The sequence below is a fragment of the Paenibacillus sp. PvR133 genome (genome assembly GCF_017833155.1).
GTDB classification, from domain to species: domain Bacteria; phylum Bacillota; class Bacilli; order Paenibacillales; family Paenibacillaceae; genus Paenibacillus; species Paenibacillus polymyxa_B.
On record NZ_JAFIBS010000001.1, the window covers coordinates 1,066,372 to 1,124,042 of the forward strand.

The following is a 57,671-nucleotide window of genomic DNA, read 5'->3' on the forward strand; positions in this document are numbered from 1 at the left end:
AACCCCTTTAGGGCTCATTAGCATCAATTGGTCCCCTTTGCCCAGTGGGATGTTCTGCATGATTTCATCCACGGCGCTCGTATTGTAATAAAAGGACAGCACCGCCTGCGGGTGACGGGATGCAATCGACCTCAGCACTCGATGGTATGCCATAAAGCTGGCCTTTGGCGCCACATAGCCCATATCAGAGCGGGACCCCACAAAGGATTGAAATGATTCGTTCGTGGTACTAGCCATCGTCTCTTTATACCAAGGAAGCTTGGGAATATCCGTGTTTATTCCTTTGCGCACCGTAATGTTGTACGTCTCCCTGGTAACCACATAGTATTGATGTCGGTCCGCCACGTACAGATAGATCGCTTCCAGATCATTACGCGAATAAAACATGCTGCGCAAGTAATTTTCAATGACCATTCTCGAAGCATAGTCCCGATTCTCATTGGCAATCGCGTTCATGATATCGTTATAACGAAGCTGCGGAAGAGCCAACTGCTGCATTCCCTCCAAGTAATCCTCCAAATTCTGATTGACCAGCAACAGATTATTGGTCGTGCTGGCAATGCTATGGTTAACCGACTCCTTTTCAATCATCTGATAGGAAATAATTGTGAGTGAGCCCACCACCAGAATAATCACCGAGGTAAAAAGAAGAATGAGCTTGTTCACTAATTTTTGCGTGATCCTCCTCCACATGGAGCGAAGAATCGTTCCTACGCGCTCTGACATCATGATAACCGCCCCTTTTGAAAGCGTACACATTTTTACCCTCAACTGTTTTCTTAAATCCATTGGTCCGGCCCTAGGGGCTATCCTATACTTTCATTATATCTTAAACAGCTTGGAGCGAAAGAGCGGAAAATGTTGAGAAAAAGAGGTGCGTTATGCTGAAAAAAAGGGGAACCTGGGGCGACAAGGGTAGTAAACTGGAATTCGGTTTATTCACACTGCCCGTAATCTTGTGCATTACGATTGCATTTTATATTCCATTTTTGATGACGATACGCTATTCCCTGACCAAGTGGAACGGCATATCCAAACATCCGAAATTTGTAGGTTTGGATAACTTCAAGCAAATCCTGCTTGGGGACGCCAATTTTGCACATGCAGCCTGGTTTACCGTCAAGTATGCCATCCTGTACATTGTATTGGTGAATGTGCTGGCCATTTTGCTGGCGCTCGTTCTCGATATGAAGCTGAAAAGCTCGGCTTGGCTGCGGGCGGCCTTCTTTATCCCGTATATCCTCAGTCTCGTGATTGTCGGCTTTATATGGAAATTCATCTTCATGCAAGGCTTTGAGTCACTGGGACACAGTACAGGCTGGGGCATCTTCCAGCTAAGCTGGCTGGGTGAGGAAGGGCTCGCGTTTGTTTCCATTTTGGCGGTATCAATCTGGCAATCCATTGGCTTTTACATGGTCATTTATATTGCAGGCTTACAATCTGTGCCAGAGGATCTAAAAGAAGCTGCCATTGTTGATGGCGCGGGGCCGATTCGGAGATTTTTCAGTATTATTCTACCGATGCTTGCACCTTCCATTACGATCTCAGTCTTCATGGCACTGACCAACTCGATCAAAGTGTTTGACGTCATTTTATCTCTGACCGGCGGTGGACCGGGAGGTACGACATACAGCATTGCGTATGATATTTACCGGGACACATTCCAGAACAATCTGTATGGCTACGGAACAGCCAAAGCATTGATTTTATTCGTTGCAGTCCTGATCATTACGATTATTCAATTGTCTATTTTCAAACGCAGGGAGGTTGAAGCCTGATGCAACGCAGCCGTACGGGACGTATTTTGCTAGAAGCGGGCATGATTGTATTATCACTGTTATTTTTGTACCCGCTGTTTCTCGCCATTAACAATTCGTTCAAAAGCTTCGCTGAGGTCATGACCGACGTCATTGCGCTGCCCAAGCAGCTTTCGCTGGATAATTACGTATATGTATGGAAATTCATCGACTATCCACGCCTATTTCTCAATAACACCATTATTACCGTCGTCGGCCTGGCAGGTATCGTGCTGATATCTTCCATCGCGGCCTACAAGCTGGCAAGAACCAAAAGCAAATGGAGCTCCGTGATTTACATGCTGTGCATTATGCCGATGCTGATCCCGTTTCAGTCCATCATGCTCACTGTCTTGCGACTGGCGAAAGACTTAAATCTGGCAGACAGCACTTGGGGACTTGGCTTGCTGTATTGGGGCTTCGGCGCACCGCTGGCAGTGTTTATCTATCACGGCTTCGTGAAAGGTATTCCGGCTGAGATTGACGAAAGCGCCAAAATCGATGGAGCCTCGGGCTTCCGGCTTTTCTTTTCCGTGATTTTCCCCTTGCTGAAATCAGTCACCGCCACCATTGTCATTATCGACGTGATGTGGATTTGGAACGATTTTCTGCTTCCGTTACTCATGGTCAATGGCTCACCCAGCACCAAAACGCTGACGCTGGCCGCCTACACCTTTGTCGGACAGTATACGTCAGACTGGCAATACGCCATGACCGCAATGGTAATGGCTGTTCTGCCTTCGATCATCGTATTTATTTTTCTGCAAAAATACATTGTCAAAGGCGTCGTCGCTGGAGCCGTCAAAGGCTGAGTCAAGGATGCGAAGCCAGATGCAAAAAAAAGAGGACTTGCGTGTTGTTCGCGCAAGTCCTCTTGGTTTCAACCTGTTCAGGCCTAAACAGGCTTGTCCATGGTACACATGCTAAGCCTTAAATTGGCCTAGCGCCTTTAGCATTTCGTCCATAGCAAGCTTCCTGACCCGTTTACGAAAAAAATATAATGAGATTATAAAGTAAAAAGCGCCTTAAGTGAGGAATCCCCCCCTCTTAGGCGCTCTTATATTATTTATGCTTAACCCATTGCGCGCTATCCACCGGCCAAAAAATCACATCCGCACGGCCAACGATATCTTTAATAGAAACAAAGCCAATAGCACGACTATCCCTACTATTATTGCGGTGGTCGCCCATCACAAAAATATAACCCTCAGGTACCTTGGAATCGGTTATGGTTCCATTTGGAAAATCAACATTGTTATATAGTTCTCCCTTGGCGTGCGCATTCTGAATAGCTCCCTGAATGTATGGCTCCTCTACTTTCTTACCGTTCACATAAAGATGATCGCCTTGATACTGAATCGTATCCCCAGCCACTCCGATAACACGCTTAATAAAGTCTTTTTGTTCCTTTTTCACATGGAATACAACAACCTCACTCGGCTTGGGATCACGAAAATCATAAATCATCTTGTTCACGACCACTCGTTCATCTGTCTTGAAATTCGGTTCCATGGACGCTCCCTCAACAATAAATGGCGCAAATAATAGCCAACGTATAATGAACACGAGCACAATGGCTACAATAATGGCCTTAAGCCAATCGATCATCTCATTTTTCACTCGTGGCTGCTTTTCCTGCAATTGTTCGACAGTTGAATCCGTCAAATGATTTCCACTCTCCATGCACTAAACCCACCCTTTCTCACAGTTTTCATTCCTATTATATGTATAATGTTTAAGTATAATCAAATTTTCCCAGTCTGGCAAAATTGCATTTTTAGTTGAAACAAAAGTGTGAACTTTTTTTCACAATATCAAAAAAACAGTAAAAAACTGTTGATGCAAACGTTAACATATATTACACTGTGCATATACTTCTTAGAGCGTTTTGGACTAATGGTAGATCAATCTGTCCCCCCAGGAGGTGTCCTGTTTTTAGTGGAAAGACAGCATGAGTCACTTTTATAGATGCTATCTTCTTTTAAAATATGAGCTCAAATAAGGAGGAAATTACATGTTTAAACGAAATGATCGTCCAAAAAACGGATTTAACGCTCTAAGGCTCGGTGTTTCTTTTGTTTTCGCTTCTTCTTGTCTTATTGGAACCGCTTACGCAGATACGTCATCCAACGACATCCCTTCTTCTGCACTCACAGAAGAGGCAGTTAGTACAACCGACGCAACAGCTGTCTCCACAACGTTAGCGGCAGGAGATTTGTATGTGTCGCCAAATGGTAACGTGTCCAATCCGGGTACAATATCCAGTCCTACCACGCTCGAAGCAGCACTTACACAAATTGCTCCTGGTAAAACTATTTATCTGCGCGGTGGTAACTACACTTACTCCTCAACGATTACAATTCAGCGTGAAAACAGCGGCAATAACGGCTCACTCAAAGGGTTGGTCGCTTACGGTAGTGAAAAGCCGGTACTTGATTTCTCTGCTCAAGCCTTTGGTTCAGCCAATCGTGGACTTCAGCTTAACGGAGACTTTTGGCTAGTAAAGGGCCTTGAAGTAAAGGGTGCCGGAGATAATGGTATCTATATCGGCGGCAGCAATAACCGAATCGAAAACGTGGAAACCCACCACAACCGGGATACTGGACTCCAGCTTGGACGTTACTCGCCTAACGCTTCCACTAGTGAGTGGCCTTCGAACAATTTGATTTTGAATTCTTACTCTCACGATAACGCTGATCCCGATAATGGTGAGGATGCCGATGGCTTCGCGGCTAAATTAACTGTAGGATCAGGCAATGTGTTTGATAACTGCTTGGCTGCGTACAACGTAGACGATGGCTGGGATTTGTATAGCAAAACCGAAACGGGTCCCATCGGCGAAGTAACCATTTTGAACAGTGTGGCCCACCACAACGGGCAGACCTCAGATGGAACGTCTACCGCGAACAGCGACGGCAACGGATTTAAGCTGGGTGGAGACAAAATCAAAGTCAACCATATTGTGAAAAACAGCATTGCTTTCCAGAACAAAAAACACGGCTTCACCTACAATAGCAACCCCGGCAGCATTACGTTGACCAATAATACTTCGTGGGACAATGGACAAAGTAATTTTGCTTTTGACAAGGGTGATCACGTGTTCATAAACAATCTTTCCTTTGAGGGAAGCGCTAGTGACAAAACAAGCGGTACAGATCAGGACAACTCTAGCGTTTGGTGGAAAAACAAAAAATCGACAAATGCCAAAGGTCTGGTAGTCAGTGCAGACGACTTTGTTAGTCTCACGCCTTCTATCACTCGAAGTGCAGACGGTTCCATCCAGCTAGGTGATTTCCTTAAGCTGGCCAAAGGAAGCGATCTGATCGGCTCGGGAACACCGAGCGGCACTAATATAGGGGCACGCTAAACGCCCCTTCCAACTCAGGACGCCCTGGCCCATCTACCAACTTAGACAATTCTGCATAATATAGCGACCGGTGATTGTCCTCATAACCAGACAAAATATGAGGTGAACAGATCATGGAACGAAGAATCACACTGAAACATACACTCGCCTATGGAAGCGGTAACATGCTGGGAAGTGGCGCACTTGCTATTAGCGGTGCGTGGTTAATGTACTTTTATACAACCTTTTGCGGACTGTCTCCCGTTCAGGCCGCGGCCATTTTCTCTGTTGCCAGCATCATAGATGCGGTCAGCAATCCGGTCATGGGCTTTATCAGCGATAACTTTCACCGGACCCGCTTGGGCCGTAAATTCGGCAGACGTCGCTTTTTCATCATGATGGGTATCCCGCTGATGCTCGTGTATCCGATGCTTTGGGTAGATGGGTTGGGCTTCTGGTATTACCTGAGTACGTATGTGCTGTTTGAACTGGTGTATACCTCTGTCATGGTGCCGTATGAAGCACTAGCGTCGGAGATGACCCGGGACTTCGGCGCACGCTCCAGATTGACTGGATGGAAGGCCATGTTTGGCAAAATTGCCAATTTCGCTGCCGCTTTTATCCCTGGTCGCTTTATTGCCGAGTATGGCAAAGACTCTCCATTGCCTTTCTTTTATACCGGTCTCGTTTTTGCAGCTATTCTGCTGATTGCGATGGCATTCTTATACAAAAACTCCTGGGAACGTCCAAGTGAGGAACTGCAAAAGGAACTGGAAGGTGAAGCTCCGCTTTCCTTTATAGATTCGATGAAAAAGTTGTTTGTCGACATTTCCTCTACCTTCCGAGTCAAGACGTTCCGTCATCATCTCGGGATGTACCTGGGCGGCTTTTCAGCTGAGTGGCTGTTTACTTCTGCTTTTACGTACTTTATTGTCTTCTCCTTGTTCCAAAGCTCGGAGATGGTATCCAATTTGAACAGCTTTAACTCTGTCATTCAATTGATTTCTACCTATTTCTTCATCCAATTCTGCGTGCGTAAAGGGTTCCGTATGCCTTTCATCGCCGCACTCGTTGTCGTTTGCTTTAGCGTAGCTGGTTATGGCCTGCTCTATATAACGGGAGCCTCGAATACGATGGTATGGCTATATGTCATCACCCTGTTCATGGGGCTTGGTACTGGGGGCGTCTACTACATCCCTTGGAATCAATACACGTTCCTTGCCGATGTGGATGAAGCGTTGACCGGCCGTCGCCGGGAAGGTATTTATGCAGGTATGATGACTTTTGCCGGAAAAATGGTGCGGGCCGTTGTCGTCTTCATTCTTGGCTGGGTATTACAGCATTTTGGCTTTGTATCCGGGGCTGATAGTCAGCCAGTCGCTGCTCAGCACGCCATCTTTTATGTACTCGTGGTCGGTACCATCGTTCTCGCGATCATCGGTATGATTGCGTCTGTCGTGATGAAGCTGGATATTGACAGCCACAAGAAGCTAATCGCCGAAATTGACCGCCTCAAAAACGGTGGCTCCATGAAATCAGCCAAACCGGAAGCACGAAAGGTATTCGAGGAACTGACAGGTTTCCATTACGATCGGTGCTGGGGCAACAATAACGTGGGCTTCAAGAACAAACCTGTTGACCCTAAAACACACACTCCGTCTATGTAATAACAATAACAAATACAGATTAAACATTTACTAAAGAGGTGACTGTATCATGGCAAATCCAACATCACAACCAACCACCAGTCCTACAAAAACAGATTCTTGGGCAGTACGTATGAGCGATTCCGTTCTACAACGAAGTCCGGAATTTTATGAAAAATGGGAATATGACCACGGCGTCATTTACAGAGGTCTGGAATGGGTTGGCGAACTGACAGGCGATCCCAAGTATATGGAATATATAAAGAAACATATGGATCATTTTGTTGACGAAAATGGCGTTATTCAGCGCTATAAAGTAGATGAGTACAATATTGACCATGTGAATAACGGCAAGCTGCTCTTCTCTCTGTATCGTGCTACAGGAGATGAACGATATAAAAAGGCAGCCTACCAATTACGCAGTCAGCTGGAAAAACACCCGCGCACAAGCGAAGGCGCATTCTGGCATAAGCAAATTTATCCGTATCAAATTTGGCTCGACGGCTTGTACATGGGTGCCCCGTTCTACGCTGAATTTATCCGTGAATTCGGAGATCCGTCAGAGTTTGACGATGTGACCCTGCAATTCAAGCTCTGCTATGAACATACACGTGATCCTAAAACAGGCCTGCTCTACCATGCCTGGGATGAGAAAGGTGAGCAGCATTGGTGCAACCCGGAAACAGGCTGCTCCAAAAATTTCTGGGGACGCTCGATGGGTTGGTTCGTTATGGCACTCGTTGACGTGCTGGACTATATTCCAGAGGATCATGCAGACCGTCCCGTCCTGATTGATATGCTGACGGAAACACTGGAAGCCCTGCTGAAAGTGCGTGATAAAGAAAGTGGAGTCTTTTATCAAGTGCTCAACCTGGGCCATGTGAAAGGCAACTATCTGGAAGCCTCTGCTTCCTGCATGATTCTCTATGCTATTGCCAAGGGCGTTCGCAAAGGCTATCTGCCAGAGCAATATCGTCAAGAGGCAGAAATTATCCGTAAGGGAATTATCGATGAATTTATCACGATTACTGAAGAAGGACTCGTGAATCTGAACAAAACGGTGCAAGTAAGCGGTTTGGGTGGTAAAGATCGTCGGGATGGCACCTTCGCTTACTATATCAGCGAGCCGATTATAACCAACGATCCCAAAGGTATCGGGGCTTTCATTCAGGCGATGGGTGAAGCAGAACGCATCTAAACACGCGAAGTATAAACCTTAATTGCAAAAAGGACGGTGGCCATCAGCCCCGTCCTTTTCTTACATATAAACATATCCTACTTCATAACCTTAAACTCATATCCCTGTTTCTTTAGGAATTCTATAATTTGCGGCAACGCTTTTGCGGTTTCTTCTTTACCATAGGTGTCATGCATGAGTATGATGGCTTTTTCACGACCTTTGACTGACCTTATAAACTGGTTGATTAGTGCCGGTGCCTTCTTGGATTTCCCCTCTGCATCCTTCGTTAATACATTCCAATCTACCTGATGATAGTCCTTTTGATGTAAAACTTTATCCAAAGCAGCCATCCCCTGTGGATCTCTGCTATTCCATGTCATGTGGCCCCCCGGAAACCGGATCATTCTTGTGGTGAACTCTGGCCCCAGAATACTTTTTAACACCTTATTGTTCCTCTCAATATCCTGCATAACATGGTCCGTGCTTACCCTCTTGTTAGGATATAAATACTTATAATTATGAGAGTACGTGTGGTTTCCTATCGCATGACCTTCTTTAACAATTCTTTTGATAATGTTCCTGGTATGTTCATTTTCATCGGCTTCTTTTCCTACGATAAAAAAGGTTGCCTTGACCTTCTGTTTTTTCAGAATGTCTAATATTTTAGGTGTTACCGTCACGGATGGACCATCATCAAAGGATAAGTAGGCCACTTTTTTACCATCGGCTCCATCGGGCATCTGCCCTAGCATTTGCTGTTTTAAATATTTTTCGACAAAGGCACCATCTTCTACTTCGGGGTCGCTTTTTGGAGAGACCGCTTTACCTTTTGCCCCCGCATTTACTTTACCTTTTGATGAGTCCTTGGATACGGAATCTGTTTTTTTAGCAAGCTCCTGTGTTGGCGCATGCGTTTTGTTATCTGAGACCTTTATCGCAATGAAAGTAATACAGCCTGCCACAAATAATATAATAGCAAGTAAAATTAGTCTTTTTCTGTTCCTCTTCAAGCGGTGTTCTCTTGTCCTACTATGTGAATAGCCCTTTTCCATTAGCTTATGTACCTCCCACTAAAATAAGAAAAACCACCGGATCAGGGTTGATGTACACGCCTTAGAATGGCCATGGGAAAAACCCTTAGGTTTAGCCGATGAAAATTTAGGGATGCACTTCAACCAGAGGACAACCTACTCCCGGTGGCTTTCTTGTCTTGCATTTGCATAATTTATGAGTATCATTGCAGTTTATTACGATTGCTTCGTTAAGGCCTGAGCCAACAAGGACGCATAAGCTTTAGCACCACTAGGTTTTAAATGTACTCCGTCATGCTCGAAATATGAATTTTTACCAGAGCTAGCTGCATACCAGTCAATCATTGTAATTCGCGGGTCCTGGGACGCTGCTTCGGCAAGATGCTTGTTCACAATACTCTCCCACGGCCGAGGCACACGGGTATTCACGAGTATAATATGCTTCGTATCCTTCAGACTGGCCAGCAAATTCGCTAACTGATCCTTGGTGAAAGCGCCGTTCGTGCCCAGCTCAATAATAACTGTCTTACCCAGCTGTCCGTTCTGTCTTAGCTGCTCCAGTACGGCAGGCGCCTCCGCCATCTGACGGCCGATCCGTCCATCTACAACAGCTCCCGGGAAGGAATCCTGAATGTACGACTGTACATCCAACATGACAGAGTCTCCAATGGCGGTCACACTCGACCCATCACCTGTAATAGGCGTAGCTTGTTTGGGTTTGTCCGAAGGTTCCGACGGTTTCGTAACATCGTCCGTAGTACCAGCCTGGACCGCCGTGTTTTTAGGCGTCTGGCCTTGAGACGGGACTGGGATCTGCACCTTGCTGCCCTCGGACCCTTGCAGCTTGATGGCTTTGGGCTCCTTGGAAGCCACGGATACCGCTCCGTGAAGCGGCGGCATCGCTTTTGCCTTTGCGACTGGCTTCTCATCACTTGATGCCGCCTGAATCGTTGCATCAGGAGACGCCACGTACAGGTGGACGGTACCCACGAGAATACCTGCAAAAAGCACAGCCGCTGTAGTTGTAGGCATCCATCTCCACCGCGCCTGTCTACGAACCGCTGAACGGATTTCTGTGATCCAGTGGCGGAATCCTCCATGGCGAATCGGCTCCTCGATATATTTAAATGAGAGAGACGCCAGCAATACGGTAGCTAGCAATTGTAAAATGATACGCATCACATGCACGCCATCGGTATCTACTTGAGGCGTCGTTAGCGTAATAACCGGAACATGCCACAGATACAGTCCATAGGAACGGGCTCCAATCCAGCGTAGCGGCTTGATTCCAAGGAGACGACCAAGGTGGCTTACCGGATGTGCCAACGCTGCGACCACAATAGCAGTGACCAAAGCTATGCCCAGCAGGCCGCCCCGGTACAGAGATGGGTCGTATTCATTCGAGGCCCACGCCCAGTGACAAAGCAGCAGCAAGCTTATTGCACCGATGCTATCCAAAAGCATACGCGCCTTAGGAGAAGCTTGCTCTTTCAGTTTGCCGCTTGGCCATACCAAGGCCAGCGCCGCACCGATCAGCAGAGCAAATCCGCGCGTATCCGTGCCATAATACACCCGGCTCGGGTCGCTTCCTGGTACGTAAATCACGGCCATCAGGAGTGCAGATATTAACGCCAGACAAGTCACCCAGCCTGCGAGCACAATACGCTTGGGCATGAATTTTAGCCCAAGCGCCAGCAGTAAAGGCCATAAGATATAAAACTGCTCCTCCACCGCCAGCGACCACAGATGCCCGAGCGGAGAAGGTGGGCCGAAACTTTCAAAATACGAAACCTGATGGAAGATAAACCACCAATTGCTCATATACACCAATGCGGCAGGTACATCTCCGCGCAAGGCCGTTAGCCGTGACGGATCGAAAAGCAACGAGCACAGGACAATGACAGCCACAACCGTCAACATGGCAGGCAGCAACCTTCTGGCACGACGCAACCAGAAATCTTTCATTTTAAAACTATGATATGTATCCCACTGACTCACCAAAATATCTGTAATCAGATACCCCGACAAAGTAAAAAACACGCCTACACCCAACAAACCACCCGGCAACCAATCCGGATTCAGATGATACACAATGACTGCGATGACCGCCAGCGCTCTTAATCCATCCAAACCTGGCATATAACGACGTTGTGACGGCAATTGTTTAGACTTCATTTCAGCCGCCGTCCTTCTTGCAAATTCAAGCTCCCTGTCTGTTTCAATGCTCTTCTGCCCTTTCCCTCTCCTGCACATCGTCTGTGCGATGCCCTGTAGCCTTTTCATTCATTATATAAAACTTCATAATCGTAATGATTTCAATGAAGTTAAAATTAATGACAATGTTTTTATTATATCATTCCTTTCCACAGTTAGGTAACCACTGATAGATATACAAAAAAAGGCATCTCTTCCCTTAGGAAGAAAATGCCTTTTTATTAGTATTCTATGCTCTTAAAATTTGATGATACCTGAGGTATGAAGGAAGACCAACAACATCAGGATCGGTGCAACATACCGGAGACCGAATAACCACACGTTGAACCAGAAGGGTTTGATGTTCGCATGCTCAGCCGCAGTCTTCCAGTAATAACCTGTGAATATAACAATCAACAAACCGCCTAACGGTAAGAAGATGTTGGAAGCGGTGAAGTCTACGAAATCAAAGAATGATTTATCCCCCACTTTTAATTCCGGCACCAGGCCCATGGACAATGCAGAAGGGACGCCCAGCATCAAGCACAGGACCGATACGACGATAACAGAGCGAACCCGGCTCCAACGCATACGCTCCATGACATAGGCTACTGGAACTTCCAGCAAGGATACCATAGAACCTAATGCAGCAACCGCCAGCAGTACAAAGAACAAACCGCCGAAGAATGCACCAAAAGGCATTGCCGAGAAAGCAGCCGGTAAAGCAATGAAAACCAGCGATGGTCCTTGAGCTGGGTTAATTCCGAAGGAGAAGGTTGTAGGGAAAATAATCATACCTGCGATAAACGCATAGATTAAATCTCCGCCACCAACTGCCAGCATGGCTCCACCCAGCGATTGACGGCGATCCACGTACGCACCGTACGTGATCATAATTCCCATCCCCAGTGAGAGTGAGAAGAAGGCATGTCCCAAAGCAACCAATGCAGACTCTATACTTAGCTTAGAGAAGTCGGGATTCAGAAAGAAGGATACGCCCGCACCAGAGCCTGGCAGCATAAGAGCGTTAATCATCAACACGAGCAACAGGATGACCTTGGCAGGAATCAAAATTTTATTGAACTTTTCAATCCCGTTTGATACCCCAAGAGTAACCACGACTGCTGTAAATGCAAAAACAACTAACAGCCAAACCAACGGCGCATACCCGGAGGAAAAAGAAGCGAACTGTCCAGCAAAATCATTATTTGAAAACAGATTTCCGCTAAATGCCTCTACGGCATAATGCAGTGTCCAGCCTCCTACAATGGCATAGAACGATAAGATAACAAAAGGCACGATAACAAACATAATGCTCATCTTGCCCCAAATCGGGTGACCGCCTACTTTTACCATTGCAGAAGCAGCACTTCCTCGACCTGCACGACCAAGCGCAAGCTCTGCTAAAAGTACAGGCAAACCAACAAGCAACAGGCAGACAATAAACAATAAGAAAAATGCAGCTCCGCCATATTGTCCTGTAATATACGGAAATTTCCATATGTTACCTAGTCCTGCCGCACTCCCGATCGCCGCCAATATGAATCCAGCAGACGAGAAGCGTTCATTTTTATCAGACAGGCTATTCTGCCCCTTGCTCAAATTCATTATATCCCCCTCATTCTCTCTACTTACGCATAAACATGAGCATGCGTACATAAATAATTTTTACTCATTATAGCGTAAGTAGGATGTAAGGTCATGCATAATTTTTCACTATTACCGGATTTATTTTCATAATGTTCCGTATCTACAAAATACAACAGAAAACTACATATTTTCTTCAACATTCTTCTTTATTATGGTCTCTCCCATGCGATTAGATACTTTTTGATAAATATACGAAATCGCCAACAGTACAACACCAAAAGAGAAGTAGGCTACAATCGTGCTCCCCGTCGTTAACAGGTGCAGATCATACAACAGCAGCTTACTTGTCGACAGCAAGGTCAAGCCCAATCCAAATCTGCGAATGTAGACCACTCGCTTGAGGAAGCCGTATACAATATACAAAATGGCCAGCAGTAAATACACCAGACTGAACACAAGACCAGCATCCCCCAGGCGGAACTGAACTCCGAGAAAGGCGGTTATGATACCCAGCAAATATACACCCATAATGACCGGATACAACTCATTGCTTCTATAATGTCGGGTCATCAGTGCGTTCAGAAAATCCCTGCTGCTGAAGAATACCAGCACATTAAAGGCTGCGAGTACCACTAACGCCACATAATCAGCAGCCGTATTTTGTGCATAATTTTCATGCAAGGTTGGAACCGTTACGGTGATCACCAGTGCCAGCGCGTAGCCTATGACGTACAACGCCAAGCTGTAGTATTTAATCACCCGATCATACAGCAACCTCACCTTAGGCAGGAAATAAGCCAACACCAGCGATACGCAGGTGTACAACAACACTTTGTACAAGGTGTAATGGACAAACCCGTCGGATACAACGATGTTATACCAATGCCCTGCTTCATACAAAAGGTAGAAATACACGTTCACCAAAGCTACATATTTAAATCCTTGCATGATATGCATTTCGTACAAACGATTGTTTTTGAAAGCATTCGGACGGCTAAATTGAATCGCATAGAAGACGGTAACGATCAACATTCCCAGTGTAATGAGCGTATATTTGAGTCCAAAATAGTCTGTCTCAAATCCTGACAACAGATATATAGGGAAATCGACGAAAAAGAATGCGCCCAGACACAGTAATAAAATGCCCCAGCCAGCTCGTTCCAATTCCTTCAACCGGTAACGGTGCCCATATAATGTAAGAAGAACCGCTTCGATCAACCAGCCCATGGATAACCATCTAACTCCAAACTGGAACGGCACCATAAGGATGGCAAAGGTCAACGAAGTCGCATAAAATAATATTTTGGTTTGTTTCTCCTCTGGAATATATCGACGGACCCATTGTCCCAGACCCCCGTACACCAAGCAAAAGACGAGAGCCAGCAAGCCTTTATAATCATCCAGGCCTGCATCGCCGAACAGAGAATACAGAACGGAACAGCTCACGACTGTATTCAGAGCCAAAAGGGAGAAATCCAGCCATGACAGTTTTGTTTTTAAACGGAACGGCACCCACAGCGTCATCCCGAGGTACATCGCAAATGTAATGACTGCATACAGCATGCTCGCTACGGCACTTTCCGATAACCACGCCAGCACAATCATCAAGGGCGTATTAAGTAAAAAGCTGATATATTGCACGACGACCCACCGTTTGCGGAAGGATACAAGCAGAATCAGCAAGTTTAACAGGAACAAATAGCCCATGGCGATATACACGGCGTTCCCTTCCAGTCCGTTCGCTGCCATATAGGAAAAGAGCGGGAGATATCCCCCTACTAAACCAAAAGAGCATATCGTTCGGGATTCATACCTTAATGACAGTAGCACAGCGGTCACCGTAACGAGTACGGATAAGCCTATGCCTGTATACATTCCTATGATTTCTAGCAAAAAGTAGCTGTAAAAAATCGATCCGTACAGTACAGAAATACCGCCGCCCAAAATACCGAGCGCAAAGGTCTGCTTCTGCTTGCGGTACAGCCATTCGCCGCCTCCCAGCATCAGCGCTCCTAGCAGAAAGAAGGCCACGCCCTTCATATTTCCTGTAAACCAGTTCGAGTATGAGTATTTAAAAGCGGCTCCCACACCCAATATAATGAGCAAAATCCCCAGCTTGTTGATCCAGTTCAAGCCTAGCTTCATTTCAAACTGATTTTGCTTCATGCGCTTCTGCATCGTTTCTTCGCTGATTTCTTCTTCTCCGAGCTGCTGGAGCTCGCTCGCCGTCTGATGAAGCAATTTGCGCTCGGCCTCCTGAAACCGCCCGCGTTGCTCCATGATTCGGTCACGAATCTCCTCTGAGAACAGTCGTAATCTGGCGACGATCTCGTCCTGATCTTCTTTAAGCTCATGCGTAGTTTGCTGAATAAGCTGGTCCACCCGGTTTTTAGCCCCATATTCAAAGGCTGTCAGCCGATTTTCCCCTTCTGTAGTTCTGGAGGCAAAATAGGTCTCCAGCTTTTCACGCGAAATGCGGATCATATTCGCTTTTTCACTCAGCATTTGCTCCGTCAGCGCAGTGCGCAGCTTTCCATTTTCCTGCTCAATATGTCGTACTCGCTCTTCCAAGTGAATGCAGCGAGCCTGATAATCCTCGAACTTTTTTCGCAGAACCTCATTCTCCAAAATGATATCTGAGGCTTCATAGTCCGCGATTAATGTTTGATACTCCTTGAGCAGCTTGTTCTGTTCTTGGCGGATCGTATGTAAACGATCTTTAAAATCCTCCATGTTCTCCTCCATTGCTGTCCATTTTGGTAATCATTACATTTTACATGAAATTAAAAAGTCATTATAGAGACTATAGCCCATTTTGGGCGTTAAATTGGGGCTTTTACTTAAATATTCTTCCAGTTCCATCATCACAGAAAAAGTAGGACAGATATACATAAGAAATAAAGCCTACCTTTCCCCTTCGCAAACATGAAACCCGCATGGATGTGTTGCAGAGTCATGCCCTTGATTAACCTGCCGAAAATCCGTATACTTACAAAAAAGCAAACGATATTATGCCTATGAAGAGCATCCAACTCGGAGGCGTTTACGCCAAGGACCATACGTTAGCGTAGGATATGGCGATATGTACCTAAGTAAACCGGACCCGCCCGTTACAGCGGAGCAAAGTGGATTGGAGAGTTATGACATCTGTCATGCTGTCTGGTCAATTTGGGTGGCACCGCGAGACCAAAGCGCTCCTCGTCCCATGTGGATGAGGGCGCTTTTTGTATTTTTATCCGAAAAGGAGTGCGGTGTCATGTTGGATATCAAATGGATCAGAGAGCATCAAGAACAGGTTCAGACAGCAGCAGACGGCAAAGGAATACAGGTATCGGTCGCAGAGCTGTTGACCCTGGATGATCGGAGAAAACAGCTACTTCAGGAAGTGGAACAGCTTCGGCAGAAGCGTAATCAATGTAGTCAGGATATTGGCGCGCTAATCCATGCCGGCCAGAGTGAACAGGCAGAAGTGGCAAAGCGGCAGGTCAAAGAAATTAACGGACGACTAGATCTTCTGGAAGCCCCGCAACAGGAAGTAGAGGAACAGTTTCAACAACTCTTGCTTCTGATGCCTAATATCGTATCGCCAGATACGCCACGGGGGAGATCGGATGAGGATAATGTAGAACTGGAGCAGGTCGGGCCGGTTCCGAACTTCGGATTTGAACCAAAGGATCATATGACGCTCGGTGAGCTTCATAAGCTAATCGACGTCCCTCGGGGTGTCAAAACAGCCGGTACCCGTAACTACTATCTGACGGGAGCAGGGGTTGCATTGCATCGAGCTGTGCAGCAACTTGCGGTGGATCTGCTGACTGAACGCGGATTCCAGTTGCTGGATGTTCCGCTGATGGTACGTGCAGAGGCCATGCACAGCACTGGTTTTTTCCCGCTCGGACTGGATCAGACGTACCGCATCACAGGTGAGGATCAGTGGCTTGTAGGCACTTCGGAAGTGCCTCTGGTCTCGTATTACAGCGGTGAGATCGTGGATGTTACGGACCCGATTCGGCTGGCAGCCGTGTCCGTATGCTTCCGCAATGAGGTCGGCTCGGCCGGAAGGGATGTGCACGGACTGTATCGTGTGCACCAGTTTGCCAAGGTTGAGCAGGTCGTCATCTGCGAAGCCAGCCTGGACGCTTCGGAACAGATGTTTCAGGAGATTACGCGCAATGCGGAAGACCTGCTTCAACTGCTGGAGCTGCCCTACCGTAAGATGGCTGTCTGTACAGGCGACATGGCGCAAAAAACCTACAGGCAGGTGGACATTGAGACATGGATGCCCAGCCGCCAGGCTTACGGCGAGACACATTCGTCGTCCCAGCTGCTTGATTTCCAGGCGCGCCGTTCCAACATCCGGTACCGCAATGCGGACGGCAAGCTGAAATATTGTTACACGCTCAATAACACAGCGGTCGCTTCGCCCCGGATTCTGATCCCGTTGCTGGAGCATCACCAGCAAGAGGACGGTTCGATCCGTATTCCGGAGGCTTTACGCCCATATATGCCGCAAGGTATGGAATTTTTGCGTACTCCCTTGTTATGAAAACAGGAGCGCACTTTGAAAAGTAGTACCCAATGAGAGGATTTTCGATCGTAATCATCGCAAAAAAGACGAAGGATAAATATCCTTCGTCTTTTTTGATGTGTCATTGTGCTTCTGCTTCCCATGCGCTAGCAGGACCAAAGAATTCATAGTGGATATCCGAAGCAGGGATATTCCACTCCTTCAACAGGCCGTATACCGATTGCATGAATCCCTCAGGGCCGCAAAAGTAATATTGTGCGTTACGTTCCGGTATCACGGATTGTAACCAGGCCAGATCCAAACGGCCTTCCTTGTGAAAAGCCTGTGCCAGCCGATCCTGCTCCGTTGGTCTGCTGTAACACCAGCGAACTGCAGCCTGTGCATGTGTGGCGACCAGCTTTTCTACCTCATTACGCAGAGCATGGTTATCCCCGTTGACTGCTGCGTGGACAAAGGTGATAGGCCGATGCGGAGCAGATTTCACCAAGGAAGCCAGCATACTGACCATCGGGGTTAGCCCGACCCCGCCACTGATCAGCACGACAGGTCTGCGATCTGCCCGATCCAGCGTAAAATCACCCGCCGGTGCAGATACCTGAAGCACATCGCCCTCTTGCACCTGCTCATGCAGATACACGGATACTTTACCTGCCGGACGGGACTCTACAGCATCCTCTCGCTTTACAGATATCCGGTAGTGGGAGTGGCCCGGGGCATCCGAAAGACTGTATTGACGAATGTGGGTATTATGTTCACCCGGAATTTCCATTTTTAAGCTTATATATTGCCCAGGTTCGAATTCAGGCAACACCTGTCCATCCTGCGGCACCAGATAAAAGGACGTAATCTGGTCGCTTTCTTTAACCTTTTTCTGCACAACAAAGCTCTTAAAATCTGACCAGCCTCCCTGCTGCTGTCCAGCCTCCTTGTACATTTCAGCTTCCATGTCTATAAATACATTAGCGATCACACCATAGGCCTCGGCCCATGCGGCAATGATCTCGTCTGTAGCCGCATCTCCCAGTACGTCCTTGATCGCAGCGAGCAGATATTTTCCGACGATAGGGTAATGCTCGGGCTTAATTCCCAAACTGCGATGCTTATGTGCAATCTGACGTACCACCGGAAGAATTTCCTCCAGACGGTCAATGTGCTGTGCAGCCGCGTATACAGCATTGGCCAGCGCTCCCTGTTGACGTCCTTGTTTCTGATTCGCGTGATTGAATATATTGAGAAGCTCGGGATGGGCCTCAAACATCATCTGGTAAAAACGCTTGGTGATTGTAGTTCCGTGTACCTCCAAAACAGGTACAGTCGATTTGATCGTTGCAATGGTTTGCTCACTTAGCATCTTTGTATCCCTCTTCTCTCCAAAATAAGATAACAAAGGGTATTTCAATATATGTTCCATTTGTAACCCTCAATTTAAAGCAAGTATACCCACATAAAGTAACCGTTTATGTGATTCCAGTCACTTTAAATTTAAAATAATGTGAACGTGTCAATGACAAAACGCACAATTACAAACGCTTCCCACATAACTGACGAGCTTTCCCCAAAGTTTCAAATATCTATATACCTATTTTGTATGCAGTGATCAGATTTGTCCTTTCTCGTAACAACAGTTTCACCATGCTAAAGACTTCAATTTATTCCACTTGTAAACGCTTCCAATTAGGGTAAAATCGAAAATGAGGTGCCGGACAAGCCATTCCGACCCATCCTATCCGTGTTAAAGGAGGCAGATGATATCGTGAAGTGGATCAACAGCAGCAAATGGTTAGCCGCATGGATTTGTATCCTATTCGCAGTGACCAGTGCGGGTCTTCAACCCGACACAGCACATGCCAATACAAGAGGCGTTACGCAAGCAACCTACGGGACCGAGGTAAACCAAGCGCTGAATGGCTTGGACATCGCCAATGCTGAACTATCCCTGAGCGCAACAGCAAGCACAGCCATTACGAACGGAACGGATTGGAAAGACACCGCAGGTAACCCGATTCAGGCGAACAGCGGTAATATTCTAAAAGTAGGTTCTACTTATTATTGGTACGGCGAGCACGCCGAAAACTGGAAATTTGAAAAAGTGAACGTATATACCTCAACCGATTTGAAAAATTGGTCCTTCCGCAGCAGTATTCTCACCAAAGATTCCGCCCCTGAGCTGAATTCGAGCAAAATCGAGCGTCCCAAAGTTATCTACAACAAAACCACCGGAAAATATGTACTATGGGCGCACTATGAAAATGGCACGGACTACTCACTAGGTCGTGTAGCCGTCGCTACCAGCGATACACCCGACGGAAATTTTGCCTACCAAGGCAGCTTCCGCCCACTGAATTACGAGTCTCGTGATATGACGGTGTTCACGGATACGGACGGTAGCGGCTACCTTATTACAGCTTCCCGTAAAAATGGCGGCGCCAATGATACGATGGCGATCTTCAAGCTGACAGCCGATTATACAGGTGTGCAGTCGTTCGTTGGCTGGATTTTTGAAAATGGCTATCGCGAAGCTCCTGCTGTTGTGAAAAAGAACAATATCTACTACCTGTTCACCTCGCAGGCATCTGGCTGGTATCCGAATCAGGGCGCTTACGCAACCGCCAGTTCCATGACTGGAAGCTGGTCTGCTCTGTCACCCTTCGGTGATCCAGCGGCTTACGGCTCGCAAATCCATTCCATCGCCACGATTACGGGTAGCGCAGGAACCAGCTACATCTATATGGGCGACCGCTGGAATCCGCTCAATCTGAGCGACCACAAATTCATCTGGTTGCCACTAACTCTGAATGACTCCAACAAAACAGCAACCCTGAACTGGTACAGTAGCTGGGATCTGGATGCTGCGACAGGCACAGTAATCCTGCCGTCCCTTGTGAATCACGCACAGGGCAAAACAGCGACTGCTAGCTCAGCCGCATCCAGTTCTCCAGCTTCACTGGCGAACGACGGCAACGCCCAAACCTCGTGGAAGGCTGCCTCCGCATCCTGGCCCGCTTGGTGGCAGGTCGATTTAGGCAGTACCAAGACCATCAGCGAAGTGGATATTTCATGGTTTATGTACAAAGGATCTGAAGCGTATTACAAATATAAAATTGAATACAGCATGGATGGAGTTAACTACTCCACGATTGATCGTACAGGTAATACCACGTATGGTTTTACCAGTGACAAAGTCAATTTTCAAGCTCGCTACGTGCGAATCAACCTTGTAAATGCAGTGCTATTCAATAACCCGAACAACTGGTATACCCCGACGGTGCATGAAGTAAGATTGCTTGGCAATTAACTTTCACACTTGGAATATTGCCTTAATCCTTAAAAAAATATCGCACAGCTCTTGCGCAATGTTGTACCCATTTGCAGGAGCTGTGCAATTTGTGTTGAACCGCTATGTTCGAGTACCTCTCTTAGACTCCTGAAGTATCACATGCCGGGCAGTGATAGTGAGTCGCAGATAATCAGATATCAAGCGCTGCATGATATCCTTGATATATTGCAGTCGTGATGGTAGATGCCTTAACGCAATCTCCGATTTGTGCGACATAAGGTGCACAATCAATTAACTCATCTACTACGTTTCTTCTTGGCCGTTGTCCAAGCGCACAAATGACTGAAGTACCTGGAACAAAATGTTCTTCACCATTTTGATCAGCGCAAACAACACCTTCTTGTGTAACACTCAGCCCTTTAAATCCTAAATGAACTTGAATGTTATTCTTTTCGATTTCTTTTAACATAATGGGACGATGTCTAATATTAGCATCCGGAGCCAGCTCTGCTCTCATCTCTACCAGATGAACAGTCTTACCTTCCTGAGCAAGGTGAATGGCTGCTTCACAGCCTGCCAGACCTCCTCCCAATACGACTACGCTATCGCTGACCCTGTCCTGCTCCAGGTAGTAGTTATTAACAATGACTACGTTATCACCATTCAATCCAGGAATTGGAGGAACAATTGCTGCGGAACCAGCTGCTATAATTAACGCATCAACATTTTCTTTCTCTGCATACTCTTTAGTAACAGGTGTATTCAAACGGATCTCAACGCCAGCGTCTTTAGCCAGCTTTCCGAGAGTAACACCTAATTCATACATCTCATATTTAAAAGGAATCGCCTGCTCTCCCCTCAAAATACCGCCTACCTCGTCAGCCTTCTCACATAGAATAACTTTATGTCCGCGTTTGGCTGCAGTAAGAGCTGCATAAAGCCCGCCTGGGCCTCCACCGGCTACTAAAACCTTGCGTGGATTAGGGGAAGGGTAAATTTCTGTTCCATCCATCTCGCGACCAATTAATGGGTTAACTGTACAGCGTCTTGTGGATGTTTCTGCACGTTCTGCCATACAGGTGAAGCATCTCAGACATTTAATAATGTCCTCGTCGCGGTTGCTCATCACCTTTCTTGGAAGCTCTGGATCAGCAAGCAGTGCGCGAGCCATTTCAACAACATCCGCCTGACCGCTAGCAATGATTTCTTCCATTTGAGCCGGGTCATTTAATCCGCCGACCGTTGCAACCGGAACACTTACATGCTTCTTAATCTCTGCTGCAAGATAAACGTTACTTCCATGAGGCAAGAACATCGAAGGATGTGTGATACCAAAGCCTGTCTGATAAGTTCCAGCAGATACATGGAGTAAATCGACTCTTGATTCGATTAATTTAGCAATTTCTATACCTTCTGTCAGGTCATAGCCGCCTTCAAATAACTCCGAACCACTCATTCTAAACTCGATTGGGAAGCCAGAACCCACCGCTTCACGGACACTGTCCAGAACCTCCTGTGCAAAACGCACCCTGTTTTCCAAAGTTCCGCCATACTTGTCTGTTCTGCGGTTGAAATAAGGAGAAAAAAACTGATTAATCAACCATCCATGTCCGCCATGAACCATAATCATTTCATAACCTGCTCTCTTGGCCAGTCCAGCACATCTACCATAAGCTGCTACGATATCATCAATTAGTTCTTGCGAAAGTTCCTTTACTTCTCTGCCATCCGGGCGTACTCCGGGGCTGGGTCCCCACTGAGCAAGTCCTTGTTTCTTATTTTTGTCAGTCAGATAAGTTCCTGCATACTGTCCAGAATGAGACAATTCCACACTGGCAATTGCCCCGTGACGGCGAATAGCGTCTGCAGTATAGGTAAAACTAGCAAGAGAATCTACTGTCCCCAGATCCAGATGGTACATATGGGAAGCTTCCGTCTCAGGATGAACCACGACTTCGCTGACCGTAACTGACGCAGCACCGCCTTTTGCTCTTAATTCATAAAAAGCTGTAGATTTCGGTCCAATAGTGCAGTCAGCTGTAATATCTGTACCTCCCATAGGAGAGCCAAACATTCTATTTCTGAAAGTCACATTTCCAATTGTAATTGGTTTACATAGATTGGGATATTTTCTTTGCATGATCTCATGCTCCTTATCTGTATTTATTGCTATGGGTTAATTGATAGCTTTCTGATTCATATCCACAGCCATCTTCTGATTTTTTCGGGTAGTGAACTTATATACAAATGTTAGAACAAGTCCGGTTATGCCAAGTACGGCCGCAATGACAAAGGCTCTCTGATAGCTACTGTCTGTGCTGTAAACATGACTCATAATCGATGGGCCAAAGTATCCTGCTGTTGCAAATCCAATAAACATAATTCCATAATTCACACTATTATTTCTCACACCAAACTGATCGGCAGTAAATCCAGGAAATACCCCCATCAGTGCACCAAAACATAAACCAATAACTGAAATACCAATATAGAATGTCAACACACTACCTTCGCCTGAAAAATAAAGCAATGTGAGTCCTATGACCGAAAAGACAGAAGAAAAAGCCAGGGTATTGATTCGACCGATTTTGTCCGAAATATAGCCTGCAACGATTCGTCCGCCCGTGTTAAACAATGCCAATACGGAAACAACTGTCGTAGCGGCTGCCGCAGACATACCAATCATTTTCTGAGCTATAGGAGAAGCTTGTGATGTACACATGAGTCCGGCAAAAGCACCACACATTAATAACAAGATCATGATATAAAACAGAGGGCTTGAGAGCATGCCTTTCCAGTCTTTGTCGTTCTGAATAGAACGGCCAACATTTACAGTCTTGGGTGTCCATCCTGCAGGAACAAAGTCAGATGGACATTTCTCAATGAAGAAAGAAGCAGCACATACAATAATAAGAAATGCTATACCGATGATAATGAATGCTGATGTCACACCAGACCTACTGATTAAACTATTGGCAATAGGAGGTATAATAACTGAGCTTATTCCATAAGCAGCCGTTGTTATACCGCCAACTAATCCTCTTTTGTCAGGGAAAAACTTAATAGAGTTGCTAATTGTGCATCCGTAAACCATTCCCGTTCCTAGGCCGAGTACGATACCGTAAGCCAATACCAGGTAACCTACAGATGTTGCAAATCCTGATAAAATCATACCGCCTCCAAATAGCAAGCCCCCTACAAAGATCACTTTTTTGGGCCCGAATCGATCATTAATCCAGCCACCTGAAATCATCGTGATAGGACCTACCGAATTTGTAATCGTAAATGCAATAGCCAAATTCCCCGGTGTTAAACTAAGTCCTGTGACGCTGCTCAAATATTCTGCCATTGGGGCAGAAAATACACTCCACGCGTAAATTGATCCAATACACAGATTAATAAAACAGCTTGCAATCAGAATAATCCATCTCTTTTTTGTAAGTTCCACTGAGATCTTCTTCTCCCTCGTCGTTGTATTGTGAAATCATTCACATATTTCGAAATAATATTAACACGTGCTTTGCAATATATCAATAGGAACATGTATGTAGTTATATGTTTTATTAAATATGTTTTCAATAATATATCAATCTTATTATGGACTCGCTAAATATGTTATACTTAACCAATAAACGACGAAAATGTTAGGAAGAGTGCCTTATGAGAACTTTAAAATATGCCATTCTGGGCTTGTTAAATAAAGAACCTATGACTGGTTATGATATAGGTAAAGAATTCAGTAAAGATTTAGGCGAATTTTGGACTGCAAAGCATAGTCAGATCTATCCAGAATTAAAAAAACTGCTTAATGAGGGACTTATCGTCTACGAGATCCAAATTAGCGGAGAAATTTTAGAAAAAAAATTGTATTCGATTACGGAGAAAGGCAAAGAAGATTTTTTACAATGGCTAAAAAAAGCAGAGCCTATTGAACCCACTCCCAAAGATGTGTTTAAGCTGAGAATGTATTTTTCTAATCATCTGGATATAACAACCCGATTATATTTGTTGGAACATCAGCTGCTTCAACATCAAGATAGGCTGGAACATTTACGCAAAAATAAAGAACGTTATGAAACTATTCCTCCTCTTGATAGTGATAATTTTGGCGATTATCTTGTATTAGATGGTGCTATTTTACGCGAAACTATAACCATACAATGGATAGAAAGTTTTATTGCTTATTGTAAAAAATAAAGCATCTCATTTTCCCTTAAACTTATTGTAAACACAAAAAAGCACAAGGATTCGAGAATATGTAGCTCGAACCCTTATGCTTATTTTTTTACTAATCAACGCATTCGATTCACTGTGGTAAACACAAATTTATCGTACCGATGCCGCGAGAACGAGTATTCAAATGGTATACCTGTATCCAGATAACCCACCTGCTCAATTTCCAAGATTGGATCATCCGCTGCGCAGTCCAAATGCTCACGATCCAGTTCCGTTGACTTGGAGGCCCGGATGGTACGGTGTGAACCGACAATATTAAGTCCCAGCTCCTCCTTAATATGTTTGTACACCGAGCCGTACAGCACCTCCTCTGTAATACCGCTGATCAGCTTCGTGGGCATGTATGTGCGCTCGATAACGTAGGGCTCACCCTCCACGACACGCAGACGGATCACATGATATACAGGAGAATTGGCATCAATAAATAGATGGGTCGCTACCTCTTCGGATGGAAATTGAACGTCAAAGGCGACGATTTTATTTTTGATCTCTTTCCCGCGCAGTACGTTGGTTAACCCCAGCATTTCATTTACGACAACGTTAACAGGGCCATTGTGAACTGATTTGACGATAAAGGTTCCGTGTCCTCTTTTACGATTCAGCAACCCATCCATCACCAATGTGTCCAATGCCCGCTTAATCGTCATCCGACTTACACGAAACTCCTTTGCCAGTGAGATCTCATCGGGAATCGGATCATCACTGCTATAGGTCTTATTCATAATCCGCTCTTTGACCTCTTGTGCAATCCGCTCGTATTTGTTCATCTGTCTACCACCTGTACTAAAAATTGTTTTATGTCAGCATTTTACCAAAACATCGGTAGCGCTGGTTCCTTTTGTTCTGCAGGCGGGACGTTAAGGTATTACGGTATAAGTAAGTATACCGAACATTATACTTTCTCACCAGCGGCGTACAGCACAGTTCTTTGACGATGATGAAGAAAAAAAGGCGGTCCAGAGGACCACCTTAGAATCCGTTATTCTCGATCACCTGTTTGAACCAGTGCCCACTCTGTTTAACGGATCTCTTGCCACCGTCCTGAAGATCGACAGACACAAAACCATAGCGATTCTTATAAGCATTCGTCCAGGACCAATTGTCCATAAACGTCCATAAGTGATAGCCCTTCACATTGGAGCCTTCTGAGATCGCTCGTTGGACCCATTTGAGATGCTCACGGATAAAATCAATACGATAGTCATCGCGGATCATGCCCTGTTCATCTCTGAACTTTTCTTCACCTTGAACGCCCATTCCGTTTTCCGAAATGAAGCATTCAATGTTGCCATAATTTTCTCTAACATTGGTCAGAATGTCGTAAATGCCTTTCTCATAAATCTCCCAGCCCCGCATTTCATTCATCTTGCGACCAGGCATGACGTAATAATCGAAGAAACGTTCCGGCACAAAAGGCGCATCCGGGTTCGGCAGACTTTCGCGAGCCTTAACTCTGCGTGGCTGATAATAGTTAATCCCCAGCAGGTCCACAGTGCCCTGGCGTATGATCTCCCGATCTCCGTCTTCCATGCTTGGTACATATCCCTCTTGGCGTAACAGCTCCACGAGCAAAGGATTGAATTCTCCCGTCACAGATGGGTCTAAAAAGGAACGGTTAAAGAACGCATCGCATATTTCAGCAGCCTGCACGTCTGCCGGATGCTGACTACGCGGATAAGTTGGCGTCAGGTTCAAAATAATTCCGATTTTGCCCTTATAACCGCCTTCTCTGTAAGCCTTAATAGCACTGGCGCTCGATAACAGGGTATGATATCCCACCTGTACGGCTTTACCGAAATCCACTTCATTCGGATAGTGGAAATCGTATAGATAGCCGCCTTCCACCGGGACAATCGGCTCGTTATGTGTAAACCATTTGGCTACACGATCCCCGAATAGCTCAAAGCAAGTGTTAGCGTAATCCACGTAAGCTTCGACCGTCTCCCGGTTCACCCAGCCTCCATTTTCCTGTAAAGCCATCGGCAAATCAAAATGATACAAATTCACAAACGGCTCAATACCCGCCTGATGCAACTCTTCAATGACGGCATTATAGAATTGAACCGCCTGCTGGTTTATTGCACCTTTCCCTGCCGGAAACAGACGCGACCAAGAAATAGAGAACCGGAAAGAGTTGTGACCAAGCTCTTTCATGAGTGCAATATCTTCTTTGTAACGGGTATAGAAACGGGACGTTTCGCCAGGTCCAACCCCGTCATAAAAACGGTTCGGCTCCTGCTCAAACCAATAATCCCAAATGTTCGGTCCTTTGCCGTCTCCCTCCACGGTTCCTTCTGTTTGGGTAGCCGAAGCCGATGAGCCCCACCAGAAGTCGGATGGAAAACGGTATTGAATGGTTTGCTGCTCTGTATCTTTCATTTCGGTATGATTCACAGCTCTACTCCTCTCTCTTTTGCAATGAATAAGCTGCTAATCTAGCAGCTTATCCACATTACATTCCAACAGTTTGATCCTTACCAGCAATGGCTGCTTGGCTAAGCTCCTCTTCCTGCTCTTTACGAACGTTCATCCGGTCAATAATTTTCAGGAACGGGAACCAGATGACAAAGACGACAGCCATATTAAACAACTGCAGCACGCCACCCATCAGGGAGCCCGTAGCCATCATTCCACTAAAGAACAACGGCATCGTCCAAGGAACCTGTATTCCGTTTGGCGGCGGCACAATCCCGGTGGTCATGGCAAAGTAAGTAATCAGCGTAACGATCATTGGAGAAATAACCCATGGAACAAAAATAAGCGGATTCATCACAATCGGCAGACCGAATATGACGGGTTCGTTGACATTAAACAGACCCGGTCCAAGGGCCAGCTTACTGACCTGCTTCAATTGCTTACTCTTCAGGAAGATCAGAATCGAAAGCACGACAGCCAGTGTCATACCTGTACCACCGATACCTACGGTGTAAATATCCACAAACTGCTTGGTGATGATATGCGGCAGTTCTGCTCCTTTGGAGTACGCTTCATAGTTTTCAAGTGCCAGCGTATTCCAGATTGGGTCCATAACCGAGTTAATAATAATTTGACCATGAAGCCCAAAGAACCATAAAAGCTGAACAAAGAAAATAGCAATCAATGTAGGTATAATGCCACTGCCCAAATGCACCAGAGGTGCCTGTACAGCATGATAAATCAGATCATGCAGGTTATTATGAAGGGTCAGTGTAACTACAACATTAATGATCAAAAATATGCCCAATGTAATACATGCCGGAAGCAAAGCGGCAAATGATTTGGCAACTGCCGGCGGAACGCCTGGAGGCATTTTAATGACAAAATTTCGTTGCGTCACCTTTCGGTATATCTCTGCCGCAATAAAAGCGACGATCATACCAAGGAACATGCCTTTGGCACCAATCCGATCAACCGGAATGACACCAGCAATCGTGGCACCGCTTTCTTGTGTCAACACAAACGGGGTGAGCATCAAGAAACTAGCCAACGCAATCATGCCGCCAAATATGGGCTCGACCTTATAACTTCGAGATAGGTAATACCCAATCCCGACGATTACAAATAAGGTCATGATATTCAGTGTGGCATTAGGCGCAATGTTCAGCAGACTGCTAAAAGTCGCATAATTGCCGTCGCCCATCCACCCTTTTAGAAACGGCAGATTGATAATAACGACGATAATGGAGCCAAAAACCGTTAATGGAAATGACAGCATAAATGCATCACGCAGTACAGTAAGATAGCGGTTGTTGTTCAGTTTACCGGCAATAGGTATCAGTATCCGGCTTAATTTTTCAAACAAAGCCTATTCCTCCCCGCGAAGTAACTTGCATCAATAGGGTTGCAAGCTTTTCATGTCCCAAATTTCTCAAACTTACATGTTCCGTTATAAATTTCTGGATTTGAACAGTTCCAGCAATTCTAGAACCAGATCCTTCATGGTAACCGTGGACATCAGATGATCCTCGGCATGCATTAGAAGGAGCGAGAAAGGAGTTTGGGTACCTCCCGCTTCCTTCTTAACCATTTGAAAATGGATATCATGCGCAGCACGTAAATCCTGCTTGGCTTGTTTGAGCAGTTCGTCCGCACCTTCTACATTCTCTTTTCGATATTCGGTCAGCGCCTGAATTACTTTACTGCGAGCGCTTCCACTATGAAGAATAAGTTGGAAACTAATTTGCTCTTCCGTCAGTTCAGCTATATTAACTTTATCCATTTTTGCGTTCCACCAGTTTCACGGCCTGTTCATAGGCTTTCTTACCGTCAACCATTCCGTAGGCCATCATGTCGATCACTTCTACATGAATACCATATGGAGCTGCTTCCTTTTCCAGTTGTCCTTTCAGAAAGCTCATTTGTGGGCCAATCAATACCGCGTCAGCCTTAGCCATGTCTTCTGCTGCCTGATCTTGACCTACTGCCCAAATTTCAGCCTCGTCCCCAATGGACTTAGCATATTCCTGCATCTTAGTAACCAGCAAACTTGTAGACATACCTGAGCTGCAAGCCAGTAAAATTTTCTTCATGATTATTCCTTCCCTTCAAGGTCTGATTGGATGTTAAGTACTAGAAAACGTTTACAGCGTAATTATAAATCCAGTCTTTTGATTTGTCTATACATTTAATTTATATGTATAGACTTTTTTTAAAATGACACTACTTCTTCACTTTTTTTGAGAAAATCAATGTGTTTATTGCCCCACATTTGAGGATTACTCGATAGGTGTGAAAGGGAGCAAGCGACATACTTGGAAGCAGGGCTTTCTCATGTGCTGAAAATTAGAAAAATTTAGAATATCAAGAAACATTCCTACATTTTTATCGTCTATATTATGGAAGACCTTACGTATGAGGGTAAGATTTTTCGAAGCCTGAAGTTAAAAAGTCAACTCACAAAGGAGCTTATGCATGTTAAAAAAGTTAGGATTAGCTGCATTGATTCTGGTTACTAGCCTCTCCGTTATTGGAACAGGCTGGGCCGCATCCAGCACAACAACCATTGAAGTTTCTAAAACTGCTCTGGATTACAACGTTGCTCGCCCGCTGAGCGATGGTGCTTTTCATGATGGCTTATTAGCCGCTGAAACATCTGCTGGAAACCTCTTGTATTACAATTCCAAAGGAGAGAAAGCTTTCTCACTTCCCGCCGAGCTTAAACCCATTGGTGATTTTCATGAGCAGCGAGCCGTAGTCAAAAATACAAAAACCAATCTCTATGGATACATTAACACCAAAGGGGCACTGGTCATCCCTTGCCAATATACCGAAGCCAATTTCTTTTCTGAAGGAAAAGCCAAGGTAACCATAGCAGACACCAAAGAAAATGCAATTATAGATCGAACGGGAAAAATCCTTTCTCATTTTAAAGAAAATGTGGAGTCAGAATATGTATTTACAGACGGTCTGGCCCTCGCCTACGCCCCTAACACCGGCAAGATCGGTTTTGTGAATGCCTCTGGTCAACTAGCGATTCCTTATAAATACAAATACAGTCGTGGTTTCTCGAATGGCTTGGCTATTGTTCAGAATAGCAAAGGGCTATACGGATATATCAATACAGCAGGGAAAGAAGTCATTTCTCCTCAATATAAATCTGGTGGAGACTTCTCGGAAGGATTGGCCCCGGTGCAAAATACCAAGGGAAAATGGGGATTCATCAATAAACAGGGAAAAGTCGCGATTCCCTTTAAATTTACGGATGCCCAGGATTTTAGTGAAGGCCTGGCGAGTGTGAAAAATGCAAAAAACGAAGTCGGATTTATTGATAAAAACGGAACGCTGGTCATTAAATATCAACAAAAATACGATGTTGCCTCTCCGTTCAAAGAGGGCCTTGCTTTAGTCGGTAAACAAACACAATCATCCGTCTCAGACGGCAAATTTGGCTACATCAATCGTCAAGGGCAATTGCTGACTAAACTTGAGTACAGAGTGGAATCCTCCTCTTTCTCTAATGGCTATGCTGTTGCTTTTATCAAGCCAGGCAAAGCGTTCATTGTATCTAAACATTCCGTTTCAAAATAAAAAAACGACCCCGGCGGCAGATCGAGTGGATCTGCTTCCGGGGTCATTAGATCTCCAATATCTAAAATATAATTAGTCGTGTGTGTAGAATTTCACTCCAGGCAGATCTGCTGCCACCCACGAGTAGTTAATGGTATTACTGTTATAATTTTTGGTTCCCGCCTGAGCAACCTGTACCTCTTTCAAAATCGTAATCGATGAACCCTTCGGTCTGACAACGACTACATGACCATGCCCATCCGCTTTTTTGATCCCGATGGTAGGATACCCTAGATTTGCTCTTTTTTGAGCATCCTGAAAGGTTACAGAGTCCCAGCCCGGCGCCTTTTTATTCAGTAAAGCATCAGCCATTTGATTGGCTAAGCCACTTGGCAAGGGTGCCGACATCGCAGACATCACATCTTGTGCAAAAATATTACACTTCGTTCCACCTACTGGCGAATACTTTTTGTTCGTTTCTACCTTAAAACCGTCAATTACAGACGCGTAAGTACTTGCACTTCTAGCCATTGAAATTCCCCCTGAATATAAGCTGTAGAGGAAATGACGGAGTCGCTTGAACATCTGAATGGCTCCACATTCATTGATGTTGGCCTCAATTCCCTCTCAACTATTAGGGTGAATTCCGGCTTACTTTAACAACGTAATACTACAAAAAATTAACTTCATTCTCACAACTGAAGGCTTTCTTCACTGATTACGGTTGGAACGATAAGCTCAGGAGGAGTCGTAGGCTTAGCTTGTGTTAAATAGTCTGCTGCCCCCATCATCAGAGCGATGCCGATAAATAGCACGACCCAATTACGATTCTTTTTCATCATCTGTACCTCTCATTCTTCACTGCGCCCGTTCAGCCACTTGAACCAATGGAGCAGATGACTGAATCGGTATTCATGCTGCGAAGCGTACGTCCATACTTCTGGCTCTTCACCGGGCTCCTTCCAGACGAGCATGGAAAAGTGACCTTCTTCCTCGCTCGCAACCGACAGCAGCGAAAGACGATCATCCCCGAATCGGTATGGAGCCGATTCCACCCAGTAATTCCGCATATCGCTGATCCAGCTGCGGAACTGCTCTGTACCTGCGATCCGCAGGACTTCATCAGGTAGGAGCAGATGCTCGTCGATATCCTTCCAATCTCCCGCATATCGGTACCGCGCTGCCAGCATTGGACTGAGTGGTCGGATTTTACCGGGAGCCAACGTAGGCATATAGGCGACGGGAACGACCGGACCGATACTCTGGATAGCATAAGACCGAGCTTCCTCCTCACTCATTCCGTAAGACATAGCCTCCACGAGAAAATCGTTCCGTCTTACACCAAACTGATGCTGATACTGTGACATTTCATCCTGTAGCTCCAGTACCATACCCTGTACCGTTTCTGTTCCGATCATTCCCAAACACCTCTCATTCCAAAATATAGTCGTGCAATTCCCGTTGCGCTCGATACTTTGCCCAATTGAATTCAGGCCAAGCCGATTCTTCTCTCGTCATGCTCGTCAAACGGGCTTGTAAAAACTCATCTAGTGATCCATGTTCCTTACGACTAAAGTCAATCAGCAGCGGAATCGCGTCCGCCGATAGCTCACTCAAATACTCCTTATCTATCACCGATGCCGTGCGATACCGTTCGAGATTATTTTCAGCAATCTGTATATCAATGCCCACATAGTTCACGACGACATAGGCGACTAGAGCGAGTACAATATAATATTTCGCCAACGGCAGTTGACGGAAATGAATGCGCATTGCTGCAATAAGCAGTAGCAAGCCCAGAAAAATCATAAACGCGTGTACCAAATAGCGGGTGTACGTATATCCGTATGCTTCTTCGTACATAACCAGCCGGGTATATCCCGAATACAGCATCACACCCGAACAACCCACGAGTATGTACAGCAGGCCGCTGTTCATTTTTTGCACTATGCCTGAGCCAAATTCAGTCCACTTCAATACACTGATCATCAGCACAAAGTTGATACCTGTTACCATAACCAGCTCCCCGAATCCTCTTCTCGCATATTCGGCATACGAGGTTCCTTCGGGCAGAGCACCTTCCCATGCACCAAACAAATATCCAAACTGCAACACGACGAACACAACATACACCAGATTCATGACAATCAGCACCGTAGCGGTAATGACAGGGTCAAATTTAATCGCGACCGGCTCGTGGTAAGGCACCGTTGGTCGGTCAATCATCACTGAAGAGTGACCATCATACTCGGTGGTTTGGCCATTCGTGCGCTCATCTAATCCGTGCCATGATTGGGTCTCTCTCTGCGTATTACGCGGAGCAGGCTGTACAAATCCCCACAAATAACAGAAGAAACAGAAGGTGAAAAAGCAGGTCCAGATCAGCCGCAGCATGCCATTCCCAAAGGACAGCGTTCCGATCCATTCGGGTACTCCAGCTAACAACTTTTCGAACATCCCATCCGCCGAAGCCAGCAAAGATATGATAATGAACAGTAGCGGCAAGGCAATAAGTAAACCAATCATCACTTTGCCCAATACACGCTTACGCTCATCCTTTACATTCCGAAGGGCTACTGTCTTGACCATCCGAAAGGGGGTCACGATATGACGAAAGTTTTGATAAAACCAATGGCTTAACGCCTGACCAATAATACCGGGTTCTGACCAGCCATGCCTTTTCTCCCCAAACAGCAGCACCATATGTACGCTAATCAGAGCAGGTATCGCCAGCGCATTTAACACATACAGGACCGGATTATTGAACAGCGCATATGTCAATGCCAGCATGAAAATGATCACAAACAGCAAACGCCCTATCCATGATCCTAACTGGAAACGATCTCGATTAAAGGCATACATATAGGCGTAAAACACAATAACAAAAATTGGCATAGACACGCCCAGCCCATGTCCGTAAAACAGATATTGATGAACCAGCGCCAACACAATTGCGCCAGCAAAGGCGGACAGAAACGACGTTTTCGGCAAAGACGTTCCATTCATCTTGTCATGCATGGTAAATACCTCCACAAATATGCTTTATAACCCTTATTGTAGATGATAAAATAAGAAGATAAAGAGAAATTAATTCAAACAAAATTTCCTATTTTATAAAAGTGGCTACGCTTTTAATCAAATATAGGGGAAACGGAGCAACCTTGAATGAAACTCCATGCCCAATTTTTACGGCTTCACTCACACGCAGCTGACGACAAGGACGAAAACCATACCATAGAGACGACGCTGGATGAGCTGGCGGCTATTTTTGACTGTACTCACCGCAACGCCTTGATGATCATTCAGAAAATGGAGCAGCACGACTGGATACAATGGACTCCCCGCCGAGGCAGAGGCCGCCGCTCCAGTCTGCGCTTCCTCATTCAGCCGGAAGACATTGCCGTGCAATCCATGATGCAAGCCATAGACCGCCATGATATCAAACGCGCGCTGGATGAGATCCGAGTTCATTCACGCTCCTCCACCATGCAGGAGCATTTGCAAGGCTGGCTGCTGAATTATTTTGGGCATCACGCAGAGGTGCGCAGTGATCAGCAGCAGATCGACACGCTGCGTCTGCCTATTCGCCAGCAACTCTATACGCTGGACCCGTTGTACTTGAACTGGCTCGCCGAGTCCTTCGTATCCAGCCACGTCTTTGATGGTCTGGCCCGCCGGGCGAACGAAAGCGGCGAGATTTTGCCGGGATTGGCGCACGCTTGGGAGGTGGATACCACTCGTACACAGTGGACCTTTTTCCTGCGTAAAGAAGTGTTGTTTCATAACGGAAAAATACTGACCGCTGAAGACGTCGTCTATACCTTTGAGCGACTGAGTCGAGCGCCGGGAAGGAGACTTTACCATTTTATCGTCCGGCAAATTCAGCACGTCCAGGCGCTAAGTCCAACGATAGTACGCTTCGTACTAAAGGAGCCGAACGAGCTGTTTCTATCCTTCCTGTGTACCAGCCGGGCTGCGATTGTGCCGCGTGAGCTTAATCAGGTGGGTGAAGCCGCCTTTGGCATCCGCCCTGTCGGTACAGGGGCATTCAAAGTCACGGAAATGAACGAAAGCCTGTGTACACTGGAGGCTTTCGCACCTTATTTTCAAGGCCGAGCTCATCTGGACCGAGTGGAAATTGTCCAACTCCCATGGGCGACTAAGCTGGAATCGTCGGATACGGAAGACACCGCTTCTTCTTTTCACATTATCCATAATCCCGTATCGGCGGGAGATACGGATACCGCATGGAGCCAGATTCACTCGGCGGCTTCGGTACGCAAATTTATCACATGTAATACACACAAGGATGGACCACTACGCAATCCAGAAATACGTGCCCGCATTGTAGCATGTCTGGATCATCGCCCCCTTCCTCCAGCAGTGGATTCATCTAACGATTCTTATGAACCACTGGCGGCGCTGCAAATTGCTACCATTCCCGAGTATAAAGCAGACGCAGACCGGGTTGCGGCTCAGCTCGAATCCTGTGGGTATACCTGTAACATCGTGGCCGCATCTATGAACGAATTCAAAAGCTCATCTATCCGTATGGAGTCAGACTTAATCATCTTTTCTCTCTTTCGTGACCGTGATGAGCAATTACGCCTGTTTGACTTGTATCTCAATGTATCTGGGCATGTGGAGCCTCATAGCCGTGTGGATATCGAAAGACTGCTGCGTGAAATTGCACGGGAGGCCGATCATACTGTTAGGGCGCAGCAATTCGAACATATCGAAACTCGGCTCATGGATGAGCACCAGCTGCATATTTTATATGAAAAGCCCGTTCAGACGGCCTATCTTCCTTCTGTGCGCGGTGTATCTTTTAACAGTCAGGGCTGGGTGGATCTGCGTCATGTCTGGTTTCCGCCTGCTCAACTTCCAACTCCCCACTCTTGACGGCAAAAGTGCTCCTTCAAATGCACTTCCACATCAAAAAAAGGTATCCTCTTCTTCATAAGAGGATACCTTTTTGGGTTACGACAATCTAGACCTTTTCAGATAGATGTATCAAGGGATGAAAAAGCCCATCCCCCCAGCCCATGGCTGTGGACGTCGCTAGGATCTTCCATAGGGGGGGGAACGGGTGAAAAATTCAATAGGACAAAAACATTAAATGCGAGCAGAGAAAAAACGATCTTTTTTATCATGGATGTACTCTACCTCTCCAAGTAAGTTTTTATATTCCTCTTTGTCCTCAGAAGTGGCAGTATGCCGAAACTTTTCAAATAATCCTACACATTTGATTGTGACAGGATTACCATTCAGCACGACGGAATAGGAAAGGCTCTCGAGCAGGAATTTCATACCTTTGGAATAACGATGTTTGTTGAGATCATAACAAGCCATCTCTGCCAAAAATCGTGCATAGAGATCTGCTGACATTTGCTCCGTATAGGTCCCTACCTTGACATGCTGATCTGCAAATGCCTCAATTTGTTTTTCAAAGCGCTGCAGTACATGATCTACATTAAAATCATAACGGTTGGCCGCTACCATAATTTTATGTAGCCCCACCAGAATTTCACCTTCGTTTTTTTCCAAATAATCTACATACTGTGGAATCACATCCAGGCTGCCGGACATCAATTGATATAAATACCCGTTGGCCTCAGCCCAGTTGCTACAAAGGGCCTTCAAACGCTGAGCTTCTTCCGTATCCTCTTGCACCCAGCTCAAATCAGAGTATAGGGATACAAATTCCAGCGCTTTTTGGTAATCCCCGCGCTCATCCCACACCCCGGCGCGCAGCACATAAGAGTATACAATATACATAAACAAAGGACCCTTAGGTTCCTTGCCACGCTCCGATCTTCTGGTATTTCCGTATTTTTGCTCGTATTGTACCTTGGCTTTTTGAGCCATTTTTTCAGCAAACCATTCTACTTTATCCCAACGCCGCAAGGAGGCATAGGTATTGGCCAAGTCTCTTAAGGCATCCAGTTGGTCTGCTTCACCCAGTCGGTCCACAAAGCTTTCGAAATGTGTGGCTGCCCATAAGTTTTCGTCCTGGTCATCGCCAACGGCAATCGTAAATAAACGGTATTGGCAGAGCGCCAGACGCTCTGAATGTTGGTACTTTTCACTTTCCGAAACATTTTTATAAATAATTGCCGCAGCCTCGAACTTACCTTCACTGAATAATTCTTCTGCTGTCTCAAACAAAGCTGGGGCGTATATGAGATAGTCCATCATAAACTCCACGACTTGCTTAATACAATCCAGTTTGTTCAGCTCTGCACAGCGATGCAAAAAGGGGCGAACCCGTCGCCAATTCGGTGCCGTATTCCGTATAAATTCATCAATGTATAACTCATAGAGGCTTCCTTCTTCAAGCCCCATGCCTGCACCAATCCGATCCAACAGCAGCATCGCAATCGGACGATTACCGTTAATAATGGCACTGATCGTTCCTGCATTAATACCTGTGTTCTCCCCAAACTTACTAATCGTAATTCCTTCTCGTCTGATGTACTGCTCCAGCTCTGCGCGAATTGTGGTTGTTTCCTTCAAATCAGGCACCCCCAGGGATTACTTGCATGATTACAATACAAAAAAAGAAAATTCCCGTGAATATTCCCTTAATTATACAAAAGAAAGCCCACTTAGCCAACCGCTCAAGTAAATTTATATCAGAAAATTCAATAATTCTCCGAATTGCCGTATACTACGGGGAGGTGAGCCGAACAGCTACACCCAATCGGTACGCAGGAAAGGATGCGACAAATGGACAACACCCCTACAACAGAACAAGAGATTGCACAATGGATGGTCGCGCAGATCCGTGAAGTGGGCACCCTGAAACAAGAAGATGCAATTGCATATGTACGCTCTGAGTATGGAGAGCAGTATGTGTTTATAAGCGAGCATGGTCATGTATCTCTGGAAAAAGAAATCAAAAAAGCATTCCGCAAGCTTCATGGTGGCAGAATTGCATGGGATCGTGACGGATTTCTCTGGGCCTGGACTTAACAAGCAAAGCATCTGCCCTAGGCAGGTGTTTTTTTAATCATTTATCCATATATCCTCTGGAGTCGGTTAATTTCTTCCTTCACAAACTGTCGGAGTACTGCAGGCTCCACAACTTCAACCCTACCGATCCAATCCATAGCATCGCGACAAGCCGCTTCATAACTATACATGTTGACCGTTAGAATGAAATGATTGCCTTCCTGTACAGACTGGATGATTTCCATTCTTTTCGCTATAATTCCCGCTTGCTTCTTATTCGTTCGGATCAAAACGGGATAGTATTCTTTCTCTGTACAAAGCTGCTTAAACGCGGTTTCTTGCCTCATCCAATGATGTTCCAGCGAAAAATCCACCGGAACCTCAAAGACTTCCGTAGACGGCTGAACCTCCCTGATTCGCTCACATTTAAAGGTCCGAATCTCCTGCCCAACTTCACAGAAGGCAATGAGATACCAATCTCCTTTTTTCACCACAAGTCCATAGGGATGCACATGACGGGAAGAACAGATTCCGTCAGCCTTCTCATATTGAATGGTTATTTTATGGGACCCCCACACTGCAGCTCTTACGGATTCAAGACAAGGAATTGCTATACGTTCCGTCCACCACGGCGTATCATCAAAATAAAACCGCGCTTTGGCTTTCTTAATATCGGACTGATACGGGTCTGGCATCGTCTGTTCCAGTTTGAGCAGAGCATTCTTTAACTTCAAACCCGATTCGGTGGGCCCGCCTGTATAAATGCCCATCCCTGTTAAATACAACTGAATGACATCCCCGCCATTCAACTGTTTCAGGTTCGCCGTATAACCCTCCATTAAATAAATTCCGCCCTTCGGTCCGGATGCGGTAACAATCGGAACGCCGGCTTCAGCCAGGAGGTCGATATCCCTGTAAATGGAGCGTACAGAGGTTTCCAGTGCCAACGCCAATTCCTTGGCCTTCATTCTCCCTCTAGATTCGATACATAATAAAATCGCGATTAAACGATGCAGTCTCACAATCATACCTCCACAATAGATGGTTAACCCGAATTGAAAAGATGATGCAAAGATTGTTGACACCCTGTTGGCAGCAATAGGTGTGTATCATAGAAGTAAAGGGGTGTAATGGATGATGAATATTGGAATATTGGGGACGGGATTCGGCGCATATCATGCCTCATTGTTAAACAACCATCCCAAGGTAAACAGAATCATGGTATTTGGAAGGAACGAAACCAACCTGCAAAAGCTGAAAGAGGAGCTAAACGTAGAAGTCACACAAAATATAGAGGATATTCTGCTGGATCCAGACGTGGATATCGTCGATCTATGCCTGCCCTCCCACCTGCATAGGTCATATGCTGTGGATGCGCTAAAGCACGGTAAGCATGTATTTTGTGAAACACCCGTTTGCTTTAATCTCGAAGACGCTCTTCTTATGCAACAAGCTGCGGAGCAATATGGCAAAAAGATTCTGGTCAACCAGTTCATTAAGTTTGATCCCGCCTATACCTATCTGTATGAGGCATACCGCCAACAGAAGTACGGAAAGCTTATCTCCTTATCTTTGAAAAGAGAAACGCCTCCTCTGTGGGGGGATCTTGGACTAAGCTCCATCCCTACTCAGTTCATGATTCATGAACTGGATTTACTGACCTGGCTATTAGGCCCCTGTGATCCATTTACAGTCTGGGGTACAGAAGTTACCCATCCTGAACAAGCACAGGTTCGTGCTTACTTTCAGCATCGGGATACATTCACAGAAGTCATCGCCTCATCCCACATGCCGGGAAGCTACCCCTTCACAGTGGCCTATGAAGCTTATTTCGAAAAGGCCAAGCTGGTATTTCATGAAAGCGACGAAAACGATCTTATACCTACCGCATTATATGAGTATACCGCATCAGGACAGCAAAAAATCAACCTCGAATCTGCCAATCCATACGAAAAAAGTTTGGATCATGCACTTGAATGCTTTGGTGGACATTCGGAAAGCCTGATTCCACTGGAATCGGCTGTACAAGCGCTGAAAGTGGCTATTGAGATTAAAAGCAGACTGGGGCAAGGCCAGCGTTAACCCGGTATCTACGGAAATCAGCTTCCTATAAGGAAGCTGTATCCGCAGGCAGGGAAACTTCGTCTGCGTAGTTCGTTGCCATAATCTTGGCTACCCCGGCCGGATCGGTCGTCTGCCCCAACGCCCACATCATTTTCGTCACCAGCGCTTCCGTTGTCATGTCATACCCCGGAATAACCCCCTTCTCCAGTACCTTTTGCCCCACTTCGTAAATCGTCAAATCCCCGCCCTCATAAGGACATTGAGTAGTCACGACAATACTCATACCGTCCTTCATCAGTTCCTCGATTTTACTGATCAGGCTTCTTTCTTTAAAAGGGACGCCACCCATACCAAAGCCCTCAATGACGATACCTTTATAGCCCAAGCCCTGAATGGCATCGAAAATCGCCGGATTCGTACCCGGAATCAGCCTGAGCAGAAATACTTCGGAAGCATACCCGTCGTTGTATGGATGACGAACGGTACTGCGATTTGCAAATACGCCCTCCGTATAGACCACCTTACCGTTCTCCACGAGGCCAATGTACGGATAGTTAATACTCTCAAAGGCGTTATAGCTGCGTGTTCTGATTTTCGAGCTACGGCTACCATTGATAATTTTGCCGTTAAACACGACAAAAACCCCAGCCACCTCGCCACATGCGGTCAGGAATGAGTCAATTACATTTTTTTTGGAATCGCTGTGCTCCGCCAAAATGGAAACTTGTGAACCTGTCACAACGACGGGTTTGTCTACGGTTCCCAGCATGAAACTCAAGGCTGAAGCCGTATAAGCCATCGTATCCGTACCGTGTGCAATGACAATGCCGTCGTACTGATCGAGCGAACGATGTACCATCCGGGCGATGGAAGCCCAATCCTCTGGTTGTGTATTTGTGCTATCAATGCTCATCAGATTATGGGCATCAATCTCGCAAATCTCCTTCAGCTCCGGAATTTCCGCCAAAATATTTTCAGCCGATTGGGTCGGTGTCAGGCCGTTTTCCTGATAAGAGGAAGAAATGGTCCCTCCGGTATTAATGAACAAAACCTTTTTCATATGCCAATGTTCCTTCCCGATTACATCTTCACTGTATTGTTCTTAGAATTTATCATGAATAAGTGTGATAAGCTACTTTGCAATGGAAAAGAATTTGGGATAAGAGGCGCCAAAAAAGCACGACAAACAAGCGCGGGCCTTCCTTCCTCCTGCGACTTGTCTAACGTGCTTTTTACTATAGGTGCAATAACTCTACAGCGCTGCACATACCTATAACCCATCCACGTACTTCTTATGGGGATACAGGCTGCTCCTGTGGCGCTCTCTGTACCAACGCTTTGCCCAGAAACTGCCGTGTCCGTTCTTCCTTCGGATTGGTGAAAAACTGCTCCACGGGTCCCTGCTCCACGATCACACCATGCTCCATCAGCACAACCCGATCCGCTACATCTCTCGCAAAACCAAGCTCATGCGTGACAATAATCATCGTATTGCCTTCACTCGCCACCTTTTGAATCACGGACAGCACTTCATCCACCAGTTCAGGATCAAGTGAGGATGTCGGTTCATCGAACAACAACACCTGCGGATTTAGTGCCAAAGCACGGGCAATCGCAACTCGCTGCTGCTGTCCACCCGAAAGCTGGGCAGGATAATAGGTCATACGATCCTTTAACCCGACCTTTTCCAGAATCTCTTCACTGATCTCCCTCGCCTGCTTACGATCCAGCTTTTTCACACTGGTCAGACCAATCATCACATTGTGGAGTGCATTCAAATTTTTAAACAACTGATATTGCTGAAATACCATTGCCGTTGCCATCCGTAGTCCGAGAATGTCCTTTTTTCCCGCCTTGGCGGCATCGACCTTTACATCGTCAATTTCAATGACTCCGCTGGTCGGCTGCTCCAAAAAATTAATGCTGCGCAGCAACGTGGACTTCCCCGATCCGCTTGGGCCCAGGATCACCACGACTTCTCCCTTGCCTACCGTCAGGTCTATGCCCTTCAACACGTGATGCTGTCCAAAATGCTTATGAATTTGATGAAGCTGAATCATGCTCTTACTCACTTCTTTCGTAAATTCGAATACGCTTCTCCAGCACGACAAGCCCGCGCTCAATAATAATGCACACCAACCAGTAAATCAGGGACACCGCAACATATACCTCAAAAAAAGCCAACGCCCGCGCGCCCATAATTTTAGCCTGTCCCATCATATCGACGACACCGATCATAAAAATAAAAGACGTATCCTTCACCGTACTGATCAGCGTGTTTCCCAGATTGGGCAAAGCCACCGTCAACGCCTGCGGCAATACAATTTTGAGCATAATTTGTGTTTGGCTCATGCCGATGGAATTAGCTGCCTCAAATTGTCCCCGGTCGACTGAATGAATCGCCGCCCGGAACGTCTCCGACAGATAACCCCCGAGATTTAGTGAAAATGACAACAATGCGAAAACCTCGGGTGGAATCACGTAGATATTTAATTGCTGTAAGAAACCGTATTCGCTCTGAAAATAATATAAAAACTTGGGTATTCCATAATATACGAGAAACAGCTGCACAATGAGCGGTGTTCCCCGGATGTAGGAGACATACAGCGTAGACAGTTGCGCCAAGACAGGCACCTTGTATATCCGAATTAACGCCGTTGCCAACCCGATAATCGTACCCAGCAGCATGGACAAAAATGCAATCCATAGCGTAACGGGTAGATACTCAACGATCCGGGGAAGGCTTTTCAGCATATAATCAAGGTCAAACAGCTTTTCCATAGGAACCTCACTTTACCCTTTACATTGTTGTTACTGCGGGATATATTCCCCACCTGTCCATTGTTCAGACAATTTTTTCAGTGTTCCGTCCGTTTTCAACTCTTTAATAATCGGGTCGATTTTAGCTTTCAGCTCTTCGCCCTGCTTATCCTTTTTGAACACCAGATTGATATCATCCGTTTGCACAGGATCACCTATCGCTTCGACCTGCAAACCTTCCTTCTTGATCGTAGCAGCCGTCATGACTGGATCATTCACATAAGCGTCCACCCGGCCATTTTGTACGTCTTGAAGGTTATCGGACGAAGTGCCTGTATCATTGTATTTCAAAATAATTTTATTCCCATTCTTCGCATTATATTGTTCCAGCAATTGTGTGTAGGAATCGCCTACTGATGCGGCTACCTTCTTGCCTTCCAAATCCTTGAGAGAGTGTATATCCGTTCTGCCTTTTTTCACAACAATGACGGATTGTGCCTGAAAGTAGGATTCATCCGAGAACAAATATTTTTGCTCGCGCTCAGGATTTTTGGCGATTTCATCTGCTACGACCTGAATCTTGTTCGATTCCAGCGCCATGAAAATTCCGTCCCAGCCAGAAGGTACAAACTCAAACTTGTAGCCGTCCAGCTTCTTGTCGATCTCCTTGACTACTTCCACATCGTACCCGGTCAGCTCGTTTTTTTCATTCGTAAAAGCAAACGGAGGGTAGTCATTTTGTGTGCCTACATAGATTACCTTATCCCCCGATGCCGCATCCTTCGAGGAACATCCACTCAAGGCACCCGTTAATAACACAAGAGATAGGCCAATCGCTGCTACCAAAGCAGATTTCTTCATATATGACATCCCCTTTTTAATATCCAAGTAATTTACTATGATTTTATATTATAACGGGTTATTCAAATAATACAACAAGTAAATTTCATTTCGATTATTTATCCATATGTTGCACAAAAAAAGGACCCTTGCGGGTCCACTGTTATCCATGAAGCGGAAAACGCTCTGCTGGATGTTCCGGCAAAATGGACGAGATCAACCGTCGTACAGCCGGATGAGCAGATTCAAAAATCTGATCCTTCTCATCACAGCGCTCAATCAATCTTCCCTGCTCCATCACAGCAATGCCATCACAGACGGCATATGCCGCCCGAATATCATGCGTGATGAACAGATATGACAATCCAAACGAAGACTTCAGTTCTCCCAGCAGGGATAAAATATGCATCTGGTGAACCATATCGAGGCTGCTGACGGACTCATCCAGCACGATCAGCTTTGGTTTGAGCGCAATCGCCCGTGCAATGTTGATCCGCTGTAATTGTCCGCCGCTGAATTGATGCGGATATTTAATCCGATCTTCCGGCTTGAGGCCGACCCGTTCCAGCAGACTTTCGACCGTTCTTTTTTGTTCCTGTACCGATAACCGTTCGTAATTGTCCAATGGCTCACCAATAATCTGCCCGGCGGTCATTCGGGGATTTACAGCAGAGTAGCAGTCCTGAAATACGACCTGCATATCCCGTCGCAGTCCCCTGCGGACTTGGGGGCTCGCATTATAAATGTCCTGTCCCTGGAACAGCACCTGACCCTCCTGCGGCTTCTCCAGCCCCAGAATAACCTTGCCCAGCGTGCTTTTACCGGCTCCGCTGGTACCAAGTAAGCCTAGGCAAAACCCACTTTCTATAGTAAGCGAAACGTTAGCCAACACAGGAGGACGTGGTTCAGAGCGGCCCAGCCATTTGCGCCTTCCATAGCTATGAGTTACTTTCTTCACTTGTAGCATGCGCATTCGCTCCCCTTTTGAAAGTGTAACCGTCGAACAGGCGACTAACCACCTACCTGATTTATGCCCCGAATGGACAACTTGGGTCTGACATGCAGCAGCATTTTCGTATATTCATCCTGCGGGTGATCGAATAACTGATGGACCTCAGCCTGCTCAACAATACGACCCTGCTGCATGACAGCCACTTCATCCGCCAATTGGGAAATGACGCCCAGATCATGCGAGATCAGCAAAATGGACGTATTGTATTCCGTACGCAAGCGATCCAGCTCTCTTAGCACCTGTAGCTGATTGACCACATCGAGCGCCGTCGTTGGTTCATCGGCAATAACCACTGCTGGCCGCAGGCACATGGAAATGGCGATCATGACTCGTTGCAGCATCCCGCCGCTCAACTGAAACGAATAACGCTTCATCAGCTTGGCTGGATCGGGCAGATTCATATTTTCCAGAGCCGTTATGGCAAGTTCATGGGCCTGTCGTTTGGTTAATCCGGTGTGCGTGCGGACCGTTTCCATAAACTGAGCTCCAATCGTATACACTGGCGTAAAAGCGCTCATCGGATTTTGCATAATAAACGCGATTTCCTTGCCCCGAATACGGCGCATCTCCTCGGCCACCATTCCGTTCAGCTCACGCCCGTTCAGACGGACACTACCTTCCACGTCCATCGTCTGGCGATCCAGCAGTTGGAGCAACGCTTTACAAGTCACTGTTTTGCCGCTTCCACTCTCGCCGACAAGACCCAGTACCTGTCCCTTTTTCAGCTCAAAATGAGTTGGCTCCAGCAGAGATACCGCCCCGGCACCGGTTTTGAGCTTCACCTGTAAGCCGCTGACCTCCAGCACCTTCTCCCTGTCGTCCATCGTTGTAACTCACTCCTGTTTTACTGACGTTTGGCAATTCCGTATCGGTCGGACAGCGCCTCCCCCAATATATTGAAGGCCATCACCACCACCAGAATCATAACCCCCGGATAGATCATTAATTCCGGATGACTGCGAATGTATCCCGTTCCCTCATGAATCATCGCTCCCCATTCGGGGGTCGGCGGCTGAATGCCTAGACCAAGGAACGACAACGCGGAAATATCCATGATCGCCCAACCCATTTCCAGTGTACCAATGACCACAATCGGCCGCAGCACATTCGGAATAATATGCCGCCGGATAATGGCCCCTGAGGAGGACCCGCTAATCCTTGCAGCAGCTATAAAATTCCGTTCTTTCAGACTGACGACCATATTGCGGCACATTCTGGCATAATACACCCACTGCACCATCATCAAGGCAAGCAGCACCTGCATGAGGCCCGGCCCAAAAATACCGACAATGCCCAGCACAAGCACCAAATTCGGAAACGCCATAATACCTTCGCAAAACCGCATCAACACACTATCGACCCAGCCACCTACATAACCTGCAAGCGACCCGACCACAACGCCGATGCTAAGCGAGGACAGGAAAATTAATGTCGCAAAACCGAGGGAAATCCGCGCTCCATACAGCAACCGGGATAAATTGCACCGACCCAAATGATCGGTCCCCAGCCAGTATTCTTTCGAAGGTCCCTCCAGCTTGTGCAGTAAATTGACTTTAACCGGATCATGGGGAGCCAGCCAAGGAGCTAGCGCCATAATGATAAAAAGAGCAGCCAGTACGACAGAGCAGACCACGATTACCTTTTGACCTTTGAACATTGTACGCAACCTTATCATCACTGCTCTGCTCGTCCCTTCGATGAAATTCGGGGGTCCATATACAAATGCACCAGATCAACAAGCAAATTGCATACGATGAACAGGCATGCCGCCAAAAACACATAGCATTGTATGACGGGAATATCCCGGTTAAAAATCGCTTCCACAAAATAACGGCCAAACCCGGGCCATGAAAACACCTGCTCCACAATAATTGTTCCGGTCAGAAGCTTGCCCAGATTCATACCCAGACTTGTAATCAGTGGAGCAATGGCAATTTTCAGTACATGCTTGAGCATAATCACCTGCTCATGAATCCCTCTAGTTCTGGCATACTGCACATACGTTTCCTGAAGCTGCTCCAACACACTGGAACGCAGCAGGCGCGTATATAAAGCAATCAGAACCAGCGACAGGGTCACCGTGGGCAACACCAGATGCTGCCACGTTCCTCGCCCCTCTACAGGGAGCCAATCCAATCGGACAGAGAAAAAGAAGATTAACAAATATCCCAGCCAAAACTGGGGTATAGATGCGCCAAAATATGAAATTCCTCGACTAAGCATGTCGATCCATCCATTTTTACGCATCGCCGCCAGCACGCCCAGTGGAATACTCACCACAATAGATAGCACCATACTGCTCACAGCCAATTCAAAAGTGGCGGGCAGCCGAACCTTGACCTCATCCCACACCGGCTTGTTGGTCAGATACGAAGTACCAAAGTCCAATTGACTGATTCTTTGAAGTGTATGCATATACTGCGTCAGCAAAGGCTGATCCAGCCCGAACTCATGTCTTTTCTGCTCCAGAATCTCTGGAGTAGGATAAATATGAGCAGCCGTCAAATAGGCCTCGGCCGGATCAACTGGTGAAATATGAATCAGTGCAAAGGTAACGAGGGTGGCAAAGAGAACAATAGGAATGACCGCTACCATTCGCTTCCCGATATAGCTGATCATGAGTTGTCCTCCTATCCTGTAAACTACCGTTACCTATCGGCTTCAGCTACTTTCCGATTTCAATTCCCTCAAACGGATTTTCATCCCGATTAGCCGGGAATACAAAGTTTGTAATCTTTTTCTGGTACACTGCCGTTTTCTTAATATAAGAAATAGGCACAATGGCAGATTGCTCCTGAAGCGTCTTCAGAATCGAAGCATACAGCTCTTGACGCTTGGTTTCATCTGTCGATGAGAGCGCTTCGTGTACTTGCTGATCCAGGTCTTTCTTCATCGGAAGGGCACTCAGCACCTCGGAAATTCCGAAGCTCTTCTTGGCAATGACATTAATAAAGGAGTGCGGATCATAAGGCGCACCATAGTTGTACCAGAAGTACAGATCAAACTGGTTGGATCTAAGGCGCTTAATTTGAACCGTCAGCTCCAGTCCGGTCAGGTTCACTTTGACACCCAATTCTCCCCATTCAGCCTGAATGGTTTCAGCCATCGCCTTTTGGATCGGATCAGTCTTATCAAAAATCAGCTCAAAATCCAGCTGTTGTCCGTCTTTTTCCCGTACTGTACCGCCTGCGGGCAGCTTCCAGCCAGCCTCATCCAGCAACGATTTGGATTTTTCCACATCATAGCCAACAGGCTGTAAGTTTACATTCGTATACGGATAGTTTTTGGATAAAACCGTATCCGCTGTTTCCTCCAGCCCCGAGGTTACACCTTCCACCATTGCCTGCTTGTTAAAGCCATGTTGGAGTGCCAGACGTACCCGAAGGTCTGCCAGCTTGGGATTGGATGAGTTGAGTAACAGGCTTCTTGTACCGACAGGCTCGGACAGCGTGGTAACATACTGATTCGTGTCGCGAAGCTGTTTGAAAGCATCCAGACTAATGACACCCTCTCCATAAATCAGATCCAGATCGCCTTTTTCAAAGGCCATTACACGGGTTTCGCCATCGGGAATGATTTTTACCGTAATTTTATCCACCTTTGGTGCAGTGCCCCAATAATTTGGATTACGCTTAAAGGTTGCATATTCATCTTGCTTGTATTCATCCAGCATCCAAGGTCCTGTACCTACAGGTTTCTTGATTCCTTTGGACGTATCTCCATCATCCGGGAACCCCGCTTCACCCAGAAAACGGAACGGGCGAACGACAGACAAATCCTGAAGCACTGGGTAGTATGGCTCTTTGAGCGTCATTCGGAAGGTGCTGTCATCTACAGCTTCAGTTTTGTCGAGAACGCCTACTATACCAAGCCAGCTGTGCGTTTTCTCATTTTTCATAATAGCGTCAAAGTTCTTTTTGACAATGGTCGCATTAAATAGCGTTCCATCCGAAAATTTCACACCTTTGCGCAGCTTAAACGTATATATTTTGCCGTCCTTGGAAATAGTCCAGGATTCAGCCAAAGCAGGCTCCAGCTTGCCTCCTTGCTTGTAGCTGACTAACGGCTCATAGACCATGGATTGTGCAAAAAGTTGGGAAGGATTGTATACGTGAGGATTCATCGTACCAATGTCACGCGGCCACGATAGCGTGATCGACTTTCCATTGGCAGCTCCGTCAGTAGAGGTGGATGCAGGTGTGTTCTCCTGCTTCGCGCAGCCCAAAACAACGGATAATAAGAGGAGCGCCACCAACATAAGGGTGGCAGTCTTGCGGTGTCGAACGGACATCAATGTATTTCCCCTTTTCTATATATGTGATAATGATTATCATAATCATATTTAGAATAGGTACCACGTTCTATTTTGTCAACAATATTCGACAAGCAATCCTCTTATTTATTTTAAATTTGTATAATATTAAATTTATGGATTAATTCTCCAACGTTTGAAACAGAGTACGCGTGTACTCATGCTGTAACAAGTCTTCATCCCATTCCTTAAAGATTTCCACGATCTCCCCCTGAACCATGACGGCAACTCGATCACAAAACTGGCGAGTAGATTGGAGATCGTGAGTGATGAATAGGTAGGACAACTGACGTTCCATCTGCATTCTTTTGAGCATGTCCAGTACAGAAGACTGCGTTGTCGTATCCAGATTGGCGATCGATTCATCGAACAAGATAATATCCGGCTCCACCGCCAACGCTCGGGCAATACATACCCGCTGTTTTTGCCCGCCACTCAGCTGTGCTGGGTATTTTTCCAGACTGTCAGCCTCCAATCCTACCGATTCCAATAGGGACAGACAAATATCCAGCGCCTGCGCTTTTCGCTCAGGAAAATAGTTGTGGATCGGCTCCATTAAAATATCTCGAATGGTCATATGAGGATGCAATGAGGAGGACGAATCCTGTGCAACCAACTGGATTCGCTTGTACAGCTGAACGTCCTTCATCTTTTCGAAGTGTATAGGCTGATGATCCAGCCAAATCTCCCCTGAGGTCAACGACTCCAACCCTAGAATACATTGTGCCAGCGTGCTTTTGCCACTTCCACTTTCCCCCACCAGTCCAAGACATTCACCCTGTCGTAACTCCAGACTCACCTTCTTCACGGCCCGCTCGCTATCTTGCGTGCTGAACCAGCCTTTTCTCCGTTTGCGGACAGGGTATGCTTTGGTCACATTCTTCAATTCCAGCATCACTGGTGCATCCTTCCTTCCGGGCTCATCTCCAACACTCGATCTGCTATGCGGCTCATACCTTGGCGATCATGTGAAATCAACAATATGGTGAGATCAAAGTCTTCTCTCAATTGTTGCAACAATGCCAAAACCTTGTCGCGGTTGATAACATCCAACGCCGTAGTAGGCTCGTCGGCAATAAAAAGGCTTGGACCTGAGCTTAACATTGCAGCCAGCAGCACCCTTTGACACATGCCTCCGCTTAGTTCAAAAGGATATGACGACAAAATATGCTCAGGATCTGTAAACCCAACCTTGCGGAGCAGAGAACGCAAATAGGCCTCCCGCACTGGAGTAGCGCCTCCTCTGGCTATCTCCATGGCACGGATCAGCATCTGCCGCATCCGTGGCAGCACGCCCAGCGGGTGGACTTGCTGCGATGCAGTGTGGGATGGGTCAGCATCAGCGTGCCCCGGCTCCAACTGGTCGTGCGGCATCCGACGCCGCCCGTGCAGTCTAAGCGTATCCATCAGCTGGGCGCGGACGGTCCGGATCGGATTCAACCCGCTCAGCGATTGTTGAATGAGCAGGGCAATATCCTCTCGGCGCAGCCTTTGCCAGCGCCGTTCCTGGAACGGGAGAATGTCTTCCCCGTTATAGTAGATACGCCCTTGCGTAACACCGATACCTGACTCCAGCATCCCTGCGATTGCGTGTGCGGTCAGGCTCTTGCCGCATCCGCTCGGTCCGGTCAGGGCCACAATCTCCCCTGAATATATGGAAAAGCTCACATCACGCAGCAGTGGTTTGCTCCCACTTCTGCTTGCTCCTCCGCCTGTGCGGCAGATTTCCAAATGTTCCACGTGTAACAACGGTTTTCGCCCTGCCACTTGTTCTATCGTATCCTTGCCCCCAAGGGCTATTTGATCTCCCACTATTTGGCCGCCCCCTTTTCCGAAAAGCGGTCGCCCAAAAGCTGGCAGGCAAGTACGAATAGCATAATCGCCAAGCCCGGGAAAATCATGACATGCGGAGCCACCTGAAAATATGAGGTTGCATCATGCAGCATCACGCCCCACTCTGGCTTGGGCGGCTGTACACCCAGTCCAAGAAAGGATAGCCCCGCGATCATCAGCACCACGCGTCCGATATCCCATACCGCATAAACCAACAACTGCGGCAACGTTTGTGGCAATACATAACGTCTCAGTATACGTACGTGTGAATTGCCGGATAAACGGGCATACCGAACGTAGTCCTCCTGACAGGCTTTTTGAACCAGACTACGGATATACCGGACATAGCCCGCCCACCGTACCGCAATAATCGCAAGGGTCATGTTAACAAAACCCGGGCCCAAAATGCCCACAATTGCCAACGTTAAAATAATATCAGGAAAAGCCAATACGCCATCGATTCCCCGCATGATCAGCTGATCTACACGTCCACGCACATAACCAATGAGCAACCCTATAGGCAGACTAAAGCACAGCGTAGCTACAGTAATTGCACATGCGATTAGCACGCTCGTCCGTATCCCGTAAATTAGCCGTGACAGCACATCCCGACCCAGATGATCCGTACCGAAAGGATATTTCCGACTGGGTGGTGCCAGACGGTTCAAAAGATCCACTTGAAGAGGATCATGAGGAGCGACCCATGGAGCCAATAACCCAAGCAGCACGATCAGACCAAAAAGTACGCCTCCTGCCAGCAAGCTCCCTTGAAAGGAAAGCCGTATCTTTTTCATTTTCAGCTTCCCCCTTAACGCAAACGTAGCCTCGGATCTATCGCCGTCTGGACCAAATCCACCAAACACTGAACACCTACAATTAAAAATACGGCAAAAATAACATACCCCTGAATCACCGGATAATCTCGCTGGGTAATCGCATCTATAAAATACTTACCTAACCCCGGCCATGAAAAAATGGTCTCGACGATGACATTACCTGCCAGCATAAATGATAGATTGGTACCTAGCAGTGTAATCATAGGCAGAACCGCATGCTTAAATATCTCAAAAAACAGGATATGCATACGTGAAAAGCCTCGAGCCTTCGCTGCTTTCACAAAATTCCGGTCACCCAGCTCCAGCATTTGAGCGCGCAGTACACGGGCTTGCACCGCTCCCAAACCTGCGCCAAGAGTCAGCGCTGGGAGCACTAGATGTGTCCAGTCCTCCCTTCCCATGGATGGGAGCCAGCCCAAGCGAACGGAGAATAGATAGATCAACAGAAAACCAAGCCAAAAAGAGGGAATCGACGATCCCAGCAGGGCAAACAGCCTGCCCAGACGATCCAGTGGGCCGCTGATTTTTAGCGAGGCAGCCAGTCCCAGCCCCAGCGTAAGCACCGTCATGACGGCAAAGCCCGCAGCAGCTAGCTCCACAGTAGCAGGCAGTCTGTTCCATAGTTCGGCTAGCACGGATTCCTTGGATACATACGAGGTGCCCCAATGCCCCGTGAACACATCTCGCAGCCAGTTCACATATTGAATATGAAGCGGCTCGTTTAAGCCCAGTTCCTGCCGTAGCGTCGTCAACGCCTCCTCAGAGGCAGGGACATTATGCGCGGTGAGCAAAATAGTAGCAGGGTCACCAGGAGCGAGCCGCATCAGTACAAAAGTCAGCGTGGATACAACGAATACAATGATGAGCAGCTGCGCCACACGTTCCAGTATAAAACGAATCATAGGATACGCAGCTCGTTATTCCGTAATATCAGATTGCGCTGTAATGTAGTAATACTCGATCGGATGGGGTGTAAAACCCTCCACCCCTTTTTTCACACCAAACACATTATCAGGATGCACAATGAACGACTGTGGCAAATCCGCATTGATGATATCCAGCGCCTGTAGTGTCACAGCATTACGCTGCGCTGTATCCTTCGCCAGCTTCAAGCTGTTAAGAATACTCTCTAGCGGCTTGGAACTATACCGGCTTACATTGGCTTCGCTTTTCGAAGAATAAAACATGTCCATAAAATATTGCGGCTCTCCTGTATGAGCAGTAAGCATACTGTACATAGCAAAATCCCAATCGTTTTTGGTCAACGCCTCGTCGATATTTTCCACCTTGCGAATCTTGACCTGGATTCCCTCTTTCAGCAATTGGCTTTGGATGACCTCAGCCATAACGGAGAGCTCTGGACGCTGAGGGAAAGTCAGCAGTGTAACCTCGAACGGCTTGCCTTGCTTAGTCCATGTCCCTTGGGCGTCTTTCTGCCAGCCATCCTTCGTCAACAGCTGCTCTGCCGTTCCGTTCAGCGCTTTACGCTCAACTTTACCGAAGGGAAGAATGCTCGGGAACGGACTGCTTGCTTCCGTACCGAAGCCCCTCATGACGGCGCTCACAATCGATGTGCGCGGAATCAGGCTGTCCACCACCTTACGGTTCGCCGCATCCTTGAATACTGGCGATTCCATATTGTACACGATCATATGGGTGCGCAAGGAGGGAGCCGACAGCACTTGTAACTTGTCATTCTTTTTCAGTACCTCTGCATTATCAACCGGAATATCCGTCGCCACGTCCACCTCGCCGGATTGCAGCGCCATCAGGCGCGAATTCCCATCCGTAATGAACTTCATCGTCGCTTCAGCCAGTCGTGCCTTCTCGCCCCAATATCCGTCATAACGCTCTACGACCAAGGATTGGTCCTTGTTGAATGCTTTGATTTTAAAGGCGCCTGTCATCGCTGGGTAACTCTGCTCATCTTTCATCGATGCCACATCCAGTACAATCGTCGATGGATCAGCTAGATTGGACACCAGCGCCGCGTTCGGCTGGTTTGTCGTGATTTTCAAGGCCAGCGGGCCGCTTACATCAATTGACTTCACATTCAGTAAATCCTTTGCCAGATGGCTTTTCTCGATAGAGCGCAGCAAAGACGCTTTTACACCTGCTGCATCCATACTCTTTCCATCATGAAAAGTGACTTTATCCTGCAAGCTGAACGTCCAAACTGTAGGACTATCCTGCTTCCACTCCTTTGCCAGCCAAGCCACAGGCTCCAGCTTTTCATTCAAACGTACCAGTGTCTCACCTGCACCGGATCGCATCACATCCCAGCTATTATCTCCGTGCGGGTCAACGCCTGACGGTTTCCATGTATACGCCATTATCAGCTTTTTACCTGTCGCTGTTTGTTGTGCTGACGCGTTTTCACCTTTGCCGGAGCTATCCGACGTCTTATTGCTGGCACATCCCGAAAGAGCCATAACTGCCAGCAACAGCATCACCCCTGTACATATCAACCATGAACGCCTACTACGATTGCTAATCATTCAAAGAATCCCCCTCTATCTTGTAAAATCATATAAACCTAACGCAAAACGCGAAAAAAGCATTCCGGACCACTTGATCAGCAGTCAGAAATGCTTTCATTATAAAATGTCAAAACTCACCTCGAAGCCAACTCCAAAAACATAGAAGGGATCAGATCGGTTTCAGACATTCCGTATGCAGCACGCCTAACCACCTCCCCAGCATCCCGTGGGTCTGACAGTGATGTCAAAACAGGCAGGTCTCCTGACTCCAGGCGCATCTTTCAGGCCTTCCCGGTTCTTCACAGTTCCAGTGGCTGTTCTGAAAGCTCCAGCAGTATCCTGCTGATGCCTGTATACAGTGGCGGGTCCGTGTCGGAATCTACCGAACTTCCCTTTTAAGTGAACACGCTCAACAACTATCCACATGGTCTCAACAAAACCCCGTACATAGAGTCGTCCGGCTCACACCTGTTTTCTTCCTTTATTTCTTTCCATTACGATCTTATTTTGTTGTCACAGGCTTGTCAATAAATGCTGCACAATAGTTTAAATTTGAACGATAAGAAAGAAACAAGACATAACCTTCAATTGCGTGCACGCAATTGAAGTGTTAAAATTAGGTATAGAAATAACCACCGTGTCCGTATACTAAAAAGAGCCTTCGCCGCGCCAACGGCAAAGACTCTTAGGACTTGAAAGGCTGTGGATCACCCACGGCGCGCTGCATAACTAATGGTTAATGCAAACGAAACCCACCGTTAGGGGCCAACCTAATTACGCGGTGGGTTTTCGCTTGTTCCGAAATTTCCGACGTAGCCAGCGATAAAGTTTACGAATGCTAAACACCAGGCTTAGTAACGTAACCATCCAACGCAACACATCGTAGCACGATACAAGTGTGACCATCGGCTTCACCCCCTTTCGGGAAGCTGCACCGTGGTCCGAAAACATCCACCACTATTCAAAATCCATAATTTAGATTATATCATGCCTCTTCCTACCACTCTAGCAAATTCTTCTAGCGTATAAACTGGAAAACACACCAAATTAGAGCTACCCATTTCATCCCGCAGCTTCATCTATATGTCCCCAGACGGCAAGGGTTTATTTATCCCTAATCATCAAACCTTCTGTGGAACCTCCTGAACCGTCACGCTTTTGACCGATTCGCCCTGTTTTCTTGTCAAAACGATGTTCAAGACAATCGCTGTAATCGAGCCCGAAACGATACCATTTTGCAACAGCATTTTAGCAAAGCTCGGCAGCTGGTCGAACATTTGCGGCAGAACGGCAGAGCCTAGGCCCACGGCAATGCTGCATGCTGCGATCAGCAGATTGCTTTCCTTCCGCAGATCCACTTCTGACAGAATAGACATGCCTGATGCAGCGACCGAGCCGAACATGACGATCATCGCTCCGCCCAGCACAGCATTAGGAATCACAGTCGTTAAGGCAGCCAGCTTAGGAAGCAAACCAAGAACAACCATGATACCGCCCGCAGCAAAAATAACGTTGCGCGATTTGACGCGTGTGAGTGAAATCAGACCCACATTTTGCGAGAAAGCTGTATAAGGAAACGCGTTAAAAATACCCCCAAGCATAATCGCAAGTCCTTCGGAACGCAGACCATTGACGATCTGCTTCTGCTCCACCTTCTGATCAATTGCTTTGCCTACTGCCAAATAAACGCCTGTAGACTCAACCATACTGACAATATTGACGATAATCATCGTACAAACTGCCATAATGCTAAACTCTGGCTTACCAAAATAAAACGGCTGTGCAACACTCACCCATGAGGCCTCCGCCACAGGAGCAAAATGCACCATTCCCATGCCATAAGCAACCACTGTGCCCGCGAACAACCCAATAAGCACGGAGATCGAGCGCAAAAAGCCTTTTGCCAACCGATTCACAAGCAGAATAACCAGTAGTGTGACTAACGCCAACAGCAAATTACGTGGCTGTCCAAAATCCGCGCTGCCCTGACCCCCTGCTACATTGTTCATCGCCACCGGAATAAGGGATAGACCGATAATCGTAACCACCGAACCCGTAACCACCGTCGGGAAAAAGCGTAGCAGCTTGCCATACAACGGTGCCGCTAACACCACGAATATACCAGACAAAATAATGGCACCATACGCTGTCGCTAAATTTGAGGTCGAAGCAATCGCGATGATGGGCCCTACTGCCGTAAACGTACAACCTAAAATGACAGGCAATCTACTACCGAAAAAGCGTGTGCCCATAATCTGTAATAACGTAGCAATCCCACAAGTGAACAGATCGGCAGCCACCAAATAAGCCATCTGGGCTGGCGTCAGGTGCAATGCTCCCCCTACAATTAGAGGTACAGCAATTGCTCCAGCGTACATCGCCATGACATGCTGGAAGCCCAGCGCGAATAACTTTTGTTTACTTAACATCCCACATTCTCCTTAACGGGAGGAACCACCACGCCAGCTTCCTCTATAAAATGAACCTCGCCCGGTGCCATAGAAGCGATACGCGCAAGTGAACGTACGGCAATGCCTCTTTGCTCCAACAGTCCACGGCCTTCCTGGAAGCTCTTCTCAATCACACAGCCAACCCCGGCCAGCTCCGCTCCTGCTTCCTTCACAATATCCGTAAGTCCGACCAATGCTGCGCCAGTAGCCAAAAAATCATCTACGATCAGCACATGGTCGCTGGCATGGAGATATTTTTGGGAAATACTCACCTGATAGGTTTCCTGCCGAGTGAACGAATGAACCTCTGCGAAGTATACCTGCTCATTCAGCGTGATTGCTTTCTTTTTCTTCGCATAAATGAAAGGGACCCCCAAGGCAATAGCAGTAGCCATAGCAAATTGAATACCACTAGCTTCAATTGTAAGCACCTTGGTGATCGGAGCACTGCCGAAAAGGCGTGCAAACTCCTTACCAATCTCCAATGCTAATGCTGTATCTACCTGATGATTCAAAAATGAATCTACCTTTAGTACGGTATCAGATAAAATTTGTCCCTCTTGACGAATACGTTCCTCCAAAGCTTTCATTATGCGAGTATCGCTCCTTCTGTACTTTAAAATAGTATAAAACCTGCCAAAACCAAAAAAAGGACAGGCTCCCTTGAGTTGTTTCTCAAGTGAAGCCTGTCCTTGGGGGTTGTAATCCCTGACGGATTGGCGCACAAATAAATGCCCGCATTCATCCAAAGCCGATGCGCTATCACTCATAGTCGGACGATTACAGTGGTCATCCGGTAGAAACTTCTGGGCCATATCCCCAATATTATACGAGTCATATGAAATTGATATCTTGTATACTACACCCTCTGGCGGGCGGTTTCAAGACTATTTTTCATACAGACAGCGGCATTTGGAGAACCTTCCACAATTGGAATATCGTAAAATCAAGCCGACCTTTGTTCAAGGTATATATATTGTAAGGACTTTGCATAATCCTGATTGTAGAAAACAGAAAAAAACAAAAATACATGCAAAACAACATTTAATTTTAATTATAATTTTAGAAAACAAAAATAAAACCACAAATTATACTTCCGTTTATGTTGACTACAAAGAAAAACGGAAGTAGTATGGAGTTAGTTAAGAAAGCAAAAGGCAGACTTTCAGGCTGCCAGTATTTTATCCATGCAAGGAGATTGGGTATGAATAATTATCTTGCTGTTGATATTGGAGCTTCAAGCGGAAGGCTCGTAAGTGCAACTCTGCAAGGTGACCAGCTACACTTGCAAGAGCTTCACCGTTTCAACAACTCCTTTACCG

49 protein-coding genes and 2 riboswitches (2 of these 51 only partly in view) are annotated in these 57,671 nt (G+C 46.6%); of the genes, 13 read left to right on the forward strand and 36 right to left on the reverse strand.

The genetic code is table 11. From position 1 onward, the window contains the following. Positions 1 to 759, reverse strand: partial view of a cache domain-containing sensor histidine kinase gene (locus tag JOE49_RS04705; protein WP_209940651.1) — the start only. 1,101 nt of this gene lie to the left of the window's left edge; the window shows 759 of its 1,860 coding nt (coding positions 1–759); its start codon is at positions 757 to 759; the stop codon falls past the left edge of the window. A gap of 122 nt (positions 760 to 881) precedes the next feature. Here JOE49_RS04705 and JOE49_RS04710 point away from each other — a divergent pair, with 122 nt between their 5' ends. Together JOE49_RS04710 and JOE49_RS04715 are read left to right on the forward strand one after the other, a co-directional pair. Next, positions 882 to 1,778 carry a carbohydrate ABC transporter permease gene (locus JOE49_RS04710; protein ID WP_013312582.1) on the forward strand — a complete coding sequence of 299 codons (897 nt, stop codon included), beginning with the start codon at positions 882 to 884 and terminating at the stop codon, positions 1,776 to 1,778. After that, positions 1,778 to 2,608, forward strand: a complete 831-nt coding sequence (locus JOE49_RS04715; protein WP_013312583.1) for a carbohydrate ABC transporter permease — start codon at positions 1,778 to 1,780, stop codon at positions 2,606 to 2,608. The genes JOE49_RS04710 and JOE49_RS04715 overlap by 1 nt, the downstream gene beginning before the upstream one ends. A 250-nt stretch (positions 2,609 to 2,858) precedes the next feature. Here JOE49_RS04715 and lepB read toward each other — a convergent pair whose 3' ends face one another. Next, positions 2,859 to 3,479 carry a signal peptidase I gene (lepB, locus tag JOE49_RS04720; RefSeq protein WP_023990950.1) on the reverse strand — a complete coding sequence of 207 codons (621 nt, stop codon included), beginning with the start codon at positions 3,477 to 3,479 and terminating at the stop codon, positions 2,859 to 2,861. A 331-nt stretch (positions 3,480 to 3,810) separates the two neighbouring features. Between lepB and JOE49_RS04725 the strand changes: the two genes are divergently transcribed. The 3 genes from JOE49_RS04725 (at position 3,811) to JOE49_RS04735 (ending at position 7,986) form a co-directional block, all read left to right on the forward strand. Continuing rightward, on the forward strand, positions 3,811 to 5,163 hold the full coding sequence (locus tag JOE49_RS04725) for a right-handed parallel beta-helix repeat-containing protein (protein ID WP_023990951.1): 1,353 nt from the start codon (positions 3,811 to 3,813) through the stop codon (positions 5,161 to 5,163). Between the two features lie 113 nt (positions 5,164 to 5,276). After that, the gene (locus tag JOE49_RS04730; RefSeq protein ID WP_025719365.1) at positions 5,277 to 6,809 is read left to right on the forward strand and encodes an MFS transporter; all 1,533 of its coding nucleotides are present in this window, start codon (positions 5,277 to 5,279) and stop codon (positions 6,807 to 6,809) included. Between the two features lie 49 nt (positions 6,810 to 6,858). Beyond that, positions 6,859 to 7,986 (forward strand): glycoside hydrolase family 88/105 protein, encoded by a 1,128-nt coding sequence (locus JOE49_RS04735; protein WP_023990952.1) that lies wholly within the window; start codon positions 6,859 to 6,861, stop codon positions 7,984 to 7,986. A gap of 77 nt (positions 7,987 to 8,063) precedes the next feature. Here the strand turns inward: JOE49_RS04735 and JOE49_RS04740 are convergent, their stop codons facing one another. The 4 genes from JOE49_RS04740 to JOE49_RS04755 all read right to left on the reverse strand — a co-directional run bounded on the left by JOE49_RS04740 (position 8,064) and on the right by JOE49_RS04755 (position 15,515). Then, positions 8,064 to 9,020, reverse strand: a complete 957-nt coding sequence (locus JOE49_RS04740) for a polysaccharide deacetylase family protein (protein WP_160788290.1) — start codon at positions 9,018 to 9,020, stop codon at positions 8,064 to 8,066. 195 nt (positions 9,021 to 9,215) lie between these two features. After that, on the reverse strand, positions 9,216 to 11,174 hold the full coding sequence (locus JOE49_RS04745) for an acyltransferase family protein (protein WP_245248345.1): 1,959 nt from the start codon (positions 11,172 to 11,174) through the stop codon (positions 9,216 to 9,218). 276 nt (positions 11,175 to 11,450) lie between these two features. After that, on the reverse strand, positions 11,451 to 12,800 hold the full coding sequence (locus tag JOE49_RS04750) for a sodium-dependent transporter (RefSeq protein WP_013312591.1): 1,350 nt from the start codon (positions 12,798 to 12,800) through the stop codon (positions 11,451 to 11,453). A 162-nt stretch (positions 12,801 to 12,962) separates the two neighbouring features. Further along, entirely contained in the window at positions 12,963 to 15,515 is a 2,553-nt protein-coding gene (locus JOE49_RS04755; protein WP_209940653.1) for a DUF2339 domain-containing protein, read from the reverse strand. A 523-nt stretch (positions 15,516 to 16,038) separates the two neighbouring features. Between JOE49_RS04755 and serS the strand changes: the two genes are divergently transcribed. Next, complete coding sequence (gene serS, locus JOE49_RS04760; protein ID WP_209940654.1) at positions 16,039 to 17,328, forward strand: serine--tRNA ligase; 1,290 nt, start codon at positions 16,039 to 16,041, stop codon at positions 17,326 to 17,328. Positions 17,329 to 17,431: 103 nt separating this feature from the next. Here the strand turns inward: serS and hmpA are convergent, their stop codons facing one another. Next, positions 17,432 to 18,661 (reverse strand): NO-inducible flavohemoprotein, encoded by a 1,230-nt coding sequence (gene hmpA / locus JOE49_RS04765; protein ID WP_023990957.1) that lies wholly within the window; start codon positions 18,659 to 18,661, stop codon positions 17,432 to 17,434. A gap of 402 nt (positions 18,662 to 19,063) precedes the next feature. Between hmpA and JOE49_RS04770 the strand changes: the two genes are divergently transcribed. Then, positions 19,064 to 20,605 (forward strand): family 43 glycosylhydrolase, encoded by a 1,542-nt coding sequence (locus JOE49_RS04770; RefSeq protein WP_209940655.1) that lies wholly within the window; start codon positions 19,064 to 19,066, stop codon positions 20,603 to 20,605. Between the two features lie 172 nt (positions 20,606 to 20,777). Here JOE49_RS04770 and JOE49_RS04775 read toward each other — a convergent pair whose 3' ends face one another. Together JOE49_RS04775 and JOE49_RS04780 are read right to left on the reverse strand one after the other, a co-directional pair. Then, the gene (locus JOE49_RS04775) at positions 20,778 to 22,727 is read right to left on the reverse strand and encodes an oxidoreductase (protein ID WP_209940656.1); all 1,950 of its coding nucleotides are present in this window, start codon (positions 22,725 to 22,727) and stop codon (positions 20,778 to 20,780) included. A gap of 36 nt (positions 22,728 to 22,763) precedes the next feature. After that, positions 22,764 to 24,035 (reverse strand): L-lactate MFS transporter, encoded by a 1,272-nt coding sequence (locus JOE49_RS04780; RefSeq protein ID WP_023990960.1) that lies wholly within the window; start codon positions 24,033 to 24,035, stop codon positions 22,764 to 22,766. A gap of 212 nt (positions 24,036 to 24,247) precedes the next feature. On the opposite strand from JOE49_RS04780, the gene JOE49_RS04785 reads away from it, so the two are divergent. After that, a complete protein-coding gene (locus JOE49_RS04785) occupies positions 24,248 to 24,784 on the forward strand; it encodes a PadR family transcriptional regulator (protein ID WP_068939140.1) in 537 nt (178 codons plus the stop codon). 95 nt (positions 24,785 to 24,879) lie between these two features. Here JOE49_RS04785 and JOE49_RS04790 read toward each other — a convergent pair whose 3' ends face one another. The 5 genes from JOE49_RS04790 to JOE49_RS04810 all read right to left on the reverse strand — a co-directional run bounded on the left by JOE49_RS04790 (position 24,880) and on the right by JOE49_RS04810 (position 29,331). Then, entirely contained in the window at positions 24,880 to 25,590 is a 711-nt protein-coding gene (locus JOE49_RS04790) for a GntR family transcriptional regulator (protein WP_023990962.1), read from the reverse strand. Between the two features lie 202 nt (positions 25,591 to 25,792). Next, the gene (locus JOE49_RS04795; RefSeq protein WP_071559557.1) at positions 25,793 to 27,202 is read right to left on the reverse strand and encodes a glycoside hydrolase family 1 protein; all 1,410 of its coding nucleotides are present in this window, start codon (positions 27,200 to 27,202) and stop codon (positions 25,793 to 25,795) included. Between the two features lie 73 nt (positions 27,203 to 27,275). Next, on the reverse strand, positions 27,276 to 28,604 hold the full coding sequence (gene celB, locus JOE49_RS04800) for a PTS cellobiose transporter subunit IIC (RefSeq protein WP_023990964.1): 1,329 nt from the start codon (positions 28,602 to 28,604) through the stop codon (positions 27,276 to 27,278). A gap of 84 nt (positions 28,605 to 28,688) precedes the next feature. Further along, positions 28,689 to 29,021, reverse strand: coding sequence for a PTS sugar transporter subunit IIA (locus JOE49_RS04805; protein WP_069081043.1), 333 nt, complete (start codon positions 29,019 to 29,021; stop codon positions 28,689 to 28,691). Continuing rightward, positions 29,014 to 29,331 carry a PTS sugar transporter subunit IIB gene (locus JOE49_RS04810; RefSeq protein WP_029518773.1) on the reverse strand — a complete coding sequence of 106 codons (318 nt, stop codon included), beginning with the start codon at positions 29,329 to 29,331 and terminating at the stop codon, positions 29,014 to 29,016. Before JOE49_RS04810 ends, JOE49_RS04805 begins: the two co-directional genes overlap by 8 nt. 382 nt (positions 29,332 to 29,713) lie before the next feature. Between JOE49_RS04810 and JOE49_RS04815 the strand changes: the two genes are divergently transcribed. After that, entirely contained in the window at positions 29,714 to 30,829 is a 1,116-nt protein-coding gene (locus tag JOE49_RS04815) for a WG repeat-containing protein (RefSeq protein WP_209940657.1), read from the forward strand. A gap of 72 nt (positions 30,830 to 30,901) precedes the next feature. On the opposite strand, the gene JOE49_RS04820 is transcribed toward JOE49_RS04815, so the two are convergent. From JOE49_RS04820 to JOE49_RS04835, 4 genes are all read right to left on the reverse strand, one after another. Further along, positions 30,902 to 31,339 (reverse strand): hypothetical protein, encoded by a 438-nt coding sequence (locus JOE49_RS04820; RefSeq protein ID WP_025718346.1) that lies wholly within the window; start codon positions 31,337 to 31,339, stop codon positions 30,902 to 30,904. Positions 31,340 to 31,500: 161 nt separating this feature from the next. Then, a complete protein-coding gene (locus tag JOE49_RS04825) occupies positions 31,501 to 31,650 on the reverse strand; it encodes a hypothetical protein (RefSeq protein ID WP_179085434.1) in 150 nt (49 codons plus the stop codon). Positions 31,651 to 31,659: 9 nt separating this feature from the next. Next, a complete protein-coding gene (locus tag JOE49_RS04830) occupies positions 31,660 to 32,226 on the reverse strand; it encodes a hypothetical protein (RefSeq protein WP_209940658.1) in 567 nt (188 codons plus the stop codon). Positions 32,227 to 32,239: 13 nt separating this feature from the next. Further along, on the reverse strand, positions 32,240 to 33,826 hold the full coding sequence (locus JOE49_RS04835) for a DUF4153 domain-containing protein (protein ID WP_209940659.1): 1,587 nt from the start codon (positions 33,824 to 33,826) through the stop codon (positions 32,240 to 32,242). A 147-nt stretch (positions 33,827 to 33,973) separates the two neighbouring features. Here JOE49_RS04835 and JOE49_RS04840 point away from each other — a divergent pair, with 147 nt between their 5' ends. Beyond that, a complete protein-coding gene (locus tag JOE49_RS04840; RefSeq protein WP_160788299.1) occupies positions 33,974 to 35,710 on the forward strand; it encodes an ABC transporter substrate-binding protein in 1,737 nt (578 codons plus the stop codon). A gap of 213 nt (positions 35,711 to 35,923) precedes the next feature. On the opposite strand, the gene JOE49_RS04845 is transcribed toward JOE49_RS04840, so the two are convergent. After that, entirely contained in the window at positions 35,924 to 37,324 is a 1,401-nt protein-coding gene (locus JOE49_RS04845) for a transcriptional regulator (protein ID WP_023990971.1), read from the reverse strand. A 213-nt stretch (positions 37,325 to 37,537) separates the two neighbouring features. Here JOE49_RS04845 and JOE49_RS04850 point away from each other — a divergent pair, with 213 nt between their 5' ends. Next, complete coding sequence (locus JOE49_RS04850; RefSeq protein ID WP_013312611.1) at positions 37,538 to 37,783, forward strand: DUF6953 family protein; 246 nt, start codon at positions 37,538 to 37,540, stop codon at positions 37,781 to 37,783. A 41-nt stretch (positions 37,784 to 37,824) separates the two neighbouring features. Here JOE49_RS04850 and JOE49_RS04855 read toward each other — a convergent pair whose 3' ends face one another. Then, positions 37,825 to 38,784, reverse strand: a complete 960-nt coding sequence (locus tag JOE49_RS04855) for a WYL domain-containing protein (RefSeq protein WP_160788300.1) — start codon at positions 38,782 to 38,784, stop codon at positions 37,825 to 37,827. Positions 38,785 to 38,896: 112 nt separating this feature from the next. On the opposite strand from JOE49_RS04855, the gene JOE49_RS04860 reads away from it, so the two are divergent. Beyond that, positions 38,897 to 39,844, forward strand: a complete 948-nt coding sequence (locus JOE49_RS04860) for a Gfo/Idh/MocA family protein (RefSeq protein WP_209940660.1) — start codon at positions 38,897 to 38,899, stop codon at positions 39,842 to 39,844. Positions 39,845 to 39,869: 25 nt separating this feature from the next. On the opposite strand, the gene JOE49_RS04865 is transcribed toward JOE49_RS04860, so the two are convergent. The 16 genes from JOE49_RS04865 to JOE49_RS04940 all read right to left on the reverse strand — a co-directional run bounded on the left by JOE49_RS04865 (position 39,870) and on the right by JOE49_RS04940 (position 56,939). Further along, positions 39,870 to 40,886 carry an asparaginase gene (locus JOE49_RS04865; RefSeq protein WP_013312613.1) on the reverse strand — a complete coding sequence of 339 codons (1,017 nt, stop codon included), beginning with the start codon at positions 40,884 to 40,886 and terminating at the stop codon, positions 39,870 to 39,872. Between the two features lie 232 nt (positions 40,887 to 41,118). Then, positions 41,119 to 41,886: an amino acid ABC transporter ATP-binding protein gene (locus JOE49_RS04870; protein WP_209940661.1), complete on the reverse strand. Its 768-nt coding sequence runs from the start codon at positions 41,884 to 41,886 to the stop codon at positions 41,119 to 41,121. 4 nt (positions 41,887 to 41,890) lie between these two features. Continuing rightward, positions 41,891 to 42,607 carry an amino acid ABC transporter permease gene (locus JOE49_RS04875; RefSeq protein ID WP_023990975.1) on the reverse strand — a complete coding sequence of 239 codons (717 nt, stop codon included), beginning with the start codon at positions 42,605 to 42,607 and terminating at the stop codon, positions 41,891 to 41,893. Positions 42,608 to 42,637: 30 nt separating this feature from the next. After that, on the reverse strand, positions 42,638 to 43,447 hold the full coding sequence (locus JOE49_RS04880; RefSeq protein ID WP_023990976.1) for a transporter substrate-binding domain-containing protein: 810 nt from the start codon (positions 43,445 to 43,447) through the stop codon (positions 42,638 to 42,640). A gap of 142 nt (positions 43,448 to 43,589) precedes the next feature. Continuing rightward, positions 43,590 to 44,399 (reverse strand): nickel import ATP-binding protein NikE, encoded by an 810-nt coding sequence (gene nikE, locus JOE49_RS04885; protein WP_028540875.1) that lies wholly within the window; start codon positions 44,397 to 44,399, stop codon positions 43,590 to 43,592. A gap of 38 nt (positions 44,400 to 44,437) precedes the next feature. Beyond that, on the reverse strand, positions 44,438 to 45,262 hold the full coding sequence (locus JOE49_RS04890) for an ABC transporter ATP-binding protein (protein WP_068939150.1): 825 nt from the start codon (positions 45,260 to 45,262) through the stop codon (positions 44,438 to 44,440). Between the two features lie 20 nt (positions 45,263 to 45,282). Beyond that, positions 45,283 to 46,113, reverse strand: coding sequence for a nickel ABC transporter permease subunit NikC (nikC, locus tag JOE49_RS04895; RefSeq protein WP_080682961.1), 831 nt, complete (start codon positions 46,111 to 46,113; stop codon positions 45,283 to 45,285). Beyond that, positions 46,113 to 47,057 (reverse strand): nickel ABC transporter permease subunit NikB, encoded by a 945-nt coding sequence (gene nikB / locus JOE49_RS04900; protein WP_160788302.1) that lies wholly within the window; start codon positions 47,055 to 47,057, stop codon positions 46,113 to 46,115. Before nikB (JOE49_RS04900) ends, nikC (JOE49_RS04895) begins: the two co-directional genes overlap by 1 nt. A gap of 46 nt (positions 47,058 to 47,103) precedes the next feature. Then, a complete protein-coding gene (gene nikA, locus JOE49_RS04905; RefSeq protein ID WP_209940662.1) occupies positions 47,104 to 48,729 on the reverse strand; it encodes a nickel ABC transporter substrate-binding protein in 1,626 nt (541 codons plus the stop codon). Between the two features lie 142 nt (positions 48,730 to 48,871). Next, entirely contained in the window at positions 48,872 to 49,648 is a 777-nt protein-coding gene (locus tag JOE49_RS04910) for an ABC transporter ATP-binding protein (RefSeq protein WP_209940663.1), read from the reverse strand. Next, positions 49,645 to 50,562 (reverse strand): ATP-binding cassette domain-containing protein, encoded by a 918-nt coding sequence (locus JOE49_RS04915; RefSeq protein WP_209940664.1) that lies wholly within the window; start codon positions 50,560 to 50,562, stop codon positions 49,645 to 49,647. The genes JOE49_RS04910 and JOE49_RS04915 overlap by 4 nt, the downstream gene beginning before the upstream one ends. After that, a complete protein-coding gene (gene nikC, locus JOE49_RS04920; protein ID WP_209940665.1) occupies positions 50,562 to 51,377 on the reverse strand; it encodes a nickel transporter permease in 816 nt (271 codons plus the stop codon). Before nikC (JOE49_RS04920) ends, JOE49_RS04915 begins: the two co-directional genes overlap by 1 nt. Before the next feature lie 14 nt (positions 51,378 to 51,391). Then, positions 51,392 to 52,321: a nickel ABC transporter permease gene (gene nikB / locus JOE49_RS04925; protein ID WP_023990985.1), complete on the reverse strand. Its 930-nt coding sequence runs from the start codon at positions 52,319 to 52,321 to the stop codon at positions 51,392 to 51,394. 15 nt (positions 52,322 to 52,336) lie between these two features. After that, a complete protein-coding gene (locus JOE49_RS04930; protein WP_209940666.1) occupies positions 52,337 to 53,917 on the reverse strand; it encodes an ABC transporter substrate-binding protein in 1,581 nt (526 codons plus the stop codon). Positions 53,918 to 54,134: 217 nt separating this feature from the next. Then, a riboswitch (cobalamin riboswitch) is annotated at positions 54,135 to 54,338 on the reverse strand. Between the two features lie 682 nt (positions 54,339 to 55,020). Beyond that, positions 55,021 to 56,328, reverse strand: coding sequence for a nucleobase:cation symporter-2 family protein (locus tag JOE49_RS04935; protein ID WP_076156653.1), 1,308 nt, complete (start codon positions 56,326 to 56,328; stop codon positions 55,021 to 55,023). Next, positions 56,322 to 56,939: a xanthine phosphoribosyltransferase gene (locus JOE49_RS04940; RefSeq protein WP_076156656.1), complete on the reverse strand. Its 618-nt coding sequence runs from the start codon at positions 56,937 to 56,939 to the stop codon at positions 56,322 to 56,324. The genes JOE49_RS04935 and JOE49_RS04940 overlap by 7 nt, the downstream gene beginning before the upstream one ends. 159 nt (positions 56,940 to 57,098) lie before the next feature. Further along, positions 57,099 to 57,202: riboswitch (purine riboswitch) on the reverse strand. 351 nt (positions 57,203 to 57,553) lie between these two features. On the opposite strand from JOE49_RS04940, the gene rhaB reads away from it, so the two are divergent. Then, a protein-coding gene (gene rhaB, locus JOE49_RS04945; RefSeq protein WP_209940667.1) for a rhamnulokinase crosses the window boundary here: on the forward strand, positions 57,554 to 57,671 show its 5' portion. The gene runs 1,364 nt beyond the window's last position; the window shows 118 of its 1,482 coding nt (coding positions 1–118); the start codon lies at positions 57,554 to 57,556; its stop codon lies off the right edge, out of view.

Coding starts and splice junctions, on each gene's coding strand:
- JOE49_RS04825 (WP_179085434.1), bottom strand. CDS start 31,650: ATGATGAAAAAGAATCGTAATTGGGTCGTGCTATTTATCGGCATCGCT.
- JOE49_RS04810 (WP_029518773.1), bottom strand. CDS start 29,331: ATGAAGAAAATTTTACTGGCTTGCAGCTCAGGTATGTCTACAAGTTTG.
- JOE49_RS04775 (WP_209940656.1), bottom strand. CDS start 22,727: ATGCAAAGAAAATATCCCAATCTATGTAAACCAATTACAATTGGAAAT.
- JOE49_RS04745 (WP_245248345.1), bottom strand. CDS start 11,174: ATGAAGTCTAAACAATTGCCGTCACAACGTCGTTATATGCCAGGTTTG.
- JOE49_RS04805 (WP_069081043.1), bottom strand. CDS start 29,021: ATGGATAAAGTTAATATAGCTGAACTGACGGAAGAGCAAATTAGTTTC.
- JOE49_RS04790 (WP_023990962.1), bottom strand. CDS start 25,590: ATGAACAAATACGAGCGGATTGCACAAGAGGTCAAAGAGCGGATTATG.
- JOE49_RS04860 (WP_209940660.1), top strand. CDS start 38,897: ATGATGAATATTGGAATATTGGGGACGGGATTCGGCGCATATCATGCC.
- nikA (WP_209940662.1), bottom strand. CDS start 48,729: ATGTCCGTTCGACACCGCAAGACTGCCACCCTTATGTTGGTGGCGCTC.
- JOE49_RS04875 (WP_023990975.1), bottom strand. CDS start 42,607: ATGGAAAAGCTGTTTGACCTTGATTATATGCTGAAAAGCCTTCCCCGG.
- JOE49_RS04740 (WP_160788290.1), bottom strand. CDS start 9,020: ATGGAAAAGGGCTATTCACATAGTAGGACAAGAGAACACCGCTTGAAG.
- JOE49_RS04840 (WP_160788299.1), top strand. CDS start 33,974: ATGAAACTCCATGCCCAATTTTTACGGCTTCACTCACACGCAGCTGAC.
- JOE49_RS04835 (WP_209940659.1), bottom strand. CDS start 33,826: ATGCATGACAAGATGAATGGAACGTCTTTGCCGAAAACGTCGTTTCTG.
- nikC (WP_080682961.1), bottom strand. CDS start 46,113: ATGATAAGGTTGCGTACAATGTTCAAAGGTCAAAAGGTAATCGTGGTC.
- hmpA (WP_023990957.1), bottom strand. CDS start 18,661: ATGCTAAGTGAGCAAACCATTGCAACGATCAAATCGACTGTACCTGTT.
- JOE49_RS04710 (WP_013312582.1), top strand. CDS start 882: ATGCTGAAAAAAAGGGGAACCTGGGGCGACAAGGGTAGTAAACTGGAA.
- JOE49_RS04865 (WP_013312613.1), bottom strand. CDS start 40,886: ATGAAAAAGGTTTTGTTCATTAATACCGGAGGGACCATTTCTTCCTCT.
- nikC (WP_209940665.1), bottom strand. CDS start 51,377: ATGAAAAAGATACGGCTTTCCTTTCAAGGGAGCTTGCTGGCAGGAGGC.
- nikE (WP_028540875.1), bottom strand. CDS start 44,399: ATGCGCATGCTACAAGTGAAGAAAGTAACTCATAGCTATGGAAGGCGC.
- JOE49_RS04935 (WP_076156653.1), bottom strand. CDS start 56,328: ATGTTAAGTAAACAAAAGTTATTCGCGCTGGGCTTCCAGCATGTCATG.
- JOE49_RS04880 (WP_023990976.1), bottom strand. CDS start 43,447: ATGAAGAAATCTGCTTTGGTAGCAGCGATTGGCCTATCTCTTGTGTTA.
- nikB (WP_023990985.1), bottom strand. CDS start 52,321: ATGATTCGTTTTATACTGGAACGTGTGGCGCAGCTGCTCATCATTGTA.
- lepB (WP_023990950.1), bottom strand. CDS start 3,479: ATGGAGAGTGGAAATCATTTGACGGATTCAACTGTCGAACAATTGCAG.
- JOE49_RS04730 (WP_025719365.1), top strand. CDS start 5,277: ATGGAACGAAGAATCACACTGAAACATACACTCGCCTATGGAAGCGGT.
- JOE49_RS04940 (WP_076156656.1), bottom strand. CDS start 56,939: ATGAAAGCTTTGGAGGAACGTATTCGTCAAGAGGGACAAATTTTATCT.
- JOE49_RS04890 (WP_068939150.1), bottom strand. CDS start 45,262: ATGGACGACAGGGAGAAGGTGCTGGAGGTCAGCGGCTTACAGGTGAAG.
- JOE49_RS04715 (WP_013312583.1), top strand. CDS start 1,778: ATGCAACGCAGCCGTACGGGACGTATTTTGCTAGAAGCGGGCATGATT.
- JOE49_RS04735 (WP_023990952.1), top strand. CDS start 6,859: ATGGCAAATCCAACATCACAACCAACCACCAGTCCTACAAAAACAGAT.
- JOE49_RS04755 (WP_209940653.1), bottom strand. CDS start 15,515: ATGGAGGATTTTAAAGATCGTTTACATACGATCCGCCAAGAACAGAAC.
- nikB (WP_160788302.1), bottom strand. CDS start 47,057: ATGATCAGCTATATCGGGAAGCGAATGGTAGCGGTCATTCCTATTGTT.
- JOE49_RS04785 (WP_068939140.1), top strand. CDS start 24,248: ATGAGAACTTTAAAATATGCCATTCTGGGCTTGTTAAATAAAGAACCT.
- JOE49_RS04850 (WP_013312611.1), top strand. CDS start 37,538: ATGGACAACACCCCTACAACAGAACAAGAGATTGCACAATGGATGGTC.
- JOE49_RS04930 (WP_209940666.1), bottom strand. CDS start 53,917: ATGATTAGCAATCGTAGTAGGCGTTCATGGTTGATATGTACAGGGGTG.
- JOE49_RS04725 (WP_023990951.1), top strand. CDS start 3,811: ATGTTTAAACGAAATGATCGTCCAAAAAACGGATTTAACGCTCTAAGG.
- JOE49_RS04870 (WP_209940661.1), bottom strand. CDS start 41,886: ATGATTCAGCTTCATCAAATTCATAAGCATTTTGGACAGCATCACGTG.
- JOE49_RS04830 (WP_209940658.1), bottom strand. CDS start 32,226: ATGATCGGAACAGAAACGGTACAGGGTATGGTACTGGAGCTACAGGAT.
- JOE49_RS04820 (WP_025718346.1), bottom strand. CDS start 31,339: ATGGCTAGAAGTGCAAGTACTTACGCGTCTGTAATTGACGGTTTTAAG.
- serS (WP_209940654.1), top strand. CDS start 16,039: ATGTTGGATATCAAATGGATCAGAGAGCATCAAGAACAGGTTCAGACA.
- JOE49_RS04815 (WP_209940657.1), top strand. CDS start 29,714: ATGTTAAAAAAGTTAGGATTAGCTGCATTGATTCTGGTTACTAGCCTC.
- JOE49_RS04795 (WP_071559557.1), bottom strand. CDS start 27,202: ATGAAAGATACAGAGCAGCAAACCATTCAATACCGTTTTCCATCCGAC.
- JOE49_RS04750 (WP_013312591.1), bottom strand. CDS start 12,800: ATGAATTTGAGCAAGGGGCAGAATAGCCTGTCTGATAAAAATGAACGC.